The sequence below is a fragment of the Nocardia sp. NPDC055053 genome, from assembly GCF_053608285.1.
The window spans coordinates 23,613-81,283 of the sequence record NZ_JBSGVD010000023.1 but is presented as its reverse complement, the minus strand read 5'-3'; the positions used below and the strand labels follow the sequence as shown (position 1 = coordinate 81,283).

Sequence of the window (57,671 nt, the reverse complement as noted above, 5' to 3'; positions counted from 1 at the left end):
TGTCAACATCAGCACACCGCTCCACACGTTGACAGCGGTCGAGGGCAGGGACTAGAACCCAGCTCATGAACACAAACCCGGAGCAGCACCAGGGCAGACAGGCCCGGCGGCTGCACACACGGCAGCGGGTGTTCGACGCAGCCATCGCCGAACTGATGCAGACCGGCGTGGCCGAAGCCGACATCAACGCCATCGCCGAGTCCGCCGGTGTCGCACGCGGCACCTTCTACTTCCACTTCCCCACCAAGGAGCATGTGCTGCTCGAGCTCGAGCAGCGAGAAGAGTCCCGGATTGCCCGGGCATTGGAACGATTCAGCCGCCGATCCCCCGATCTCCGCGACACCCTCGTCCGGACCATCCGGCTGGTCACCGAGCTGGAGCGGCAGCTGGGCAGCCTGCTGTTCAGAGATCTTCTGGCCATGCACTTCTCGCCGACAAGGCCGGTCGAGGACAGCTGGCGTGAGCATCCACTGATCATCGTGCTGACCGAAGAGATCGCCCGCGCAGGAGCCCGGGGCGAAGTACAGAACGCCGTAGAGCCACATCACAGCGCGATGTTCTTCCTGCTCGGTCTCTACGGCCTGCTGACCGCGACCACCGGCACGAAAGCCTTGCGGCAGTCCGTACTCGACAGCTACCTCACCACGACACTGCGCAGCCTGGAACCCCGATGAGGGCGCCTCGGCCGCACCGACAGACAGGGAGAACCGAGCATGCTGCTCGACATCGTCCGGCTGATCCTGACCTGGGGAGCGATGTTGCTGATCATCGCCTTCTGGTACTGGGTCATGAACAACATCGGCACCTTCTGACGAAGCGACGGCGAATTCCGCCGCCCCGCACGGTGACCCACTGCCCGCGCGGACCTTAAAGAAGAGAGTTCCCGTGAACGAACAAGATCGCCGGCGCAAGCGTGCGCTGATCGTCTTCCAGATCGCCATCTACGGCTTCCTGCTGACGATGTTCCTGATCCAGATGCAGATGTACATGACCAGGGACTGGTAGGGACCGCCATGACCGCAACCGTCACTTTCGACGAGCATCACGAGGAGAGCAGGCTCGCGCAGCGGCGTGCCGATCGCTGGCTCACCGCGGGCACCGCACTGATGGGCACCTACGTCCTCGGGATATTCGGCTTGCCACTGTTCTTGCGCGGGGTCTGGCTCCAGCGCAGAGCCCAGCGATCAGGGCTGTCGGTGCGGCCCGTGATCGTCACCCTGATCGGCTATCTCGTCATCCTGGACGCCTTCCTCAACACGGTCGGCTGGGCGCTGGACATCGGCGCCAGCCACACCCTGATCACCCGGGTGTTCTTCACCGCCTGGGGCAATTTCTTCGATGGCGGGTACTGGTGGCACTACAACGAACTCTGGATCGGCGGGTCGGGCGCGCCGGGTGAGAAGGGCTGGGAGATCGCGTGCATCCTCGTCGTGTTTCCGATGCGCGTCGCCGCCGCGATCGCGTTCCTGCAGATGAAGCGGTGGGGGCACCAGTGGTTGACGGTGACCTGCTGGTTCGGTGTGGTCATCTGGGTCGGCTACATCGTCAACATGACCGTCTACGCCGACATCCGCTTCGACGGTGTCGTGCTTCCGGTCATCGGCTGGTGGCTCTACGACATCTTCTACATCACGCCGTTCCTGGCAATTCCCTACCTGCACACCGTCAATCGCGAGATCTTCTCCGATTGAACCTCCGGCCCGTTATCAGGAGTACCCCATGACCGCCTCAGAATCCGGTGCCGGACAGGATCTTCCGCTCGGCACCACCCCGACATTCGCCCGCATGCACAAACTCCTCAAGCGCGGCATCTTCGTCTGCCTGTTCGCCCTGGTCATCGAGGGCGCGTTCACCGTGCCCGCCTTGGCTCTCTGGTATGGCTGGCCGACGTTGTCCCTGCACGAGATCTGTGACGAGATGATCAAGGTCCGCTACTCCGACGATGCACTGACCTGTGAATATCCCGCGGGTTTCACCGCGCCGCCGCTGGGTGGCAGGCCCGAGGGTGCCGGGCAGACCACCGCACGCGACGAGTGGGGGGTGCAGCCGAAACCCGGATGGGAGCGCATCGGTTTCCGCGAACTGGTGCGACGCCACGACGAGCGCATCGCCCGGCAACAGGCCGACCAGGCCGGTCGGTGAACACGCGGACGCTGCATCCGGCGCGTGTCCTCGCCGAAGGCACGCGCCGGGCGGTGCGCACCGCCCTGAACAGGATGTCACCCGGTGCATCACGGGTGCCCTCGAAGCCCGCCGACATCACACCAGCTTGGCTGGCCACCGCACTCGGTAGGCCGGAAGAGGCGATTCAAGGGATCAATGTTCTCGACAGTCATTCGGGCACCGCGGCCCGTGCCCGCATCGGTGTCGCCGCCGACGACGACAGCATTCCCGGCCACCTGTTCGTGAAGCTGCCGCCGAGCAACTATCTGCAGCATGTTCTGCTCGATCTGTTCGGGCTGGACGAGAAGGAGGTCCTCGCCTATCGGGCGCTGGGCGAGCACCCACCGGTGCGGATCCCGCGATGCCATGCGGCGGAGTCGGATGCGCGACGGTCGCGTTTCGTGCTGGTGCTCGAGGATCTCACCGCGACCGCGCGGTTCCGGACGGTCGTCGACACGGTGAGCCGCGCGGAGGCCGAAGCAGTCGTCGACGCGATGGCGGACCTGCACTCGGCGTTCTGGAACAGCGACCGTTTCGCGGGTGATCTCGCTCCACTCGCCTACCGCCCGGCGATCGAGAGTCACCTCGGCGCCCTGATCCGCCGGCGACTTCTGCGAAACATCAAGGGGCACACCGCCGGTCTGATCCCGGATGCCGTCAAGCTGGCCTGCCGGATCTTCTACCTGCGCGGTGCCGAGATCGATAGCTACTGGGCAGGCTTGCCGCGGACCCTGCTCCACGGCGACCCACACCTGGGCAATCTGTTCTTCGAGAACGACGTGCCGGGGTTCCTCGATTGGCAGATCGCGTCCGCCGGTGCGGGGATCCGTGATGTCGCGTATTTCCTGACCTCGTCGGTCGATCCGGCGTTGTTGCGCAGGATCGAGCGAGCACTGGTCCAGCGGTATGTGGACCGGCTCGCCGCCGCGGGAATCAGGGTCGACGGTGCGCAGATGTGGACGCTGTATCGGGCGGGTGCCACCGACTGGTTCCTGGCCGCGGTGTGCACCGCCGAGGCAGGTGCGCGGATGCAGCCACTGGAGGTGTCCCGGGTCGGTGTCCGCCGCGCGGTCGAGGCGGTCGAAGCGCACGACAGTTTTCGCGTGCTGACCGCACTCATCGACGGCCGCTGATTCCGGTGGGGCGGTGGCCCGGACCCGGATCAGGCGGGGCAGGGTTCAGGCTCGCGAGTCGATGCCGATGTCGTCGATCAGGTTCCAGCGCAACGCCGTCGCGGTATCGATGGGGTCGCCGGTCAGCATCATCCATGCGGCACGCCAGCGCCCGATGCGCCGGGGGATGCTCACCGTGCCCCCGGCGCCGGGGACCAGTCCCATCCCGATCTCGGGCAACCGGAACTGGGTGCCCGGCGCCGCGACCAGACGCCCCGCGAAGGCCGCCATCTCGATGCCGGCGCCGATGCAGGCGCCCTGGACGTGCACGATGACCCGGTCGCGCAGCCGGTCGATGATGCGCCATGGTGCGCGCTCGAGCCGAACCTCGTAGGCGGCGACGACGTCGGTGGCGGTGCCGAACTCGTCGAGATCGCCGCCACTGCAGAACACCGGGCCTGCCCCGGATATCCGCACCCGCTCGATACCCGGGTCGAGTTCGGCCAGGCGCAGTAGCTCGAGGAGTTCCTCGCGCAGGCGCGCACTCAGCGCATTGCGGCGCTCGGCATGATCGAGGACGAGCGCGAGCTCTGCGCCGGAGCGGTCGCATCGCACCAGTGGGCGGTCGGGGAAAACCACCGGACGCGGACCGCCCCGGTCGCGCAACCAGGTCCGGAACTCGGTGCCCGCCAACAGCATCGAGTACACCGCGGCCTCGCTGCTCAGCGCCACGGTGGTGTCCGCGACGCCGGTCTGGCGCAGGAGCCTGCCCAACGCAACGCTCGCCCGCGGATTGTGTCTCGTCGCCTCCTCGAGCTGCTGCACGGCCGTGGCGGGATCAGGGTGGGTAACGATCTGCCGGGACACGTCCGGACGGTCGCTCAGTGTCAGGGTCAGCGCATCCAGCAGCGGGGTCACCGCGGGCGCCGCCGCGCCGCGCAGAACACCGACGGTGAGGCGGAGCGAACTCGACAGCAAGGCCGCCGTGTCGGCGATCCGTGCGGGCGACTCGTCGGCCCAGTCGTCCAGCGGCAGGACCAGCAGTGGCTGCACCGGCGTTCCGTCCGGGTCGAGATCGAGTTCGAAGTCCACCGGCGCCGGGTCGGTCCCATAACGGCTCACCTGCCCATCGTGACACGCCGGCCACCGCGGGCGCATGTACTCACCCGCGCCGATCGATCGCACCGCCCTGCACCACAGCGCCCACGGCAATCGGGCGAGGCGGCACCCGCGGGACGATCGCGCCCGGGGCCGGGTCCTTCGCCCTACTATCGAGCGGTGCCCTTCACCTGCTCGTCCGAGTCCGGTTCACCGGTGGTGGACTGGTGCGACAGTGGTGTGGTCACGCTGACCGGGCGACCGGACGGACCCGTGCTGATGCCGCCGGGGCGGGCAGCGACTCGTGCTCGGGAGCTGATCTCCGTCCTCTCTGCCGCCGCCGGGAGAACGATCGGGCTCGACGGTGCGCGACTGCTCGGGGAACGCGCCGCGATCACCGGGCTGCGCCGCGGTGGCGATGTCTCGGCAGGCCGCCATTGCCGGCTGCTGCGCACCGCCGACGGCTGGGCCGCGGTGTCCTGTGCCCGGCCCGGTGACCCCGACCTGATCGGCGCGCTCGTCGGCACGGATCTCGGCGGAGCAGATCCCTGGCCCGCGCTGACGAGCTGGGCCCACGAGCACCCCGGCACCGAACTAGCCGAACGTGCCGAACTACTCGGTCTCGCAGCAGGTCCCGTCCGCACCCGGATCATCCCGTGTCCATCTGTTCCCGGCAACGTCAACTCATCCACTCCGACGCCCTGGCCCAGTGCGTCGTCGCCGATGGCTGCTCGTGCGGTCGGCGGACTCCTCGTCGTGGATTTCAGTGCGCTGTGGGCGGGACCGCTGTGCGCGCATCTGCTCGGGCTGGCAGGTGCGCGCATCGTCAAGGTCGAAACCCCCGACCGCCCGGACGGTGCGCGGCGTGGCAGCCCGGAGTTCTACGCGCTGCTGCACCACGGCCACGAGTCCGTGGTGCTCGACCCCGCGGAACCGGGTGGCAGGCGTGCTCTGGCCGCGCTCGTCGACGCTGCCGATATCGTCATCGAATCCTCCCGGCCCAGGGCGCTGGCCGGTTTCGGACTCGATGCCGCCCGCGCGATCGCCCGCGGTACCTGCTGGATTTCGATCACGGCGGCGGGCCGATCCTCATACCGGGTGGGTTTCGGCGACGACATCGCCGCGGCCGCGGGCCTGGTCGCCCACGACATCGGCACGAACACACCGGTGTTCGTCGGTGACGCGATCGCCGACCCACTCACCGGTATCACCGCCGCCGCGCTCGCGGCCTCGGTTCCAGCCGACGGGTCCGGCGTGCTCTGGGACCTCTCGATGACCGACGTCGTCACGGCAACCCTGACCGACGAACCGGTCACGCGCGTCCGGCGGCACCGCGAGCAGTGGATCGCCGACACCGAGGCAGGCCCGGTGCCGGTAGCCGATCCCACTCCCCGGGTACCGGCAGGTCCCGCGCCGGAATCCGGCGCCGACACCGCCGAAGTGCTCGGCTCCCTGCGGATTCCGGTCCCGTGACCGTCATCGTGATCCGGCGCGCCGAGGTCGACGGTGTTCCCGGTGTGGATGTCCGGCTCCGTGACGGACGCGTGGAGCAGCTCGGCCGGGCCCTGTCCTCCCGCGACGCGGCGGAGGTGATCGACGCGCGCGGTGGTGCGCTGATCCCCGGTCTGCACGACCATCACCTACACCTGCACGCGACCGCCGCCGACGCGAATTCCACACGGTGCGGACCACCTGCTGTCCGGGATCACGCCGCCCTCGCGGCGGCTCTGGCAGGCGCGCCCGGTGACGAACACGGCTGGGTACGCGGCACCGGCTACGTGGACACCGTCGCGGGCGATCTCGACGCACGGGCACTGGACGCGCTGTATTCCGCACGCCCCGTCCGCATTCAACATCGCAGCGGCGCGATGTGGATCCTCAACACCGCCGCCCTCGCCGCCGCGGGAATCAGCGGTCCCGCGCACCCGGGCGTCGAATGCGGCACCGACGGTGTGCCGACCGGCCGTATCTGGCGGGCGGACCCGTGGCTGCGCACCCGGCTGCCGCGCACCGGCCCGCCGCGGCTCGACGGGGTGGGTGCGACCCTCACCGGATTCGGGATCACCGGAGTCACCGACGCCACGCCGGACCTGTCCGGCCGGTCGCACGCGGCGCTGGTCTCCGCCGTCGCCGATGGCGATCTACCGCAACGGGTCTCGCTGCTGGGTGCCCCGCTCGGCAGGAGGCCGGAGTATCCCGATCGCGTCGGCGCCGGGCCTTACAAGATCGTGCTGGCCGATTCAGGGCTACCGCTGTTCGACGACCTCGTCGCGCGCATCAGCGCCGCGCACGCGGACCGCCGCGCTGTCGCGGTCCACTGCGTGACCCGCGAGGCCCTGGTGCTGCTGATGGCCGCGCTGGAGGTCGCCGGCTCGTTTCCGGGAGACCGCATCGAGCACGCGGCGATCGTGCCGGCGGACACCATCGATGCCCTCGCGAGCCGGGGCGTGCGCGTGGTCACCCAGCCCGGATTTCTCGCCCATCGCGGCAGTTACTATCGCGACCACCTCGCCGCCGACGACCTGTCCGACCTGTACCGCTGTCGCACACTGCTCGACGCGGGAATCGGCGTCGCGCTGTCGAGCGACGCGCCATACGGTCCGATGGATCCCTGGGCCGTGATGGCGGCCGCCGTACACCGCCACCCGGATACGGGCGAGGTCATCGGTCCAGGGGAATGCCTTTCTCCCACACAGGCACTCGACGCCTACCTCGCGCCGCTCCACGATCCCGGCGGCCTGCCCCGGCGCATCCGGGCCGGCAGTCCCGCCGACCTCGTGCTGCTCCACGAGCCGCTGCACAGCGGTCTCGCCGTCGGCTCGTCCGCCGTCGTCCGCCGGACGTTTCTCACCCGGGCTGCGGCGTGACCGCCCGCCGCCCGACCCCGCGGCAGCGGATCACCGGCACCGCGTCGACGATCTCGGCCGTCGAGTCGTGCCAACCGCAGGGCAGGCCACAGGTACGAAAGACCCTGCGCTCCAGCACACCCCGGGAGAAGGCGCGCGTGGTGACCGACGCCTGCGCCGCATACCCACAAGACGGGCACTTCTCGAAATAGTCCAGCAGGTCGTGGGTGGTCGTGCCGATCAGATCGCCGAGAACGGGCTCGTCGATACCCGTACCCGGCAACCGAGGCGAACCGGTTCCGGCGCCGTTGCGCTCGACCATCGAGCACCACCCTTTCGGACAGGATTAGTTACTGTTGGTATTACAGTAACTAATCCAGTCCAGTGCTCGTCTCGCTCGTTTTCCCAGTGCTGACGACCGGCGCGCCGTCTGAGGCGGACTCCGACAGCCGCTCGCCCACCCCGGAATCGGGTGCGGCGGGGCGCACTCGGCCGGGCGCCCAGAAGACGGTGACCACCGCCGCGGCGAGCACCCCGGTCCCCAGCACCGCGGCCGCCGCGCCCGACCCGTGGACAAAGGCCTCCTCGACCTGCTCGACGAGGGGACGCGCCGCGGGCCCGAACACCCGTGCAGCCTCCAGCGCCGCGGCGGGCGAGGCCGCCACCGGAGCACGCACCTCCAGCGGCAGCGCCGCCACCACCGGGCCGATCCGCTCCCGATACCCGGCAGCGAGCAGACTCCCGACGACCGCGATCCCGATCGCCGCGCCGACCTCACGGGTCGCATCGTTGACCGCCGCGGCGACGCCGTGTTTGTGCGTCGGCACCACTCCGACGATGGCCGCCGTGGCCGGTGTCGCGGACAGCGCGATGCCGAATCCGATCACGACCAATGCCCACAGCAGTTCGGCATACCCACTGTGTACCGACAGGCGGGCCAGCCCGAACATGCCCACACCGGTGACGGCCAGTCCCGACGCCATCATCGAGCGCAACCCGACGCGCTCCGACAGCCAGGGGGCGACCGGCGAGACCAGCATGAGGGGAACCATGATCGGCGCCACCGCCAGCGCCGCGCCCAGCGGGCCGTAGCCGAGCACCAGCTGCAAGTACTGCACGACCAGCATGAAAACACCGAACACCACGAGGAACTGCGCGGTGATGGTGAACGCTCCGGACGCGAACCTCCGGTCGGCGAAGAGCCGGACATCCAGCATCGGCGCATCGGCCCGCAATTCCACGGCGACGAACAACGCACCCGAACCGAGACCGAGCACGAGAAGAACGAGCACGAGCGGGTCGCTCCACCCGACCAGCGGCACCTCCGAAGCCGCGAAGACCACCGAGCCGACGGCTACCGCCCCGGCCACCGCACCGGATATGTCGAACCGGGGCCGCGACTCCTCGACGGACTCCGCCACCGTACACGCGGCCACAGCCAGGACCACCCCGGCACCGGCCATGGCCACGAGAATGGCCGTCCACGACCACCACATGAGCAGGGCGCCGGTACCCAGCAGGCCGATCGCACCACCGCAGGCCACGGCCGCCGCCCAGATTCCGACCGCCAGCCCACGGCGCGATGCGGGAAACTCCGCGGTCAGCAACGACAGGGTCGACGGCATGACCAGCGCGGCGCCGGCACCGGTCACCGCGCGCGCGGCGATGAGCCAGACCGGACCCGACACCACCAGCGGGATCAGTGAACCGGCGGCGAGAACGATCAAGCCCGCCACCATCATCCGTCGGCGCCCGTACCGATCACCGAGCGCGCCACCCGGCAGTACCAGGCAGGCCAGCGCGAGGGTGTAGGAATCGGTGATCCAGGTCAATTGCTGCTGCGAGGCGCCGGTCGCGGTGGCGATGCTCGGCAGGGCACCGTAGAGCGCGACCATGCCCGCGATCACGAGCCCGACCGCGAGGCACGCCACGAGCAGCGCCCAGACACGGGCGGCTCCGAGCAGCTCCGAACCGCGATTCCCTGTCATCCGACCCTCCCATGAGCCATTGCCGAATCCTCTACTGTAATTCTTCCAGTAGAACGTATCATCGGCTCGTGACCGACGTGCTACACGACCTCATGACCTGCCTGGATCTACACGAACCCGGACCGCCGACGGACCAGGACCGCACCACGACATCGGCGCCGGGCCAATCGCCACGAATCCTCACCGGAGCCAATCAGCAACTGCCCCACCGGCGCCTGTTCGGCGGCCAGCTCCTCGCCCAGTTCGCACGCGCGGCACACGTCTACGCGCCGGACCGGTCGATCAAATCCCTGCATGTCCTGTTCACCAGGGAAGGACGCACCGACGACCCTGTCACCTACCTCATCGACCCCGTCCACCTCGGGCGCTCGTTCGGCGCACTGACCGTCTCCGCGCAGCAAGGCGAACGAACGATCGCCACCTGCGCGATCTCCCTGCACAGCGACGAGGACGGCCCCGCGCATCAGTCGGACCGCCCCGCCCTGTCGATACCCGGGGCCGAGTACCGCATCGAGGTCGCGCTCCTGCCCTGGGACACGCGAGCGACCTCCACACCCGACGACGGCGACGCCACCACCGACTTCGACCTGTGGATGCGCCTGCCCGGCAACGATTCCGGCGCCCGCGCGGCCCTGTTGGCCTACGCGAGCGATCTCCATGTGATCGCGACCGCGCTGCGACCGTTTCCCGGCGTCGACCACCACGGCAACGGCAGGGACTTCACCTCCGCCACCACCTCGCACACGCTGTGGTTCCACCACCCGATGCCCACCGGGGGCTGGCTGCTGCTCCGCCATCGCCCGGCCCTCGTCGGACACGGCCGCTGCTACGGCCAGGGGGATGTCTTCGGCGAGGACGGGACTCTGGTCGCATCCTTCGCCCAGGAATCGCTGCTGCGATTCCCCGTCGGCACAACTCCCCGATCCCGCACCTGATCCATTACTGTATGGTTTACCGTAAATAAGACAATTACCCGTGGGGTGATCCAGGGCCACCGGGCCGTCCCGCCTTCGCCTCACGCGCAGCGCGGCCCGGAGCGACAACCCAGCTCCTGAGGAGGGCGACTGTGAGCAGCACCGGCGAACAATTCCGTGCCGCACCGATTTTCGATGCCGACCAGCACATGTACGAGAACCCCGACGCGCTGACGAGGTACCTGCCGGACCGGTACGAACGAGCAGTGCAGTTCGCCCAGATCGGCCGTCAGACCCGGATCGTGATCAACAACCAGGTCACCGACTTCATCCCGAACCCGACCTTCGAGCGGGTGGCCGCCCCCGGCGCACACGAGAAGTTCTTCGCCGGGGAGAACACCGAAGGGCTCACCCTGCGCGAGATGCAGGGGCCCGCGATCGACGCGCCTCCGGGAACCAGGAACCCGGCGGACCGGATCGCCGAACTCGATCGTCAGGGTGTGGCCGAAGCACTCAACTACCCCACCCTGGCCAGCCTGGTCGAGCATTCGGCCGCCGACGATCCCGCCCTGACCTTGGCGATCATCCACGCACTCAACCAGTGGATGGCCGAACACTGGACCTACAACTACGAGAATCGTGTGTTCTCGACGCCGATCATCAACCTGTCCGAAGTCGATGCGGCACAACGGGAACTCACCTATGTCCTCGAACACGGCGCCAAGGCCGTGCTGATCAAGCCCGGACCGGTCAACGGACTGCACGGCTGGCGTTCGCCCGCCCTGCCGGAGTTCGATCCCTTCTGGCGCGATGTGGAGTCCGCCGGCCTGCCCGTCGTCCTGCACGCGAGCTACCCGCCGCTCGACAGCTACATCGCCCGCTGGGAACCGCCGCACACCGCGAACTTCATGGCACAGAGCTCGTTCCGGTGGATGACCCTGGGGCACCGCGAGATCGCCGACATGATCACCAGCCTCATCTGTCACGGAACCCTGACCCGCTTCCCGAAACTTCGCGTCGCCAGCGTCGAGAACGGCAGCTCGTGGATCCAGCCGCTGTTCCACGACTTCGAGGACCTCTACAAGAAGATGCCGCAGAATTTCCCCGAGCATCCGCACGAGGTGTTCCGGCGCAACATCTGGGTGAGCCCGTTCTGGGAAGGCTGCGTCGCCGATGTCGTCGACACGGTCGGGTGGGACAAAGTGCTCTTCGGGTCCGACTACCCCCACCCCGAGGGCCTCGCCGAGCCCCTCGGCTACTGGAAGTACGCCGAGAACATGGACGTGCAACGGACCTACGACTTCATGGGCGACAACGCGCGCCGGTTCCTCGGCCTGCCTATCGCCAACCCCGCGCCCACACTGCAGTCCGCGGAGACTTCGCCCAATCCGGTGTAGCACAACCACGCCACCGGTGCCCCCTACCTCGTGGAGAGCACCGGTGGCGTGGTCATCGCGACCACACCGGTAGACCGAAGCGGCCACGGCCGGTCCTGCACGTGCCGGCGGCGACAGGACCTGGATCCGGCTCAGCGCGCTTCGACGCGAAGTAGAACACGTTTCAATTGCTTGTTATCATCAGCGGCATGGGGAGACCGACCATGGATCGCCACACCTTCACCCCTCGATGGAATCGGATTCGGGCCAGGTTCTCGCTGCGTGATTTCCATCCGGATCTGCGTTCGATGGCAGCGGTCGCGCCGACCCGCGCCATCTCCCGCAGGTCGCTGCCGTTGATGCGCGGACTCGTTCGGATTCTGCGGCTGCGCCCCTCTCCCCATGTCACCGAGACGACCACCGATGCCGGAGTCCGGATCCGGCTGCACCGCCCGCGCCACCCGGTGGCCGGTCCACTGCCCGCTCTGCTGTGGATACACGGCGGAGGATATGTCCTCGGCCTTCCGGAACAGGACGACGCGGTGTGCCGTCGTCTCGCCGAGTCGCTGGGGATAGCGGTCGCCGCAGTGGACTATCGGCTCGCCCCCGAGCATCCGTACCCCGCCGGCCTCGAGGACTGCTACGACGCGATGACATGGCTCGCGCGCCACCCCGACATCGACGCGCGAGGGGTGGCGATCGGCGGCGCGAGCGCAGGCGGCGGCCTCACCACGTCCCTGGCACTGCTCGCCCGGGACCGAGGGGAGGTGGCGCCGGCATTCCAGCTGCTGGTCTATCCCATGCTCGACGACCGGACGTCGGCCCGGTCCGACCTGGACGACACCCGATGGCGGCTGTGGGATCGGCGCAGCAACCACTTCGGCTGGACCGCCTACCTCGGCGACGCCGACCCCGAGATCGCCGTACCAGCACGCCGCACCGACCTTTCCGGTACCGCCCCCGCCTGGATCGGCGTCGGCACCGCCGACTTGTTCCACGACGAGTCCATCGCGTACTCGAAACGGCTGGCCGATGCCGGCGTCCCCTGCACCGTCGAGATCGTCCCGGGTGCCTTCCACGGTTTCGACCTGGTCATGCCGAACGCACCGGTATCGCGGTCGTTCTTCGCGAGTCAGCGCGAAGCACTGCGCGCGGCACTCGCCGGCCAGGCCTGAGCCCGGGCAACCGACAGTCGGGCCTAGGCCGACGAGTGCTACTTCACCGCCGGCCCGGTCTCGGAATCCTGGCCGCCCGTGATCCGGCTGGGTCGAACCCGCCTCGTTCAGATACCGAGCCCGGTACGGAGAGTGGGCCATGAGTCGTGTAGCGCCTGTTGCCAGTACGGCCAGGAATGGGTGCCGAACATCGTGTACCGCACAGTGGGTCGCAGGCCCGCACCCCGCATCAATCCTTCGACGTTCCGGGTACAGGCCTGTGCGCCTTCCTCGAGGCTGATTGCCCCGGCGAGGTCGAGCGGGTAGGAGAAGCTGGGGTCGAAGTCGACATCGGCCGGGCCCGGCTTGCCGCTGCCGACAGACATGTACAACGCGGTGTTGCGAAGGGCGCCCAAGTGTTTGGTGGGATCGTGGGCTGCCCAGCCGGGCGCGAGCGAGCCGCCCCACATCTTGTCCGGGTTCCCGCCACGGTGATGCACCGCGGCACGGACCATGGGCTGACCGACGCCGCCCGTGAGCAGACAGCTACTGAAGATACCGACGGTCCGGTAGAGGCCAGGGTTACGGAAGGCAAGCGTTGCCGCGGCCTGCCCGCCCATCGACAGCCCCGCGACCCCGTTCACACCGTTTCCCGCGAGCTCCCGATTCATCAATGGCGGCAGTTCGTGAGTCAGGAACTGTTCCCACCGGTTGTGACCGAGCGCGTCGTCGACTTCGAGCCAATCGGTGTAGAACGTGCCGCCACCGCCGATCGGCATCACCACGTTGACATTCTTGCCCGCGAAGAAGGCCGGCGCATCGGTGCGCATCGTCCAGGTGCTCTGCGCCTGATCATCGCGCGCGCCCGTGCCGTCGAGCAGATACAGGGTGGGACGTGGTGCGGATCCCCGCGGATGCAGAACGTCCAGGCCGACCACGCGGCCCATCGCCGGTGAATAGACGTAGAGCTGCTCCCAGGTGTCGCTGCGCGCGACGCGATGGTCGATCGTCGCCGTGGCAGCACGCGCCGGGCCCGGCGCCAGCAGCGAGGCGACGATGCCGAGCGCCGCTACCGCGCCGAGGATCTGGCGGTGCATCGCGGTGAACCGAGAAGGTGATGCTGTCATCAGATCCTCCCGGACCCGGACGGTCGCCGGATCCGGAGGGGATACCGCTCCAGTCTCGGCTCGTGTTACCCCACAATGGATTCGCGCTTGGACAGCACGTCCTGGGTTCGGGCGAGACCGCAGAATCGGGGTGAGGTTCGATCTGAAGACCGAGCTGGTCTACCGGCACACATGGCGGACCCGGGACCAGGCCGAGAACGCCCTGTTCGCGCCGACATCGACGGCTGGTACAGCGGGGAAACCTCGAGGCAAGCACACTGAGGGGGATGAGATCCGAGGTGACCACCCGCCGCACGCGACCGCGCAACCGTCGCACGCTCATCCTCGACGCCGCGTTCGACGCGTTCGCGCACGACGGATATCACGGCACCTCGATGGCGATGGTCGCCGCGGCGGTAGGCATTTCTCCCGGGGCCCTCTATCGGCACTTCGACAGCAAGCAGCAACTCCTCGGCCAGTGCCTGCTCGCCGGGCTGGACAACGCGCTGGCCCGGCTCGAGAGCGCATCCCGCCGGTCGCCCGCCGGCGAGGCGGTGGTCACCGAACTCGTCCAGGTGGCGCTCGACCGCCGGGGCCTGCCCCGGTTGTGGCAGCTCGAGTTCCGCCATCTGCACCCCACCGACCGGATCGCGGTGCTCCTGCGGGCCGCCCGGCTCATGGAGTTTCTGCGTCGTGCCCTGCGGGCGCAACGGCCGGATATCCGACCGGGCGATGTGGAACTGCTGAGCTGGGCGGCCTTCTCGGTCGCGGCGAGCCCGGCCTACCACCGGCTCGAACTGCCCCCACCGGTCGCGGCGCGGGTGCTCGTCGCGACCGCGCGCGCGGTCCTGGCCACCGAACTCCCGGCGAACGGGGCGCGCGCCGCGCATGTTCGCGCACACTGGGCGGCCAGCGACCGCCCCGGGCTCGACCGCACGGTGCGCCGCGAACGCATACTCGCCGCAGCCGCCCACTTGTTCACCGACCGCGGCTTCCCCGGGGTGAGCATCGACGACATCGGGGCGGCCGTCGGAATCACCGGCCCCGCCGTCTACCACTACTTCGACAGCAAGGCTCAACTGCTCGACGAGATCGTCCGCAGGCACGACGAGTGGGTCCACCTGCTGGTGTCCCGCGCGCTGGCCCACGGCCGGGATCCCGGGGAAGCGCTGCGGACCCTCACCCGCAACTTCGCCCGGTTCGGCGTCGACGAACCCGACCTGCTCGCCATCACGGTCAGCCAGACCCGATACCTGCCGACGGCCGCCGAACGCCGGTACCGGCAGGTCCGCCAGGACGGCATCGGCCGCTGGGCCCGCTTGCTGCAGGCGCTCCGTCCCGAATTGGCCCCGCCCGTGGCGCGGATGCTCATCCGCGCGGTCACCACGGTGGTCATCGAAGCCGTCCGTAACCCACGGCTGGCCGGGCGTCCGGATCTGGTCGAGGCACTGGTCGCGGTGGCCGAGCGGATTCAGGCCGTCCCGCTCGAGCCCCCGCGACGCGGAGAGTGATTCACGCCACTTTCGAGTCGTTCACTGGGGGCCACCGACAGCTGGTCACCAGCTACTGGGCCCCGGCACCCCAGCCGATCCCGTTTTAATCTCCGTTCACTTATCGTTGCCCACCGCGAAGCCGTGCCGCACAGTGTGCCGCGGGAGCCGCACCGCCGCCCCCTTCCTCCCTGGACGCGCCGCGTCCCCGGCCCACCGAGAAGGCAGCGTTCGTGAGTCATTACAAGAGCAACGTGCGAGACCTCGAGTTCAACCTGTTCGAGGCGTACGGACTCGAAACCCTCCTCGCGGCAGGCACTTTCGGCGATATGGACGCGGACACCGCGCGCTCGGTGCTCAGCGAGGCTGCCCGGCTCGCCGAGGGTCCGGTCGCGGCCCCGTACGCCGAGGCCGACCGCACTCCCCCGACGTTCGACCCGGCCACGCACACGGTGTCGCTGCCGGAGTCGTTCAAGCGCGCCGTCCGCGCCTGGTACGACGCGGAGTGGTGGCGCCTGGGCAAATCCGAGGCGATCGGCGGCGTGCCCGCGCCCGCGATCCTGGAGTGGGCGGTCACCGAGTTCGTGCTCGGCGCCCAGCCCGCCGCGCACATGTACAGCATGGGGCCGATCATGGCCGACATCCTCAACCGCGTCGGCAACGACCTGCAGCGCGCATGGGCTCGCATCATCGTCGAGCGCGAGTGGGGCGCGACGATGGTGCTGACCGAGCCGGACGCCGGTTCCGATGTCGGCGCGGGCCGGACCAAGGCGATCGCGCAGGAGGACGGCTCCTGGCACATCGAGGGTGTGAAGCGCTTCATCACCTCCGCCGACTCCGACGACCTGTTCGGCAATATCGTGCACCTGGTCCTCGCCCGTCCGGAAGGCGCCGGTCCAGGTACCAAGGGCCTGTCGCTGTTCTTCGTCCCGAAATTCCACTTCGATTCCGCCACCGGCGAACTCGGTGATCGCAACGGGGTGTTCGTCACCAACGTCGAGCACAAGATGGGCTTGAAAGCCTCGGCGACCTGCGAACTCACCTTCGGCGGCCACGGCGTTCCGGCCAAGGGCTGGCTGGTCGGCGACGCGCACAACGGCATCGCGCAGATGTTCGAGGTCATCGAGAACGCGCGCATGATGGTCGGCACCAAGGCCATCGCGACCCTGTCGACCGGTTACCTGAACGCGCTGGAGTACGCCAAAACCCGCGTCCAGGGTGCCGACCTGACCCGCATGGCCGACAAGACCGCGCCCCGCGTCACGATCCTGCACCACCCGGACGTGCGCCGCTCGCTGCTGATGCAGAAGGCCTACGCCGAAGGCCTGCGTTCGGTGTACCTGTTCACTGCCGCGCACCAGGATCCCGAAGTCGCGCAGCAGGTTTCGGGCGCTGACGCCGAACTGGCCGCGCGGGTGAACGACCTGCTGCTCCCGATCGTCAAGGGTGTCGGCTCCGAGCGCGCCTACCAGTACCTGACCGACTCGCTGCAGACCTTCGGTGGCTCCGGCTTCCTGCAGGACTACCCGATCGAGCAGTACATCCGCGACGCGAAGATCGACTCCCTCTACGAAGGCACCACCGCCATCCAGGCGCAGGACTTCTTCTTCCGCAAGATCGCGCGTGACCGCGGTGTCGCCCTGGCCCACGTCGCAGGCCAGATCCAGAAGTTCCTGGAGACCGACTCCGCCAACGAGCGCCTCAAGGGCGAGCGCAAGCTGCTCGCCACCGCGCTCGAGGACGTCCAGACCATGGCAGCCACCCTGACCGGCCACCTGATGGGCGCCCAGGAGCAGCCGACCGAGCTGTACAAGGTCGGCCTCGGTTCGGTCCGCTTCCTGATGGCTGTCGGCGACCTGTTCATCGGCTGGCGCCTGCTGGTCAACGCCGAGGTCGCCCTGCGTGCCCTCGACAGCGGGACCGGCGAGCGGGACTTCTACGAGGGGAAGGTGGCCGTCGCCGCGTTCTTCGCCCGCGAGGTCCTGCCCCGGCTGACCTCCGATCGCGCGGTCGTGGCGGGGCTGACCGACGACGCCATGACCATCGCCGAAGCCGCGTTCTGACCCGGGCCGGCGCCCGCGGCGAGACCCGGTTCTCGTCGTGGGCGCCGACTCCGTGGCTAGTTCCTCGTGAACCACTGACAGATCGTCGGTAGCTTGGTGCCGACAGCACAGGGGCTGCCGTCCGAGACGGCCGCCCCGGAGAGGACGACCGTGCGCTCGACCCTGATCTCCCGCCGGGATCTGGACTTCCTGCTCTACGAATGGCTGCGCGTGGAGGACCTGACCGCGGCGCCGCGGTTCGCCGAACACTCCAAGCAGACCTTCGACGGTTTCCTCGAGCTGTGCGAGGACATCGCGACTCGCTATTTCGCCCCGCACAACAAACGCAACGACACCGACGAACCCACCTTCGACGGCACGACCGTCACCATGATCCCGGAGGTCGGCGCCGCGGTCGAAGCGTTCACCAAGGCCAACCTCATCGGCGCGAGCATGGACGAGGCGCTGGGTGGGCTGCAGCTGCCCGCGACCGTGCAGGCCGCGGGCATGAGCTGGTTCCAAGCCGCCAACGTCGGCACCACCGCCTATGTGTTCCTGACCATCGGCAACGCGAACCTGATCGCGGCGCACGGCAGCGCCGACCAGATCGAGCGGTTCGTCCGCCCGATGATCGAGGGAACGGCCACCGGCACCATGTGCCTGTCCGAACCCCAGGCGGGCAGTTCGCTGGCCGATATCGTCACCCGCGCCGAACCGCAGGCCGACGGCACCTACCGGCTGTTCGGGTCGAAGATGTGGATCTCCGGCGGCGACCACGAACTCACCGACAACATCGTGCATCTGGTGCTGGCGAAGATCCCCGGCGGGCCCGCGGGCACCAAGGGAATCTCGCTGTTCATCGTTCCGAAGTTCCTCGTCACCGACGACGGGTCCCGCGGCGAGCGCAACGACGTCGTCCTGGCCGGGCTCAACCACAAGATGGGATATCGGGGCACCACCAACACCGTCCTCAACTTCGGCGAGGGCCGCCACACCCCCAGCGGAGCGCCCGGAGCGGTCGGCTACCTCGTCGGCGAGGCGCACCGCGGCCTGTCCTACATGTTCACGATGATGAACGAGGCCCGCCTCGGCGTCGGCCTCGGCGCCACCGCCCTCGGCTACACCGGCTACCTCAAATCCGTCGACTACGCCCGAACCCGCCACCAGGGCCGTGCCCTCACGACCAGGGACCCGGCCACCGCGCAGGTCCCGATCATCGAACACCCCGATGTGAAGCGAATGCTGTTGGCGCAGAAGGCCTACAGCGAGGGCGCCCTGGCCCTGCTGCTGTACTGCAACCGGCTCATCGATCTCGAGCGCACAGCCACCGATGCGGAGACCGCCCGCAACTACACCCGGCTGCTGGAGATCCTCACCGGCGTCGCCAAGAGCTGGCCCTCGCAGTGGTGCCTGGAAGCCAACAATCTGGCGATCCAGGTCCACGGCGGGTACGGCTACACCCGCGAATACGACGTCGAACAGCACTACCGGGACAACCGGCTCAACCCGATCCACGAAGGCACCCACGGCATCCAGGGCCTTGACCTGCTCGGCCGCAAAGTGATCCAGCACGACGGCGCCTCATTGCTGCTGCTCAGCGAACACATCGCCGGCACGGTGACCGCGGCCCGCGCGACCGGCGGACAACCCGGCGACCACGCCGAGCGACTCGACGCGTCATGGCAGCGACTGCTCACGGTCACCGCGGCCATGTTCGCCGGAGGTGACCCGGCCGCGGCCATGGCCAATGCCGCCGTCTATCTCGAGGCGTTCGGGCACATCGTGATCGCCTGGATCTGGCTCGAGCAAGAACTTGCGGCCGTCGGCAAGGACGGCGATTTCTACGACGGCAAACGCGCGGCCGCCCGCTACTACTTCCGCTACGAACTTCCCCGAACCGCACCACAATTGGACCTGCTGGCCACAAGGGACCGGACCACACTCGACACCGACGCCAACTGGTTCTGAACCCATTTCTTGCTGGTCAGGAGTTCATGAACGCGGGTGAACAGGGCCGCGTGCCCGCGCTCCCGTGGAGTGCAAGGCGTTGCTTGGATCTCCGTGCGCGCGCATCAGGCCCTGCGCATCCGCCGAAGCCACCAATTCCCCAGCGCGCGTGAATATCTGGATCCGCGCGTACATGCGTCCCGCGCCCGCGAACGGGCTCTCGCAGCGCAACAGCAGCCAGTCGTGCACGGTGAACGGCCGATGGAAGGTGATGGTCTGGGTGAGCATGGCCGACTTCCCCCGGCCACCGCGCCGCGCGATCTCGGCCTGCGGATACGGGCGCAAGGCGACCGGGCCCAGGAACCCCTCACTCCCATGGGCCAACAGCGCCCGCGAGAACAACGGCAGATCAGGCGCCTTGTCGCAGCGCATCCACACATCCAGCGACGGGGGCCCCGCGAGGTCGAGCGCCAGCGCGTCCGCCCCACCGGGCGTCCGGACCTCCCATGGCAGCAGGGCACACGGCAGGTCGGCGCATTCCTCCGGACCCGGCACCTCCGGCGGCAGTGCGGCATGGTGCGCGAGGAAGTCCGGCTCGTCGACGCTGAGCATGGCCAGCACCCGCGCGTGCTCGCGCCCGTCCTGCCGGAACGACACCTGCACGGTGGCCAGCGACCGCCCCGACTGGACGACCTCGACGTCCACCTCGACCTCACGATCGGCGTACCCACCGCGCGGGAACACACCGTGCAGCGACTGCACCGCCATGTGCGGCACCGTGCGCTCAGCCGCGACCACCGCCTGCGCCAGCGTCTGACTGCCCAACGTCGTCGGCAGCGTCGAAGCTACGTTCCTCGCCCGAAATCGTCCGGGCGCGGTCTCGGCGAGATCGAGCACGTCGAGGAGGTCGGCCAGGTCGACGACCGGCCAATTATCGGTTCCACCAGCCATCGCGGAATGCTCGCACACACCTCGACCTCCAGGGAAGCCGAGATGAGCGGTGAATGGGACACTTTGCGGACGACGTGATAGGCCACCTACTCGTGGAGCGGTCCCGCGAGCCAGCGGACGTTCCGGAAGTCGGCAGGCAGTTCCAGCCGACCGTCATCGCGCTCATCAGTCATCAGGGGTCCTGGGATCGGCAAGTGCCTGACCGAGGTCGACGAGGAAGTTCGTCAGAACGTAGATCGCGCCGAGTGTCAGGGTGATTCCGGCGATAGTGGTGTAGTCGCCGGCTTTGATGGCTTGCGCGGTGTAGAGGCCGAGGCCGGGCCAGGCGAAGATCAGTTCCAGCAGGATGTCGGCTCCGAACATGGCAGCGACCTGCATGCCCGCGATCGACAGTGTCGAGTTCACCGAATTCCGCAACGCGTGTTTGACGACGACGCGGAGCTCCGTCATGCCTTTGACACGGGCAGTGCGTACGAAGTCCGAGCGCAGGGTGTGCTGCAGGCTGCTACGGAGTGCCCGGCCGATAGCGACCGCGGGGATCATGGACAAGCACACGACGGGAAGTATCAAGTGCTCGACCGCATCGATGAATACGCTCGGCCGCCCGGCAAGCAGCGAGTCGATGAGTAGGAACCCGGTCGGTCCGTCGGGTGCGTCACTGTAGGAGCTGCGTCCGCGAGCCGGGAGAACTCCGAACTCTTTGTAGAACAACAGGATTCCGAGCAAGGCAGCGAGGAATATCGGCATCGATGATCCGCCGATCAGCACGAATCGAAGGGCACCCGACCCGGGCCACCGCAGTGCTGTCGCCACGCCGAGCAGCAAGCCGAGCAGAACGGCCAGCGCAAAGCCACAGATGATCAGTTCCGCTGTGGCGGGCAGATAGTCGGCGATATCGGAGCTGACCGGCCGCCGCGTCACCGCGGACTGTCCGAAGTCGCCGGTAGCCGCCTTCTCGACGTAGTCGACATATTGCACCGGCAGCGGCCGATCGAGACCGAGATCGTGCCGTGCTCGCTCGACGACCTCGGCGGAGGCCCTGTCGCCGACGAACGCTCGAGCCGGATCGACCGGCGAGACCTGCCGGAGCACGAACACCACCGCGACGAGCGCGAGCAGCACGAGGATGGTCGAACTGCCGCGCCGGGCTATGACTTTGAGCATTCCGGCGGTCAGCGATCGGTGAGGCGGTCGCGAATGACGTCACCAGCGAAGTTCGCGATCGTGGCGAGCACGAAGAGCCCGATCGCGGGCATGATCGGCACCCACCAGGAATCCAGCAGATAGGGAAGTCCCCTCGCGCACATCGCACCCAACTCGGGAGCAGGCGCGGGAGCACCGAGCCCGACGAAGGAGAGGCCGGACAGCATCAGGATCAAGGCGCCGACGTCGAGACTGGCCGCGACAATGGTCGGCGGCCACGCGCCAGGTAGCAGGTGCAGCCGGCCGAGCCGGAATCGGCCCGCACCGGACAGCCGCGCGGCGTCGATGTGCGGCAGCGATCGGAGCCTGGTCACCTCGCCCCGGACAACGCGCGCGTACAGCGGCCACCACACGAGTGCCACCGCCGACAGCGTATGTACATACGACGGCCCGATCGCGGCTACGACGGCGATCGCGAGCAAGGACGCAGGCAGGGCGATGAAGATATCGGTGATACGCATCAGGATCCGGTCGACGGCCCCGCCGAGGGTGCCGGCGACGAGCCCCACGGCGCCGCCGAGGACTATTCCGGACGCGATCACACAGAGGGCACCCCACCAACTGGAGCGCATGCCGATCAGGACGCGGCTCAGGATGTCGCGCCCGACCTCGTCGGTGCCGAGCCAATGCGCCGCGTTGGGTGGGGTTGTCGGGCGCCCCACCGGGAGATCGGGGTTGAAGGGGGCAATCCACGACGCGCCGAGCATGACGGCGATCAGGGTCGCCAGCACACACAGCGTGATCACATCACCTGGCGTGACGCGTCGGCGCGGCGCTACTGCTTCGGGCAGCGATTCACTGCCCGCGCCGCTGCTGAGCAAGGATGCCGACGCCGGGACGTTCGACTCCCCTGTCGGGGTGCTGCGCTGTTTTTCCGGTGCGCTCCTGATAGTCGGCACCGCGGCCACCAATGCCTTGCTGTAGGGGTGCGACGGTGCGTGGGCAACCTCCTCTGCTGCACCGACCTCGACGATCTCCCCGCGATACATCACGGCGACACGGTCGGCGATGAAACGCGCCGCAGCCAGATCGTGGGTCACGAAGATGACCGTCAGCCCGAACTCGCGCCGCAGCGTCTGAATCAAGTTCAACGTCGACGCCGCCAGCGGCGCGTCCAACGCCGAGGTCGGCTCGTCACACAGCAACACTGCCGGTACAACGATCGTCGCCCGCGCGAACGCGACGCGCTGGCGCTGCCCTGTGGACAAGCTGTCGGCCCGGAGGTCAGCGACGGCCGCCGGCAGCCCCACACGTTCGAGCGCTGCGATCACCCGGGCCCGGCGGTCGGCCCGGCCGAGTGTCCGTGGCAGCCGTTCACCGACCTGCCGACCGACGGTCAGCCAGGGTGTCAGCGACGCGCTGACATCCTGGAAGATCATCTGCGTCGACGATCCGGACAGCTCGATGACACCGCTGTCGGGTTTCTCCAATCCGGCAAGCATCCGCAGCAGTGTCGATTTGCCCGATCCGGACTCGCCCACCACCGCGACGGCCTCGCCTGCTTCCACCTGCAGGTCGAGGTTGCGCAGCACCGGCAGCACCTCGCGCCTGGCCAGCCCGTTGCGAATTCGGAAGTCCTTGCCGACCGCAGTGCAGCGTACGGCCGGTCGCGAGCGGTCCGGGAGGCCCAGCGGCGGGAACGCGGGAGTCGGCCCACGCACCTGGGTCCGGTCGGCCTCTGCCGGGAGGATGCACGCCGCGAGACCGCTGTGGGTGGCAGCCGGTGCCAGGGGGATCGGCGACTTCTCGCAGTCGTCGGTGCGCAACGCGCATCGCGGAGCGAACGGACAACCCGATTGACGGACACCGGGATTCGGTGGCATCCCGGCCAGCACCGGTATTCGGTGTCCCAACGGCAGGCCGAGATCGAGTCGCGAACCAAGGAGGCCGACCGTATAGGGGTGAGATGGAGTGGCGAGGACATCGGTCGTGGCGCCGATTTCGACGAGGCGGCCTCCGTACATGACCGCGACCCGGTCGGCGACCTCTGCGGCGACGCCGATGTCGTGGGTGATCAGCAATACCGAGCAACCGAGCTCGGTCCGCAGGTCAGAGAGCAACGCCAGAATCTGCGCCTGCACCGTGACATCGAGCGCCGAGGTCGGTTCGTCGGCAATGATCAGGTCCGGCTGCGCGGCGATCGCGATCGCGATCATGACCCGTTGCCGCAATCCCGCGGAAAGCTCGTGGGGGTATGACCGCAGCCTGCTCCCTGCCCGCGTGACCCCGACCAGGTCGAGCAGCCGGACCGCCTCCGCGGTCGAGCCTGCGACTTCCCGCACCTGGTCGCCGATCCGCATCGTCGGATTCAGCGATGTCATCGGATTCTGAAACACCGCGCCCAGGTGGGCGCGGCGGACCCTGCGTCGCTCGGCGGGCGAGGCGGCGACCATGTCGACGCCACACACCTCTGCCCGCCCGGTGACGACAGCAGGCGGCTCGCCCACCGGAACTCCGAGCAGGCTCAGCCCCAAAACGCTCTTGCCGGAACCGGACTCCCCCACGAGCGCGATGATCTCCCCGGCCGCGATCTCGAGGCCAACTCCCCGAACCGCGCGCAACGCGACGCCCCGGCGGCGGAACGTCACCTCGAGGTCGCGCACACGGGCACGGGGCGCGAGCGTGTCGGTCGGCCGCCTACCTTCGTCCCCGTTGGCTGCTCCGTTGCGGAAGCGCGTCACCTCGCTGTCACCTTTTGAAGCAGGTTGACAGGCACCATTCCCGTGCCGAGCAGCGTATGGACGATCTGGCCGATGCCGGAGTCGGTCACGATGACGTCTTCGAGGTCGCAGAGGTTGATGACCCAGGCCTGATCCATCACGATCTCAGCGCCCTGGACCCAGTGCCTTTCGGCCTCCGCTTTGCTGAGTGATCGCTTCCCGGCGTCCATGACCGCGTCCAGAACACTGTTCGAGTAGTTGAACCAGTTGATCGGCGATACACCTGTGCGAAAGAAGATCCGCAGTGTGGTGTCCGCATTGAGCGCGTCGCCGCCGGACCCGTGGACCAGCATGTGCGGTTGCTGCCCGACTGGCGTCGAATGCAGTGCGAATACCTGCGAGGTCGGCATGGCCCGCACCGTCGCGGCCAGTCCCAATGCCGCCAGCTGCGTCTGGAGGAGTTCGGCAACACGGGCATCGGTGGCACCACCGGCCTCGTCGTAGGCGAGGTCGATCTGCTTGTCGCTGTCCGGCAGTTTCGCGATCAGCGCCTTCAACTCGGATACGTCGTGGTCGGGCGCATCCGGCGCGACCCCGTCCGGCAACACTCCGGCCGGGTAGAACTGGGTGGATCGTGAGACTGTCGGGCCGTAGGCGGGTTCGATCAGCGCCGGAACGTTCACCGCCTCGCGCATCGCTCGGCGGAACCCGGTATCGGAGAACGCACCCTTCTTCCAGTTCAGGAAGATCGAGGACTTGAACGCCGTCGGATGTTCCGTCACAGTCAACGCCGGGTTCGTCTTCATCGCCTCGATCGCGGCGATCGGCAGGCCCTTGGTGATGATGTCCAATTGGCCCTGCTCGAGCAGGAGACGTTGCGTCGTGATGTCCGGGATGATCTCGATGCGCAGTGTGGTGAATTCCGGTTTCGTTCCCCAGTAGCCCTCGTAGGCGGTGAGCGTGTAATGGCTGCTCGGCACGAACTCGGTGATCCGATAGGGCCCGGTTCCCGCATCGTGCGTACTCAACCAGCCCTGGGCCAGATCATCGTTCACGCTGTGGTCCTGCACCGCGGTCGGGCTCACTGCTTTGAGCCCCCAAGGGCAGGCCAGGTAGTCGAGGAACGGTTCGACAGGTTGTCTGAGCTCGATCACGAGCGTGGAGTCGTCGGGCGCGGACATCGACTCGACGTCGGCGATCAGGTAGGCAGGCGCTTGGTTGACGGCCGAACGCCGTGCATAGCTCTTGATGAACGTGGTGGCCGTCATCGGCGTGCCGTCGTGGAAGGTGACACCGGTACGTAGCTCGAACGTGTAGGTGAGCCCGTCGTCGGAGATCGTCCACGTCTCGGCCAGTCCGGGTCCGATTTCGGGCGAATCGGGTGTGTAGGCGACCAAGCCTTCGTAGGCACTCAGGGTGACCTGCAGACCCTCTCCCTCGTAGAAGATGTCAGGGTCGGGGACTTGCATGTCCGCCAGGAATCCGAACCGGATCGTGTCACCGACCGTCCCGGCTCCACGGGATCCGCCCGAACATGCCGACAACAGCGCCGATACCCCGAGGGCTTCGGCCACCGCGACGAGCGTGGTGGCCTTCAGGAACGTCCGTCGGTCCGCAGTCGTACTCGCGTCTGATCTACCCATAACGACCCCCAAGCCTTCGCGGGCGCGGTGCCGGGCACTACCGGCATCGCGAGCGACATCCGATTTCGTTCCGAGGTCCGCCACCCAACCATCGCGGCGACCCAACGCATGATCCGAATCATCAGTGTCACACAGCAATCCAGATCTACATGCCGAAATCGCCCGTGGCACAACCGAACTTGGGACCCCACCGCGAGCGTCGGCGCTCCGCGAGTCGAGCGGCGCGCCGATGTCAGCGTGCACAGATGCCTGCGTTTTATGGCGGCGTCCGACGGACTTTCGGAAGCCGAAGCGAGACTGGGAGATGCGCGGCGCGCGGCGCCGAAGGTCGTGGTTCACAGGGCTTGACACTCGGCGAGCGTCCCCGGATCGCCTGTGCACGCGTTGAGAATCCGGCCCACGACGCGAAAGGCGCCATCATGTGCGACATCTATTGACAGCACACCTGTGGTGATGCGATGTTTAATACAGTACAGTCCGCGGCAGCCGAGATGTGGACGAACACGGCACCAGCGGTCTCACCGATCTGATCCGTGCTTCTATCGTGCACCTCTACTCGATTATTGTCGGGCACCAGCCCGAGTTATTGTGCTCGATATCATCGTCCATTCAGGGGTGAAGGCGTGAGCGACAAAGAAACCAATGATGCGGTATCCATCCTCGGAGTCCCGGAAACCGATTCCGACTATTCCGGGTACACGCTCGTCGAGAGCCCCGGCGACAACTTCGACGACAATTTCCGTCCGCAGGTCTGCGACCTGGCGGATCTGCACGGCAACGCGGCGGCACGAGATCGTTTCATCAACCAGTTCGGTACCGCCATGGAGGACGTCGGGATCGCGATTTTGATCAACCATGGTATCGGCGCCGATGAATTTCACACCACCGATGCCTACACATTGAACATTTTCACAACGATACCCGATGAACAGAAAATGAAGTTCGTTTCAACGGACTGTGCCTATGGTGAGCCCTACTATTTGGGGTACGTCCCACTCCGGGAGAGTATGCCTGCGCTGCCTCATGCGGTGGAAGCATGGGAATTCGACAGATCCGCCTTCCGAATCACCGGGGAAGATGCGGACAAGGCTCTCGCCTACTGGCCGGACGAGAAATTCGAAGCAGCATTCAGAGGTTTCTGGCGCGCGTGCGAGGAGTTGACCCCACAGCTCGGCAGAGCTCTGCTCCGGTACCTGGACGTCGATCCTTCGTTCTACGACGAGGACATCTCCCCCACGAACGACGTGCTGAGATTGAATCACTACCCGCCCATCAGCACTCCCGTCGACGACCTTGCTTCGCCGGCCCGCGTGCTGTCTCACGAGGACTATGGGCTTCTCAGCCTGATGATAGGAAGTCCGGTAGAGGGGTTACAGGTATATCGCCCTCGAAGCAAGGCGTGGAGCAGGGTGCGCACCCCGGCCGATTCCCTTGTTGTTATCAGCGGAGAATGGCTCAGATTCATCAGCAACGGTACCTTTCGTGCCTGCACCCATCGCGTCAGCGTGCCACGCGATCCCGCCCAGCGCGCCGTGCCCCGGGTCACCGTTCTCTACACGCTTCACCCTTATGAAGCGGCGCTCGTCAAAGTATTGCCGGGGTTCCATCCGAAACATCCGTCGATCAGGGGCAGAGATTTCATGACACGGGTTGCCGACAGACTGTCCGAACGATGCCGTTTGTTGACGGATCAGCCATGAGATTCTCCTGGCCGAGGACCACACTTCCCAACTCGGGCGATCCAGCCTGACCGAGCATATCGAGATCGGATGCGATTCTATGAGTAGTCGATTCAGTCCGAATACCCCTGGTCATGCCAGGAGCCGACGGTCGATCGACGGGGGGCGGTGACTGTGTTGTTTCTTCCTCGGTCCGACCTGGCTTCTTTGTTCGAGCAGGCTCGGTACCGCGCCTTCCAATTCGAGGTGGAAGATGAGCATGTCGTGAGCGACGAACACGAACCGATGCGCCGATATCAGGCCGGCCTGGTGCCGCTCGACCCGGACGATTACCCGGTGTTGTGGAAGGAATGGGAGGACCTGAGCGACGCGACCACCGCCAGAGGAGTCGCCATGCAACGTGTCCGGGTCGTCACCGAACCCCTGACCGAGTACATCCGTTTTCTGCACGCGGTGACCGGGCGTAACCAGGCACACGGTGAAGATATTCGCTGGCTCCCCCGTCACTGGTTGAATCCGGAGGACTACACCACGGACGAGTGGTGCCTGATCGACGACGACACGCTTGCCTGGACGCTGTTCGACGAGGAGGATTTCGTGGGCTACGGCCTGACGCATGATCCGGTCGAAGTCGCACGCGCGATCGCCGTGCGCGACGCGCTGTGGGCAAAAGCTGTCCCCCACACCGACTACGTTCCAGGGGATCGATAGCCGACTGGCGTCGAATGGCCTTGGGGTTCAACGCAACTCAGTTGCTGGGACCCCAGGCCGGTGCCGTTCGAGCACCCGATCGTCGATGCCACAACGACCCACGAATCAGTTCCAGCACACCTCCGTTCCGATGCCCGAACGATCGCGGCGGCAACGACCGATACATCCGCAGGTACGCCTCGACCATTCGGTCCGGGTGCCGGTCGCCGGCGACCGAGGCCAACGCGCCCGCGACGATCCTTTCCCGGATCCGCGTATCTCCGAGCTCGCGCAAACAACGGGAAATCTCGGAGAATGCCGCGCGCCGACGGTATTTCAGCCCGTTCACCCCATCGGTGACCATGTCGAAACCGGCGCTGTCGGGCACGATCACCGGACAGCCCGAGGCCATCGCCTCGAGCATCACCATCGGATGCCCCTCGGACCGCGAGGTCGAGATCAGCGCGCCACCACCGGCGGCCACATCCCGATACAACTGCACCAGAGCAGCTTTCGAACACAGGCCTGGCCGGTAGTCCACCCGCCCGGCCAGCCAATCGTCGAGCCCCAGTGTCTCCGCATTGTCGTCGGTGTCGACGATCACGACCTCGAAATCCGCCAGCGCACCGGCCGCCACCAGATACAACAGCCCGTGGATGTCTTTGGCCGGCCAGTCGGTATCCACCGTCCGGCCCACCCACAGCAGCTGCGGACGCCCGCCCGCCCGCCCGGGCCCCGGCGTGCACACGGCCACATCCGGAGCATTCGCGATCACCTGAGGCAAGGTCGCCGTGCGCGTGATCAACGCCGTGGCCGCGTCGGCCGACACCGCTGTGTACCCGTCGAACCGCACCGCGGTCACATCGGTCGGGGTACTGACGTGCCCAGTCACCACCGTCCCCGCGAACAGCGCCGCCCACCGCAGCAGCGACCCGAGGCCAGGCCAGGTCGGGCACGCCGATGTCGCGTGCACCACCGTGAAGTCTCCCCGCGCGAGCCGTGCCGCCACCGGCGCGGGCGACCCGATCCACACGCCCAGCGCACACAACGACCCGACCCGGCCCGGGCTGCCCTGCGGCGCGTACGCCCCACACCGGACACCACGGTCCTCCAGCCCCCGGATCAGCACCTCCAGGACCGCTTCCACCCCGCCGTCGAAGACCGTCGCAACGAAAAGAACACGCACCTCGCCGGCTCGCCTCATATCTGTAGGTCTCCCGACTCACCCGAGGGAGATTCCGGCGTATCCCAGAGTACGGGACAAATCTTGGGATCGCTGTAGTCGACGTCCCCGTTCGGAAGTCTGCCGCACATCTGATCGTTGACATGTGACTGCAGTTTCCCCGTTTCATCGTAGACCCGCTGGTATCGGTTCGCGCCATCCTGCATGTGCACGATCAGGCCTACTCTCGCAAGGTTGCTCAGATTTGAGCCGCTGCCGTGAATCGTCATGCAGCTGTGAAAGCTCACTTGGCCTTTGCGTAACAAGAGCGGTACACGACGAATCGGCATTCCGGTGCGCATGAGCAAACTATCCGCCTTTTCCGGGTCGGCGCCGAGAATGAATTCGTCGTTATAGCGAACCGCGCGTATTTGCTCGGTATCCGACCATCGATGGCTACCGTCGATCATTATCACGGGCCCCATGGATTCGTCACTATCCTGGAGAGCGATCCACGCGGTCAACATTCTGGTGGAGGTGCAGGTGTGCCAATGAACACGGTCGGAATGCCATTCGATGGTGTGCTCCGTGCGCGGTGGCTTGTATATCAAGCTGCTCAACCAGAGCCTGATCTGACTGGTCTGCGCCAGCCGCGCCGCAATGGCCCCGATCAAGGGCTGGAGCATGAAGCTTCCAAGACGGTCGCTGGTCAGTGCGACGTGATCGTTGAATCGGAGCTGATGAGGCGAGCCCTCGATCCAGTCGTCCATCTCGTCGAGCGTGATGGGTAACGCCCTGTCGCGCTCGCCCCTGTGGTAAGCCGCTAATGCAGCCGACACGGCGTCCACCACTTCGTCGGTGAACAATCGTGGGGTAACGAACCAGCCGTGCTCCTGATAGAACTCGACATCGTCGTCGGATGGCAGCAACTCCTGTTCGGTCGGCGACAACTCGAACATGATACCTCGTTCCAAATCGACAGAAAAATACGGAAGACGGCGTGCTACTTATCCCACAGCACGGGACAAATCGTGGGGTCGCTGTAGTCGAAATCGCCGTTCGGTAGCTTGCGGCACATCCGATCGTTGGCAGTGGTGAGCAATTCTCCCGCTTGGTCGTAGACCGGCTGGTAGCGATTCACGCGATCCTGCATATCGACTGTTGCCCCGACCCTGGCACGCCCGCTCAGATTGGGGCCGCTGCTGTGGAGCGTCAGGCAGTGATGGAAACTGACTTCGCCCTTGCGCAACAACATGGGAACGGTTCGCAGTGGCATGCCGGTGCGCTCGAGGCGGTCCTGCAACAACGCGGGATCGGCGCCGAAAAATGTTCGGCCGTACCTGATGGCACGAATGTCTTCGGTATCCGGCCAGCGGTGGCTTTCATCGATCATCACCACCGGACCCATGGACTCGTCACAGTCTTGCAGAGCGATCCACGCAGTCAACATATTGATGGAGGTACAGGTACGCAGGTAGGCGCGTTCGGCATGCCATCCTATAGTGGTATCGCCGCCGGCGGTTTGTGGTTGCTTGTACACAATACTGCTCTGCCACAATCTGATCTGGCTCGTTTGCGCCAACCGCGCTGCGACGGCCGCGACTATCGGCTGCAGCATGAAATCGCGGAGGCGGCGATTTGTCAGCGCGACATAGTCGTTGAACCGGATCTGGTGCACCGCACCCGGAGCCCAGTCGTAGAGTTCGTCGATCGCGCCCGGGAGCACGTAATCACGCTCGCGTCGATGATGCGCCTCCAATGCGTTCAACGCATCGTCGACCGCTTCCTCGGTGAACAACCGTGGTGTGATGAACCAGCCGTGCTCCCGATAGAACTCGACATCGTCATCGGAAGGGAGCAATTCTTGTTCAGCACTTGTCAACTCGAACACCGAACACCTCTTTCACATCGGCAACACGACGCCCGGAAGCTGTGTTATTGCTGTCCGGACTCACTTCAACCCCTCATCGGCCAGCCCGGCGGTCGAGAACACGCAGATGCAGTCCTCCTGGTACCAAGGAGACGGAAAGTGGGGGGCGGATGCGCAGGCCGGGGATAGTCTGCAACCGCCAGCGACTCGCGATAATCACCAAGGCCAGCACGACCTCGGTCATCCCGAAGGCTTCCCCGATACACTTCCTGGCCCCGCCGCCGAAGGGCAGCAGGCTTCCAGGGGACGATGCCGCGCGTTCCGGCAGCCAACGGTCGGGATCGAAACGATCGGGATCGTCGTAGAGGTCGGCCCGCCGGTGAATGAGGTACGGGCTCAGGGCAATGGTGCTGCCGACTGGCAGATCGTAGGGGCCGAGCCCCACCCCGGCGGTCACTGTCCGGGTGAAGAACCACGCAGGAGGATAGAGGCGAAGGGTTTCGGTGACGATCCTGCTCGCGACCGTCAGCCGCTCCAGGTCACTGTATTCGGGCTGCCGTCCCGAAAGCACCGTATCGACCTCGGCATGCAACTGCGCCTCGATGTCGGGGTGTTGCGCGAGAACACACAGCACCCACGCCAACGCGGAGGACGTAGTCTCCGTTCCCGCGACGAAGAACGTGACGACAGCATCGCTGACATCGTCGTCGATGCTGCTACGAGCGTCACTCTCACGGTCGTGGGCCGCCATCAGCGCCGAGAGCAGATCCCCGTTGTCGATGCCGCTCGCGCGACGATCGGCGATGATGCCGTTCATCGTCTTGCGCAGCCGACGATTGGCGTGGTTGTACCGCCTGGTACCGGGAATCGGTAGACGGCTGATCGCGTCCGGCAGCAACGTGCGTTGAAAGGTGCCGTCGAAGGTGGCGGTGAGATCGCCGATCACCTCGTGCAGCACCCCGGCCGGGAGGGTACTGGAGAACATGGCGGCGCCGAATACCCTGGACGTGATCGTGAACATCTCCGGACAGACGTCGAGGACTTGACCGGAATGCCAACCGTTTACGACGGAGGCTATCTGCGTTGTCATCGTGTGCGCATAATCCGCGAGACGTCTCGGATGAAAGGCGGGCTGGGCCAGGCGGCGCTTGTGCCGATGCTCGCTGTGTGTGCATGTGGCGACGCTTTCGCCCAGCCACTCCCGCTCTCGTTCCAGGAACAAACCACCTTTGTCGAAGGTCCGGTCGTCGACCAGAACTTTGCGAGTCAGCCCGGGATCACAGATCACCACAGCGGCTTTCGGGCCGAGGCGGATCTTCACGAGATCACCGTGTTCGGGTAGCTGAGCCAGAAAGGTGAAGGGCTGCTTCAAGAACGGCAGGAGATGGCCGACCACAGGCCGGGCGCCCGGCGCAGTCGGTATCTCGCGGGAGAGCTCTGTCATGAGACGTTACGTTTCCCTTCATAGATCCCTGGACCACCGCTGCCGACGGCCCCGACCTGGCGAAGCCAGCCGAACCAATCCTCGAGGCCCCAGGACCGGACAATGAGTCCGTCGGCGATCTGGTGAAATTCGTGAATCCGGATCCGGACAGCGCTTCCGGTGGCGGGAACACCGAGCCACTCCCCCTCGTGTACGCCGCGCATCTCCCCGCGGACCGCGACCATCCCGTTGCCGTCCTCCCCGCGTCCGTCGACGATCATGTGCACGACGATCGTGAAGTCGGAGAACGCGTGATCGATTGCGGCAACGAGACTTTCGATGCCCTCGCGGCCTGACGCGGGCCCGGACGAGTCGTCGACCCAGTCGGGGGCCATCACGCCGTCGAGTAGGGCGACGTCGCCGCTCAAACCGCGGTAGAACGTCGTGATCAGGTCGTCGACTGCTCGCGTCACCGGTGAGCTCCTCCCGCTTCTATGGCATTCCGTGCGGCGCGGCCAAGAGCTTGTTGACGTACTCGAGGGCGAGCCGAGGCGTCCGGAGAATCTCGACGGTTTCATTCGGCAGCAGCATCGGTATCGGCACGTGCCATTCCCGCTGGATTCGTTCGGCCAATTCGATCGTGCCGAGCGAGTCCAGCCCGAGTTCCTCGAAGGGCTCGTCGAGTGTCTTCTCGGTGAGTTCCAGTTCGGCTCCTTCACACGCCCGATACAGTCGACTCAAATCATCGAGGGCGAACTCTCTCATCAGTACTCCTTATCGGAAAGGCAGCGACTCACCAATGCCTGAACCAGATCGGGCGACAAAGGTCAGACGGTGGTTTCGTGGCAGGTGCACGCGGTGACCCGGTCGAGGTGTGCAAGGTGCAGAATGTGGCGTGCCGCTACCTGGATCGCGCAGAACGCGACGTGTTTGTAGGTACCGAAGAAGCCGCTCAGCAGGATACTGGCCGAGCGATTGTACACTTCATGCCACCAGTGATCGGGAACGTACAGTGCGTCACCGGCCTGGAGTTCGATTTCGAACAGACTCTTTTCGGAGTTCGTCGACACCGCGGCTATCTCCGCCAAGGGCCGGGCCGAAAGACGTGCCCACGGGTCGTACTTCGCGGACAGCGCGTCGGCCCCTTCGACGAAACCCGGCGGCGCTATGCGGAAGCGCTTGTTTCCGCGGATCGCTACGGCAATGTTTCCCAGCAGGTCGTAGTGAGCACCGGTGCGCGCGCCCGCGGGGCCCACCCAGACGCCGGGGGGTGGGGAGACCGCCCGCCGTGGGAAGAGTCTCTTTCGAGGCGATATGTCGGCCTGCAGCTGTGGGAACCTACGCAAGAGGTCGAATTCCTTGAGATACAGGGATTCCTCGCCGGGATCGTCGAGAGCGAGGAACTCCATGTACGCTCCCAGCGTCGACTCGGTGAAATGTGTCGCGGCGCTCTCACGATCTCCCCGAACCAACTCGATGGTCATCTCGGGCCGCAGCTTTCCGAGGAAGTCGAAATCCCACCGATGCACGGCCGGCCAGCCGGCGGCCAGTCCCGGAAGGAACGCTGGTTCTTTTCTGGCGATGTACTCGCTCAATAGTCCGGTTGCCGGTCGTAGCTGCAGCATTTCTTCTCCCCTCGGCTCGCGCTGTATGCGGTCGTCCACAGCTGGCTCAAAGATTCCTGTGGATCACGACCCCGTAGTCCAGGGACTGCGGGTGGGGAAAGTAATTCGGCTTGACCGAGACTGTCGTCGTGAAGCCGTTCAAATAGTAGTAGCGAAGCTGCCGGTCGACGGGAGTCCCGTCATCGTTTGTCGCCCGCACGTAGGAGAGGGGTGAACCCTCCGGGTTGGCCTTGATCCATTCACGCAATCCAGGGACGGTCGACCCGCCGTACAGGTTCCGATAACCCAATTCGGCCAGCTGCGGCAAGAACGAGCGAAACAGAGCTCCGGCCGCTGCGGAGCTGGTACTGGTCAGACTCACGCCGAACAGGCAATCGGTACTGCCGTGTGGGGGAAGTGGGGCGTAGGCACAGGCTCTCCAATTCTCCGCCGCGCAAATCGTTTCCTTGGTGATGGGTCGAGCGAACATGGACGCGAGGAGTCTGTCCCCGTCCGGCGAGAATGCGCCCGCGGCATGTTCGGGTAGCTGATCGATTCTCTCGAACAGCTCCTCGGCTGTCGCTGCCTGTTCGTGGTCCCACTTGGTGCGCTCCATGTCCACCAGTTGGTCCAAGTCGGATAACCGCAGGTTGCGAACCACGATATCGTCTCCACCGACGGTTCGAACAGAAGTACGCGGAAGGTTTTCGCCTGTTGGCATGTGTTTTCCCTTCGAAAGCATTTTCTCCGCCTACGGGAAGTCGAGGGGTCGGGAGCCGCTGTCTCGGTCGAGAACCTCGTTGATATAGACGGCGAGGCGGGTCGGGGTCGGATGGTCAAGGATGCCTGCGACCGTGAGCCGGACGCCGGTGGCGCTGCTGAGGCGAGTGCGCAGCTCGATATTGGACAGCGAGTCGAACCCGGCGTCTCGAAAGGTCCGATCCGCGGCGAGGGCGTCGGGATCCTGGTGTCCCAGCACGACAGCGGCGTGGGTACGAATCAAGGTTGTCAGTGCCTTGACCCGTTCGCTGGGTCGCAAGCCCAGAAGTTTCGGTCGGGGGAAGTCTTCTGTCGCGGAGCCGGACCCTTCGCTGACAGGTGAAGGAGTGTGGTGCCGAGGCAGTTCGACCAGGACCGCAGCCGACGGCGTATCGGGGTCGACGGGCGAGAGCGCCGTCGCGGCGAGAAGGGGCTCATCCTGCTCCAGGGCCATGTCGAAGACGTCCAGCGCGCCGGCCGTGTCGAGTGGGACAAGACCTTGCCGGGCAAGACGTGCCAGGTCGGTGTCGTCGAGGTGGGCGGTGAGCGCGCTGGATTGCCGCCACAGTCCCCACTCGATGGATGTGGCAGGCAGGCCGATGCTGTGCCGGTGGTAAGCCAGCGCATCGAGGAAGGCGTTCGCTGCCGCGTAGTTCGCTTGTCCGGCCGTGCCGACCACGTTGGCGATGGACGAGTACAGCACGAACGCGCGCAGATTCATGTCCGCGGTGAGCTCATGGAGATGTCGAGCGGCGATCGCTTTGGGCGCCAGAACCCGCTGGAGCCGGTCGGGGGTGAGGTCGGTGAACAGGCAATCGTCCAAGATCCCGGCGGCGTGAACGACAGCGCCGAGTGGGTGGCGAGGCGAGATAGTTCGGATCACCGAGGACAGGGCGACGCGGTCTGCGACATCGCAGGCCGCCAGGGTGATCTGCGCACCCATTTCACCGAGTTCAGCTGCCAGTTCCCGGGCCTCGGCAGCCTCGTCGCCCTGGCGACTGACAAGGAGGAGGTGGCGGCAACCGTGCGCGGTGACGAGATGACGCGCGAGCAATCGGCCCAGGCTTCCCGTCCCTCCGGTGATCAGGACTGTCTCTTCGGGTGCGAGGGCGGTGGGCTGAGTCAGGACGAGTTTGCCCGTGCTGTGCCCCTGGCTGAGGTGTCGCAACACTTCCCTCGCGTGACCGATGTTCCAGGTTCGGACGGGCAGAGGGCTCAGCAGACCGTCGGCGAACAGCGACTGGAGATGGCCGAGAACGACTTCCACACGAGACATCGGAAGGACCGCGATATTGACGCAATCGTAGGTGATTTCGGGGTGTTCGGCGGTGACAGTGGCTGGATCCCTGAGGTCGGTCCTGCCCATCTCGAGGTAGATCCCGCCGGGCCGGAGAAGCCGTAGCGAGGCGTCCACCGCTTCGCCTGCGAGGCTGCCGAGGACGACATCCACACCGGTGGAACCCGTGACCTCGGTGAATTGCTGTTCGAATTCGAGGGTGCGGGAGTCGGCGATGCGTTCTCGCGGGACCCCCATCTTCTCGACGATCCCCTGCTTGGAAAGGCTTGCGGTCGCGTAGATCTCGGCGCCGAGCATGGCGGCGATCTGGACAGCGGCCATGCCGACTCCCCCCGCCGCCGAATGGATCAGGACCCGCATGCCCGGTTTCACCTCGGCGAGCTCGACGAGCGCGTGGTAGGCCGTGAGGAACACGATGGGCGCGCCTGCGGCCTGAGCACCGCTCCAGTGCGCGGGCACGGTGAGGACGGCACGTCGGTCGACGACGACGACGGGTCCGTAAGCCCCCGGCCTCGCGCCCGCATGCAGCACGACCGCGGCGACCCGAGCGCCGGGCTCTACGTCGCCGACCTGCGCGCCGACCTCCACCACGTCGCCGGCCACTTCGAAACCGAGTGCGGGTTCGTCGAGCATGCCGAGCGCCACCAGAGGATCACGGAAGTTCACGCCGGTGGCCAGCACGCAGATGCGCACCTGGCCCGGTTCGAGCGGCACCGTGAGGTCGGGTGCCGGTGCGGCCGTGACACTGTCCAAGGTCTTGTCCCGACCTGGCACCAGCCGCCAGGGTTGCTCGATCGCAGGGGGTCGGAGAAGGCCTTCGGCCGCGGGAGCGAGGCGTGGGACCAGCGCCCTCGCGCCGCGCAGAGCTACCTGCGGATGGTCGGTGCCGATCGCACCCATCAGCAACCGGTGATCGACCGGGCCCGCGTCGAGATCGATCAATCGCACACGGCCCGGATGCTCGCTCGAGACCGAGCGCATCATGCCTGCGCATGCCGCGCCGAGAGCGTCCGGGGCGCTCCCCGCGATGCTCGCGGAGTGGGCGCGGCGAGTGACGCAGACGATCAGCGTCTTGTGGAGCAGCTCGTCGCACAGAAGTGTCTGCGCATCGACCATCGAGCGGAAGAGGTGTTCCCGCAGTGCGGTTTCTTCCGGCAACTCGTCGCCCTGTGTCGTGGAACGAAGATCGAGCAGGACGACCTCCGGAACGTCTCGCCCGTGCCGCAGCGCGAGAGACAACGAGCGGGCATCGGGGTGAACGTCGCTCCCTGGAAGGTCACGATGTGAGCCGACAACCACCCATCGCGCACAATCCCTTTCGCCGCCGGCGTCCACATCCACTGGCCGCCAACGGAATCGGAACGCATGGCGAGCGCCGGTGGCGAGCATTCCGCGCAATCCACGTTTCGTCACCGGACGCAGGAGCAGATCCCGGAAGTCCGCGACGGGGTTTCCATCAGGGTCGGTGACCCGGACATGGTGGCGGTCCTGTCCGGCCGGGCTTATCGTGGCCCGCAGATCGCCGGTCCGCCGCGGCAGTATCCGCGCGGATCCGATGGAGTACGGCAGTATCGTGCTCTGCTCGGTTCCGGTCAGCAGTAGGCCGTGCAGGATCGAGTCGACAAGAGCGGGATGAACACCGAAGCCTTCGGCGCGCGCGGCATGGTGCTGCGCCAGATGGACTTCGACGTACAGCGTGCCGTCTTTGCTCCAAGCGGCGGTGAGGTTCTGGAAGGCGCCACCGTAGTCGTAACCTCTGTCCCACAGCGCGCGATAGCATCCATCCACAGAGAGGCTATGACTGCCCAAGGGAGGCCAAACCTGTTTCTGTGGAACGTCTTCGATTTCCACGGCGACCGTGTCGGCGGTTGTCGCCTCGCCGTGGCAGCGCCATGGCCCCTTGTCCCCACGATCACGGGAGTGCAGGGTCAACCGTCGGCGTCCGTCCTGTCCCACCGGGCCGCACATCACCTGGATATCGACTGCGGTATCGGTCAGCGGCAAAGGAGAACTCAGGACCAGGTCCTGCACCCCGCTTCCCCCCGCCCGCACAGCGCACCAGGTGAGAATTTCGACCGTTACAGTGGCGGGAACGATGACCCGGTCGAATACCTTGTGGTCAGCCAGCCACGAGTGTTCTTTCAGATCGAGGTGACCCACACACACCATGCCGCCGTCGGAAAGGTCGGTGGTGGCGGTGATCAGCGGGTGGTCTGCGATGTCGAACGATCCCTCTCGCCTATTCCGTGACGTACTGGTCGGCGGTAGCCAATAGGACCGACGTTGCAGCGCATACGTGGGCAGGTCGACCTCGCGGGCACCGGGATACAGTGCCTCCCAATCCACCTCGGCGCCCTGGGCATGCGCGTCGGCCACAGCGGCGACAAAGTCCTCACCTCCTCCTCGCCCGCGCTGCAGCGTGCCGGTGACCCCGGCGTCGATGTCGAGCATCGATGCGATCTCGGCGATCGCGCCGGTCAGGACGGGGTGCGGAGATACCTCGACGAATTGCCGATATCCCGCGGTCAGCGCACGGCGTATCGCCTCGTCGAAATACACAGTCCGGCGCAGGTTCTCGAACCAGTACGCGGCGTCCAGGCTGGTCGAATCGATGATCTCGCCGGTGGTCGAGGAAATGATGGGCAGCCGGGCCGCACGCGAGGGGATTGGGCCGAGATCGGCGAGGATACGATCGCGCAGTACCTCCATATGCCGACTGTGGGAAGCGTAATCCACGGGCAGCAGCCGACCTTCGACACCACGTTGTTCGCACTGCTGCAGAAACTCCGTCATCGCGTCGGCATCGCCGGCAACCACCGTGGCCGACGGTCCATTGACCACCGCCACCTCGAGCCGGCCGTTCCACCGGCACAGCGATTCCCTGGTGCGCTCGGCGGGCATCACCACCGACGCCATGGCTCCTCGCCGGTCGACGACCCGGAGCGCGGCGCTGCGCAGCGCCACTACACGAGCGGCCTCGTCGAGTGTGAGGGCTCCGGCGATATGAGCTGCGGCGATCTCACCTTGACTGTGCCCGATGACGGCGGCGGGCCTGACCCCGAAACTCTGCCACAATTCGGCCAGCGACACATACATCGCGAACAGCAGCGGCTGGATCACCTCGGCCCGCTCGACCTGTGCACTCCGTTCCCCACGCAACACCGCGACGACGTCGAAGTCGACGTAGGGCCTCAGCGCCTCGGCGCAGCGTGACATCGACCGAGCGAAAACGGGCGAGTCGGTGAGCAGCCGCTCGCCCATCCCGACCCATTGCGACCCTTGACCGGGAAAGACGAAAACGGGGCCGGGGCCGTGCCGCACCTTCCCCACAGCAACGCCGAGCGGAGCCGGAATCGCCTCCGTGGCGAACGCGTCGAGCTTCCCGACCAGTTCCTCTTTCCCACCTCCGGTGACAACAGCTCGATGCGTCAGAGCGCTGCGCGTGGTGCCGAGCGACCAGCTGAGATCCACCTCCGAGAGGCCCCCATGGCTGCGCACGTGCGCGGCCAGCGCCGCGGCCTGTGCGACGAGAGCGGACGGCGACGCCGCGTACAGCGACCACATCGGTAGTTGCGTGCGCAGTGGAGAAGGCTCACACCCGGGCGTGGGCCGATAGCCGACAGCGGCGGGCTCTGGCGCTTCTTCGAGGATGACGTGGGCGTTGGTGCCGGTGATCCCGTACGACAGGACGCCTGCCCGACGCGGTTGTGTCGTACGCGGCCAGGGACGGGACTGCTGCAGCAGCCGCATCCCGCCCGTCGACCAGTCCACACCGGCGATGGGGTTCTCCACATGCAGTGTGGCGGGCAATCGCTCGTGCTGGAGCGCCAGCACCATTTTGACCAAGCCCGCGAGTCCGGCGGCGGCGAGTGTGTGGCCGATGTTCGATTTGACCGAACCCACCCACAAAGGGTCGTCCGCGGAATGGTGTTGTGCGTAACTGGTCTGCAGAGTCGCGGCCTCGGTGGTGTCGCCGAGGGGCGTTCCTGGGCCGTGCGCTTCGATCGCACCGATGTGCTGGGGAAGCAACCCGGCGTCGTCGAGGGCGGCGGCGATCACGGCCTGCTGCGCACGCCCGTTCGGCGCCTGCAGAGTGGCACTTGCTCCGTCCTCGTTGACGGCGCTGCCGCGGATCACCGCCAGCACCGGCTTGCCGAGGAGCTGGGCTCGCTCCAACGGCATCAAGATCAACGACGCGACCCCCTCCGCCGGCGCGAATCCGTTGCCGTCGGCGGAGAATCCGCGGGAGTAGCCATCCACCGACAGGACCCTGTGCCGTGAGTATCGTGCCAGCATCGACGGATCGGAGATCGCGGTAGCGCCGCCGACGATCGTGACATCGCACTCACCGGAGCGGAGTGCTCGAACCGCCAGGTGCACGGCTACCAGAGCTGACGAGCAGGCTGTATCCACTGTGATGGCAGGGCCGTTGAGGCCGAGGGCATAGGCGATCCTGCCCGAGGTCGCACTCAGCATCGTCCCCATCAGCAGATGCCGCTCCAGGCCGGGAATTCTCGAGCCCGCCAGGCCGTAATAGCTGTCGGTCGCTCCGACATACACGCCGGAGTGGACGTTACTCAGCGACCGTGGGCTCAGGCGCGCACGTTCCAGCGCCAGCCAAGAACTTTCCAGCAGCATCCGTTGTTGCGGATCCATCGTGGTGGCCTCACGCGGGCCTATTCCGAACAGGCTCGCATCGAAGTCGCCGAGGTCGCGCAGAAAGCCACCCCGCTGGATGTACGTGGACCCTTCGACGGCCGGGTCCTCGTTGTACACACGGCCGAGGTCCCACCCACGTTCGGTGGGGAGGCCGGAGGAAACATGTCGCCCTTCGGAAAGAAGCTTCCAATATTCGTCCGGATCATCGGCGCCGGGGAAACGACAGTCCATGCCTACGATCGCAATCAATCCACCCGGCCCGGAGTCTCTGTGGTCAATCATGGCACCATTCATTTCTCGCGTTCAGGCACAGCGTGGCAGACCGGATGTCAGGAAGAATCTCGCTCGGAGCATCTAGTCGTCGTAGTCCACGTATTTGCCTGCCAGCTTCGCCATGAAGTCCTTGGCGCCGATGGGGCCGTACTTCGGTGTGCGGCCGGGCCATACCTCGAGAACTGAATTCTCCCGGGGCAGAACGAGGTAGGGAACAGAGATCCGGGATACCGCCCGATGGGCCGGATCCCGAGGCGCGCACACCCGATGCGAACACGAACGGAAGCGATCGTTGCTGACCATTTGGAGCCAGTCGCCGCTGTTCAAGATCATGGACCCGTGCGGGGCGGTGACCCTGCTCCAGGTTTTGCGCTGCGGGTGGAAGACCTGCAGCCCTTCGATCGGGTTGGCGGGCAGCAAGGTGATGAGGCCATAGTCTTCGTGGGTCATGAAGCGACCCGTGTTCTCGGTATCACTCGCACGGCCCTCGAGCGCCGGGTAGTGGTTGATCCTCAGTACGCCGTTCGGTGGTGAAAGTTCCTCGTCGTAGATCGAAGGATCGATGTTCAGATGCTCGAGCAGGGCCCGGACGAGCGGCAGCGTCAGTTCCTCGCACGCCCGCCAATACGGCCTCAGACCGGTTTCGAACTTCTCCTCCGGCCAGAAGGTCAGCGCTTTGTCGTGATCCTCACCGGGCACACGGAAGGAATCGCGAAAGAACTCCCATGCTTCCACGGCATTCGGCCGTGTCGGTGTCCACTCTTGAACCGCGAAGTACCCGCGGCGGAACGCCCCGCCGTACACGTAGTCGGTCGCGGCGAACTTCAGCTTCTGTTCCTCGGGAACCGAGGTGAACAGTTCCAGAGCGCACGCGTCGGTGTCCTGGAGCGAGTCGATATCGATCCCATGGTTGACCAGGATCGCCAGCCCGGTATCCTCCATGGCGCGACCGAGCATATCGACGAAGCGTTTTCGCGCGGCCGAGTCGCCCTGCAGGTCGGACATATCACAGATCGGCGGTTCGAAACTGTCGTCGAACACGTCGTCGGGGCTTTGCTCGAGCGAATAATCGAGGTCTTTCTCCACTACCCCGAACTTGCCGAGCGCTTCATTGGAATTGCTGGAACCCACGTTGTCACCTCTGAATGAATCCGAGCCGTCGACGGACGACTGCATTTGCATACGGCATCGATCCGACGCACAGCAGACTTCAGCGATCCAGATACCTGGCAGCCAGCCTCGTCATGAAATCCCGGCCACTGATTGGCTGATACTTCGGATCGAAGCCCGGCAGAACTTCCACGATCGACGTCTCGTGCGGGTGTACGACATAGGGAATGGTGAGGCGGGGCACGGCCCGCTGGGCGCGGTCGCGAGGGACGCTGACGCGATGGGTGCAGGAATGGTAGCGATCGTTGCTGATCATTTTCAGCCAGTCGCCGCTGTTCAGGACGAAGGACCCGGCCGGCGCGCGGAGCCTGCTCCACGTCTTGTGTCGCGGGTGGTAGAGCTGCAGGCCCTCTACCGGGGTAGCGGGCAACAGCGTGATCAGCCCGTAGTCCTCGTGGGCGATGACTCGGCCCGTGTTCCCGGCATCCGCAACGGCATCGTCGATCGGCGGGTAGTGGTTGAACCTCAGCACGCTGTTCGGTGGAGACAGTTCTTCGTCGTACAAGGACGGGTCGACGCCCAGATATCGGAACATGGCGTGCACAAGCGGAAGCAACATCCGCTCACAAGCCTGCCAGTAGGGTCGCAGCGCCACTTCGAAACGCTCACCCGGCCAGAAGGTGAGAGCCTTTTCCGGGTCTTCGCCCGGAATACGGAAAGCCGCTTTGTCGAGTTCCCACGCTTCTACCGAATTCGGCAGTGAAGGCGTACTTTCCTGGAGTGGGATGTACCCCATTTGCAGCGGCTCGCCGAATGTGCAGTCCGTCGCGATGTGCCTCATCTTTTCTTCGATGGGTGTCGAAGTGAACATCTGCAGTGCCGCGTCGGCGGCCTCGGGCAGGACCGTTTCGGCACCATGGTTGATCAAGATAGCCAGTCCGACGTCCGCCATGGCCGCCCCGAGTCGGTCGATAAAGCGACTCTGCGCCGTCGCATCGCCGGCGAGGTCCGCCATGTCGCACACTTGCGGCTCGAAGCTGTCGTCGAATACGTCATCGGGATTTTCGACGAGCGAATATTCCAGACGGTCGAGATCATTCTCCACCACGGCGAATTCTGTGTGCTCTACATCGGATCTGTTTGCACTCACACTGCCCCCTACAAGATATTCGATCAGATGTCCGGGCAGAGTTCCACTCGGGTGACTGGAAAGATTGCGAAGGTCGAATAAGGGTGGAACTGCTGGGTAAACCAAGGTTGCCTCACCACTGATGCGCTGTCAATAGTCGCCGGAGAAGCGGCAAGACGCAGAAAATTTGCTCGCCCCGAAGCTATATTTCAGCAATCCGACCAGACAGTCGGTCAAATTCTCGCGTCGACATGTCATTCCTGTTTCACAGATCTACGCAGTCCGACAATCGCAATGAGCGCGCGGAAGATTACGAATGCCGCCGGCGCGGAACTATTCCACCGGCAGCGGAAATCGTGGCAACGACCGTGACCTACCGATCCCATGACATTTCGCAACGAGCGGCCCGCGCGACGTCATGGAGCCGCTCCCCTACCGTGGTCGGCTCGACTCGCGTCCATCACATGACGGCCCGCCGAGCACCAGTCTACGGTGATTCACGTTGAGGCAGTGGACATTTCGAGCATTTCGACAGCGCTTCCGCACGGGATGCCCCAGTCACAGTCGCTTCCGCGCCTATACGGTCCCGGTAGCGAGGTATGCCAAGCTTCGGCCCGGCTACCGCGCCCGCCTGTCACCAAACACGTTGTCCGCACACAGCTTCCGTGTCACAATCGGTTCTGCTGTAGGAATGGTGCCCGCCGGTGGCCACGCCACGCTCGACGAGCAGCTCACCAGCTTCGCCGGAGGCCGCGAACGCATTCCGCTCGGCCTCGAGTCCGGCACATCGACATGAACAAATCGCCGACGCCGCGCGGCCCGGCGACGGGGCCGTCGGGAGGCCGAAGTTCATCAGTCCCGTGAACAGATGCCCAGTCGGCCCCCGCGTCGTCGGCAAGCGACGGTCACCACGTAGTAGGGACCAGCGCAATGAAGCGGACGCCGGAGCAGCCCGCACCCCACCCCGAATAGGAGCACAGCACCATGAGTGACCCCGCCGGCACCGTCGCAACCACCGTCTTCCTGGGAATACCGTTGGGGCAGAGGATCACCCGTGACGCCTGGGCTGATATCCCAGAGCAACCCCGGGCCCGGGTCGCTGTCCGCGGGCCTTCCGGCTTCGCGGCTGTGCCCGGAGCCCTGGCCGTCACCGCCCCCGCCAGCTTCGGCGGTCCAGTATGACCGACGAGCTCCGGCGCACGCCGGTGTTGACGGTGACGACCCCAGCGGCCTTGGCATGGACCCCACACGCCCTGGTTTGGGCATGGACGGTCGTTCGGCGGTGGCTGCGACCGTGAAATGTGAGCCGAAGCCGCATGGTTCGGCAACCAATTCAGCTCAGTGAGTCCGAACTCCAGCATGTTCAGCAGGGTTCAGCGGGTCGAGGATTCCCGGGCGGCGGCGGTTGCGGCGTAGGGCGCCAACGTCGTACGCAACCCGGGTCGCCGGATCGAGCGGAGTCCGTCATCTCACCGTGCGAGGGGCAGCACTGTCGCCAGGGTGCGCAGGGCCGCGAGGTAGTCCTCGTTCAAGACCTGGATCGCGACGTGGCCTGCCCCCGCGGACAAGTGCTCGGCCAACCCCGCAGCGACCCTGCCGGGTTCACCATGGAGCGCGAGCACGTCGATGAGCCGATCACTGCCCGGAGTCGCCAGGTCCTCCTCGGTGAAGCCGAGCCGGCGCAGATTGCTGACATAGTTCACCAACCCCAGATACATCGGGACCATCTGCCGGGCGACAGCTCGTGCCCGGTCGGGGTCACCGTCGAGGACCACCTTCTGCTCCGCGACAACAAGCGCGTCCGCACCGACGATCTCGTGGGCGATCCGGGTGTGCTCCGGCGGGGCGAGATAAGGCAGCGCACCGGCGGTCCGGTCGCGTGCCAGTTCCAGCACTCGCGGCCCGAGTGCCGCCAGCGCCCTGGCATCCTTCGGCACCCCCGCCGCGTCGAGTTCGTCCAGATAGCGCACCAGGGCGTCATACGGCTTGATCGCCTCAGCACCGTTGGCCTCGCGATGACCGACTCCGATGCCGAGCAGGAACCGACCGGGAAACCTCTGTTCGATCCGGTGGAAGGACTCCGCCACCTCATCGGCCCGCGCTGTCCAGATGTTGACGATGCTGGTTCCGACGATCAGCGATTCCGTCGACTCCAGCAGCGATTCGGCGGCCGACAGATCCGCCGGCGGCGAACCACCCAACCACAGCGCCCCGAATCCCAGCTCTTCGATCTCCCGCGCGGCCTGCGGGGTGAGCCCCATGTATCCGCGCCACACACCGTATTCTCCGACAACCTTTGTCATGCCGGACGCAACCGTCTGCCCACCCGTCCTATTCCCAGCCGGATATCTTGTCGGTGAGTGGGACCTGCTGCGAACGACCACGAGCGTGGAGCGACCACGCCTGTCTCACCGCGAGAAGGCATCCCGAGTCCAACACTCGATCGCCGCAGCCGAAGAAGGCGCTTGCAGGCGAGCGGCCAAGGCACTCGAGCAGAGCCCGAACATGATGGTGGTATCGGTCGCCCGTGCTTTCCTAACGTCGATCCTTTTTTGCTTGACGTCGAGCTCCAGCCGCGATGGTCGAGGCTTCGTATTTCTTGCGACCGGACGACTCTCGGGTGGTATCGACGCGTATCTTCCCTGAAGACCGCACCTTTCCGTCACCGGTGTCGATATCGCTGAACGAGGGGGCATCGTCGCGGGCCAGGGCCAACCGTTCCTCTTTCAACCGGAGGGCACTGTGCCGAGACGCCGCGGCCAGCTGCCGGCTGACTCGACTGAGAGCATTCTCGAAGACCTCCGCCTTGCCCGCATTGCGTATGTTCGCTGCCTTGCCGGATCCGCGTGCACCTTTGGATTCGACTTTGGTGGCGCCGGCCCTCCGGTACAGCTTGACGTACTTGTTGCGAGCACGCCGGATGCGGGTATGCAGCGCGATCAGGTCATCCTCGTCGAGGTCCACGATCTGAGCCTTCTTGGTTTCACGGATCAGCACGTACTCGTCCTCGGACAGGGAGTTCAGAATCTTCTTCATGTCGAATCCAATCCATCGAGTGCTCACCGAATACTCCATGGTAATGGCAGAGTGGAGGCCAACTGTTCCGGTGCAGGTCCGGCCCGGGTTTCACCGTAGACCGCTGCCATCAACGCCTCACGATCCATGGGACAGTCGCGAGAACGACGATCGCGGCCCAGATAATCCGCAGGACGAGACCCCCGCCGGACCGTCGCCCGTCACGCTGAGCTGGCTCAGTCGACGCTTGCCGTAGCGCGATCGAATGTGGGCATCTCGGTTCTGGCACGCTGGTACTCGTAGATGTACGGGTAGGTGGCGAGGGCACGGATCGCTTCGTACAGGGCGACCGATTTCGGGGCGTCGGGAACGCGCGAGATGGCTGGACCGAAGAAGCAATTGCCATTGATGCGGATGGTCGGCGCGCCCGCCGTAGTGTCCGGGTCATCCGACCGCGCACGGTGCGAGGTCGCGATATGCGTGTCGTGGTGGGGGGTGTCGGCGTGTACCACGAGACCTGGGTCGAGGTCGCAGGCACGCAACGCCGTAGTCAGGATGTCGATCGATGTACCAGGAGTCTTGTCCTCGTGCAGGCTCGTGCCGAGAGCGTTGTAGACCGCGCGCAGGGCGGCCTGCCCGTGGTGTGACTCCACCGCAGCCAGCACGCGCAGGTAAGGCCAGGAGTTGTCGACGATCGCCCGGACCGGCGGCGGGAGCTGTTTGCCGTCGTTGAGCAGAGCCAGGCTCATGATGTGGAAACTGAGTTCGATGTCGTGTTCGGATTCCACGACGGCTCCACACGGTCGCCGTCGGTAGATGCTGGACAAGCGGGCAGAGGGCAGGCAGGGTGGCGACCGCTCGCAGGCACAGGTCGGCGCCGATGATCTCGTCGGTGAATTCGGCCGGTAGGCGACTCGCCAGCAGCAGAGTGGCTGGAAGTGTGAACGCCCAGTCCGGAATTCGCGGATCAGCGGCCAGGCGGGAGGTCGACTCGGCGTAGTCGGACAAGCGCATGGTCCGCATCAGCGAGAGATAGGCCTCGCCGCGCGAGTGACGCGCGCGACCCGCGCCGACGTCGGTCGCGTAGAGGTCCAGAGTGCGCAGCGCGAAGTCGTCCTCGCAGGTACCCGAACAGGTCAGCCATTGCAGCCATGCTCCCGCCATCGAGGCGAGCGGAGCGCAGACGAGAACTGCGCGCCGCACGAGTACCTGGGCCACGGCTTCGTCGTCGCGATGCTGATCGAACAACTCCTGGTGGCGGGCGGCGGCGCGGCGTGTCCATCTCTGGGTGTGTTCGATCAGCTCGTCGGGGCGCACCCCGAGCTCGTCACCGTCGATGGCCAGCAAGGTGTGCAGCTGCGCGGTCAGGATGTGGCGCGGTAGCTGCCGCTCGGGGTCCACCGCGAGCCGGTATGCCCCGCGGGCGTCTAGGACTTCGTGCTCGGGATCGGTCGGCGCGGCCGTCGGTTCGGTTCTGAAGGTGTGCATGATCCTGTCCTCACTGCCGGTCACAGACCGTGGCGGCGGTCACCGAGCACGAGTTCGCTGACGCGTCGCTCCATCGAGGCCGAGAACGCGGTCTCGCGCTGTCGGGCGCCCGCGACGGCCCGATCGATCTCGGCGGCAAGCAGGTGATGGTTGATCGCCACGGCCGCCATGTATGCGCTGCCGGCCGCGCTGATGATCTGGGCGGGTGAATCGACGACATTGCCCGCCGCCCACACCCCCGGGACACTCGTGGCACCAGTGGGGTCAGTCCGTACCCAGCCATTGTCGGCGCGTTCGCATCCCAGATCTTCGAGCATCGCGTCACGTGGGAGGAACCGGGGGCCGACGAACACGACCGAGCGCGGGATCGTCCTGCCGTCGGTCAGGACGACGCCGGTGACGCGGTCCTCGTCCACGGCGATGTGGTCGACGCGGCCGTCGATGATCTGCACGCCGAACGCCGACAAGCGCTCACGCTCACCGTCGTCGAGCACGATCGTGTCCGGGAAGAAGATCACGTCGCTCGACCATCGGCGAACCAGGCCGGCCTGGTGGATGGAGAACGGACGATTCTCGCCGCCCAGTACCGCGAACGGCTGCTCGGCGACTTCGTAGCCGTGACAGTACGGACAGTGCAGGACATCGCGGCCCCAACGCTGTGCGACACCCGGCACCGTCGGCAGTTCGTCGCGCAGGCCGGTGGCGACCAGGACGGTGTCGGTGTTGACGCGCTCACCGTCGGCGAGGGTGACAGTGAAAGTGCCGCCGTCCTGGCGGTCGACCGCCTCGACGGTGCCGCTGCGGATCTGGCCACCGTACGACAGAACCTCTTCGCGGCCGATCCGCAGCAGCTCGCCAGGCTGCATTCCGTCACGCGACAGGTAGGCGTGCAGGTGGGCGGCCGCGGCGTTGCGGGGCCGGCCGGCGTCGAGCACCAGTACACGGCGGCGGGCGCGGGCGAGAACCAACGCTGCCTGCAGGCCCGCCGACCCCGCACCGATTATCACTACCTCGAAGCTCATGTCGATGTTCCTTCAGTGTCAGGGGTTGGCGACGACCCGCGGGCGCGGGTCATCGGGCCGCACGTCAGCGCGGTGCGGAGAGAGGTCGGCGCGGTGGCGGGCGCAGCTGCGCCCGAGCGTCGGTGTTGTCTGCCTGTGCGGCCCACCGCGAGAGAGTGACCAGGTCGGGGTCATCGGGGATTCCCGGCGTGGCCACCGCGACGATCCCGTCGTAGATCCGGCCTTCGTACCCGTCGACGGTGACGGTGCGTCCGAGCAGGCCGGTGCTCGCGGCTGACCCGCAACCGACGACGCAGGGGACACCGAGATCGCGGCACACCACCGCGGCATGGGAAGTGACGCCGCCGTGGTCGGTCACCACCGCGGCGGCCCTGGCCATGACGGGAACGTCCTCGGGGGCGGTCGTCGGGCGGGCCAGAACGAAAGCGGTGGCCGTGTCGTCGCTGGAGGGTTCCTCGGCGGAGACAGTGCCGACGCCTATACCGGGCCCGGCCGGCAGCCCGCGTGCGAGGACGGTGGCCGTACGCGCCGCGGCCGGGTCGAGGCGGGGTCGCAGGAATGTGCCGATATCGGCGTCGGTGACGCGGTCGAGTGCCTCGACGGGTTCGATCACGCCTTCCTCGGCCAGGCGCACCGCGTGCCGGATCCTGGCTTCGGCCGACCGGGTGGCGGCGCGGGCCTGCAACAACCACAGTTGGCCCGCGTCGACAGTGAACTCGATGTCCTGAACGTCGCGCTCGGTCTGCTCGAGCATCGCGCCGGCAGCGATCAGTTGCCGATGAACCGCGGGCATGGCCTCGGCCAATTCGGTCAGTGGGCGAGCGTAGACCACCGGCGGTATCGGGCGGGTGCCTGCCACGATTGCGGTAGTGGCGTCCGGGGGAATTGCGGTTTCTACGACATGAGCTCGACGGATGAACGGCATTCGCGTAGTGCGCCGGAAGATCTCATGGTCCCAGGCGTAGGTAGGCAGATCGGTGACCGGCTCGCAGTCCGCGAAGTGGGACGCCCAGTCCACCTGCGCGCCGACCGCGAACAATCGCCCGAGTGTGGCTGCCATCGCCAGTCGCGTGTTCTGGTCCCGTACGAGAGTGGCCACGGCGGCGGGCACGGCGCCTTTCTCTTTCTGGGTCTCGCGGACTGCACTCACCAGCAGCGGGTGCGGTCCCAATTCGACGAAGACACAGTCTTCCTCGTCATCCAGCAGGCGCTGGATCGTCTCGCGCAACAGAACGGGCTTCCGCAGGTTCTCGGCCCAGTAGCTTGCTCGTAGCTCTGTTCCGTTCACCGGCTCGGCTGTGACGGTCGAGCGCAACGCGATCGTCGCGGTCGCCGGTCGTAGTTCTCGGAGGCGGTGCTTCAACTCGGCGAGCAGAACGTCGGTTTGGCGCGAGTGCGAGGCCACCTCCACCTCGACTGGGCGAGTGAATATTCCGACCCGGTCGAGGCTGGCGGCCAGGAACGTGATCTCCTCCGGTGAACCGGCCAATACCGTCGAGGTCGGCGCGTTGCAGGCAGCGATATCTACGCGCGACGCGCATGCCGCGACCAGATCAGCGGCGTCCTCGGCACCGACGCCGACGACGAGCATCCCGCCCTCGCCTGCGATTGTGCCGAGCAGCGTGCTCCGGACCCCGATCACCCGCGCGGCGTCCTCGGGCGACAACGCACCCGCGACAGTCGCCGCGGCCACTTCGCCCATACTGTGGCCGATGCAATAGTCGGGATGCACACCCCAGGAACGGAGTAACGCTGCGAGCGCGACCTGCACGGTCCAGACGGCCGGTTGCACGCGCTCGGTCGCTGTACTGGGCTGCTCGACGGTGAGGTGGTCACGAACCGACCATCCGAACTGTTCCCGGAACGCTTGATCGCAGCAGTCGATGGCAGCGGCGAATTCCGGTTCGGTGGTGAGCAGGTCGCCGGCCGCGCCCGGCCACAGAGGTCCCTGGCCGGAACAGAGAAAGACGATTTTGGGACGACGGTCACTCGCTTGGCCGAAACCTCCACGGCGAGTGGGTATCTCTCCGGCGAGGTCGGTCAGCGTCCGGGCGAGGTCGGCGTGATCCGTGCCGATGACCCACGCACGATAGCGATGATGGTCACGGCGCCGGGCGGCAGCAGCGCAGATAGTGTCCAGCCGACGCGATAGGCCGGGGCCCTCCAGATACGCTGCGTAGCGCAGGATCAGTCGCGAGAGCGCCCCTCGCGAGCGAGCCGACAGCACCAGTACCACCGGACGACCCGTCAGCTCCGTCCGATCGTTGGTCGGCGGGGATGGGGGCCCTTCGAGGACGACATGCGCGTTGGTGCCGGTGATGCCGAACGAACTCACACCCACCACCGGCACCTCCCGGAGCGGACGTAACGGGCGGCGGTCCGTTACCACTTCAACCGGCACGCCATCGAGAACCGGATTCGCCGTCGTGCAGTGCAGAGAGGCGGGCACAGTGCGATGCCCGGCGACCAGGACCGCCTTGATGAATCCCGCGATGCCCGCAGCGGCCTCGGTGTGCCCGATATTCGTCTTGACCGAACCAACCGGTAGGGGCGGCCCGGACCCGCGGTCGGCGAACACCTCGGCGAGCGCGCGCAACTCCACACCGTCGCCGACACTGGTTCCGGTCCCGTGAGCTTCGACGTAATCGAAATCCGCCGGTGTAATACAGGCATCCACGCAGGCTTGCCGGATCATCGCCACTTGGCCCTCAACCGCGGGATGGAGCAACAGACCACTGCCCCGACCGTCGTTGTTGACTACGCTCGAGCGCAGCACAGCCAGAACCGGATCGCCAGCGGCCCTGGCGTCGACGACGCGCTCGAGTACCGCGACGCCCACCCCTTCGCTGCGAACGAAACCATCTGCGTCCGCATCCCCGAAACGGCATCGACCAGACGTTGACAACATGCCGGCCTGCGAGTACACGACCGCGTCGGTAGGCGTGTTGATGAAGTTTGCTCCTGCCGCGATCGCGAGGTCGCATTCGCCGGCGAGCAGGCTCTGGCGAGCCAGATGGACCGCGACCAGCGAGGACGAACATGCCGTGTCAACGGTCACGCTCGGCCCGCGCAGGTCCAAGGCATAGGACAGTCGTCCTGCTGCCGCCGCACGCAGCCGGGCGCCAGTCGCGTCCCGGATGCCGACCGGCTCCGCCCCCGCCTCGGCGTACTCGGAGGTCGCGATGCCGACATACACCGCCACGCGTCGGCCGGCCAAGCTCGACGGTGCGATCCCGGCGCTCTCCAGAGCCTCCCAAGCGACTTCCAGAAGCAACCGCTGTTGCGGATCCACGGCGCGCGCTTCGACCGGGGCGATCCCGAAAAACGAAGCGTCGAAGCCGAACCCGCTGGAGACGAATCCGCCGAACCGTGACACCGTCCGTCCGGGCGTGCCGGCCTCCGGGTGATACACCGCGTCGATGTCGAACCGATCCGCGGGTACATCGGTCACCGCATCGCCGCCGGTGACCAGCAGGTTCCAGAATTCCGAGACGCTGTCCGCGCCGGGGAAGCGTGCCCCCAGCCCGACGACAGCAACACCCCCTCCGGGCGGCGGGCACAAACCTCTTACCACCAATGATCCCCTCCATCATTGCTACCGAGCAGCGGCCGCCCGGTTTCATCCGAAAGTGTACCAGCGTCCAACTTCGAATCGGTCAAGAGATTTGATCACTCGGATCTCAACACCGCCGATCAGCACGCAACCCGGCCGAAACTCGACCTTCCGACCGAATCCGGCCTGCTGGAATACTTTCCGTCTGCCAGATGACTCGCGATGCACCTGACCGGAAGCCACCAACAGCGGCATGCATTCGATGGACTATGGTCCAATAAAACATCCGGACGCACCTCGGGATCCGGACTTTACCGAGAGGCCCCATGCAACGCGACATCGTCCAGGACGCCCCGGCACCGGGTCGACGGGAGCGCACCAAACAGCGCACCCGGGCCCGGATCTACGAAGCGGCCATCGCCTTGTTCGTCGAGAAGGGGTACGACAAGACCACTATCGACGACATCATCGGCCGTGCCGACGTCGGCCGGGGGACGTTCTTCAACCACTTCCAACGGAAAGAAGATTTGATCACCGAGTGGGCAGATGTCCGGCGACGAATCATGATCGATCGGCTCGAACTGACAGCCGGCCTGGAAGGCACCGACACCGCCACCCTTCTGCATCTGTGCGTCGCCATCCTCGCCAAGGTCAACGAGGAACAACGCGAACAGGCCGCGACGATGCTGACGGCGTGGGTGAAGACCGGCAGCCCCTTGTGGGAGGCACCCTATACCGCAGCGGTGTTCGTCGACATCCTGCGCGTCGGGCAGCAGCGCGGCGACATCGCCCAGGCGTTCGACCCCGAACTGCTCGGCAACGTCCTCCGCGACTTGTACCTCGGAGCGCTGTTCCGCTGGGTCCGCAACAGCAGTCCCAGGGGTGAACTCGGCCCCGAACTCCGTGGCATCGTCGGTGCGCTGCTCTCGGGCATCGCGGCGCAAGCCTGAGTACTCCGTCCCTTCCCCGTGCCATGCAGCTTCGAATCCTCCACCGGCACTTGAATCTCGGTGGAGCGGGTGCCGGTATCAGCGTTGGCTGAACGCCTCGAAGTCCGGTCGAACGAGTGCTGCAGGGAGGGTTGCCGACCACCGTCTGGGCCGATCAGACGATCGACCTGACTGGTCGCGGCGGCTATGCCCAAGCCAGGGCCTTTGCCAGTGTCGAGATCGTCACGAGCTGCGTGACGCTGTGGGGCCAGCCCTTCAGAGACGGCGCCAGCTCGGCTCGAAGCCAATCGGTAGAGACGAAACACGGGCTGTGCCACGGAAGCGATACCGCCCGCCGGCGTGCTGTTTGTGTCCAGAAGGAGCCATGCTCGCTGCCCAAGATGTCGAGCTACGAAGGCGTCTTCGCTTGTGCTACAAGTCGGTTGCTATCGTTTCGTTCGCCGCACCGTCGGCGGCCACGCCGTCGGGACGGGCAGCACCCTCCTGAGCGGTGCAGGCTTCGCCCACCTGCTGTGGCGGGAAGGACGACGACACTTCTTCGATGCGGCCGGAGTCGCTCACCAGGAAGATCGACCGGCCGACCGGAAGGTCGAGGAACGACATCGGATCGCTGCCCTCGTCCTCGACCGGTGCGTACACGCTCCATCCGGCGTCGTGCCGATCCGCGGTGAGTCCCTCGGTGGGATAATCGAGCCCTCGCGAGCGGATCCAGGCCGCAACCGATGAAATTGCCTGCGCCGCATTCACCTTTCGTTCTTGTTCAGCTTCGATGACGTCGGCCAGAGCGGAGCGCTCGGCCTGTTGACGTGCCAGCAACTGGGCGCTGAACACAGTCCACGCCGCGTCTTGATCGGGCGTCATCTGAGCATCGTGGACCTCGGACTCGATAGTCGGATGAAGGTCGAGGAACTGGTTGAACAGCACACCCATTTCCCTGCTGTGCTTGCGGTTGAGCTCGATCCGTCGCGGGTCCATGGCCACTCCTCTTCGTCACCGTCGTACAGAGCCGACTGGTCGAAAGCTACCGACGCCACCACGGAGGGCGTTGTGTCGATGCGCGCACCACCGGTGTCGGCGCCGGCATCATGTAGCTTCGCTGCATGTCGGCTACGCGCGCACCGGCAGTGGTGAACCACCAGTCTCCGTTGGGGCGTTGGACGCAGGTGGTGCGCTGCCCTCACCACTCTCTGGCATCCTTCGTGCGGTCACTGGAAGGTTTCGACGAGACCACTCCTGGAAGGGTCCGTCGGGTCGAACCCGCGGCGGCCGAGGCGGTGCTCATCTTCGGCATCGGTCAGCCTGTCTTCGTCGGGGCCGACCGCGCGGGCGGTGGAGAGGAGATGTCGTCCTTTTTCGTGCCGCTGAGGAGCCGGCCATTGCGGGTGGAGTCCACCGGGTCGCAGGCCGGCGTGCAGGTGAACCTGACCCCTCTGGGAGCCCGAACGCTGCTGGGAGCGCCTCTGAGTGAGGTCGCCGCGGCCACCGAGATGTCGGACCTGTTTGCAGGCGAGCTCGCGAACCTGCCGGAGGAGCTCGGTGGGGCACGCTCGTGGCCCGCCAGGCTCGACCTCGTCGAGCGTGTCCTCGGATCCAGGATCGAATCAGCCAGGACCGTCGCGGCTCCACTCGCCGAGTCATGGCGATGCCTAGCCAACGGACAGGTGTCTGTCAGCGATGTGGCCGACGCGGTTGGTTGGAGCCGTCAGCATCTGCATCGGCAATGTCGGCGCGAGTTCGGCCACGGGCCCCAGACCTTGGCGCGGCTGCTCCGTTTCCGCCGGGCGATCACTCTGCTGGACCGGCTTCCGTTGGGCGATGTGGCTGCGGTATGTGGCTACACCGACCAGGCGCATCTGACCCGGGAGTTCCGGACGTTCGCGGGCAGCAGTCCGCGGCGGCTGCTCGCCGCGCACCTTCCGGATTCGGGCGGGATCGCGGACGTGACATCGGTACAAGACGAGGATGCGTCCAGCGGAGCAGAGTGACGGCCATGACTGAACAACTGCCCAGCCCCACGGCGATCGCGATGCTGTACTACGACGACATCCCGGCCGCGCACGAGTGGCTCTCTCGCGTCTTCGGATTCGAGACCACGGCGCAGCACCACGGCCCAGACGGCGTCGTCTTCAGCGCTGAGATGAGTTTCGGGGCCAGCCGCATCATGCTGCTGGGGGGCGGCGAAGACGCATCCCTGGGGATGCGAAGCCCCCGCAACGCCGGCGCGATGACCGGTGGCGTCTACGTGACGCTCGACGACGTCGACCGGCACTACGAGCACAGCGTCCAGACTGGCGCGACGATCGTGATGCCGATCCAGGACATGGACTACGGCTCACGCGAATACGGTGCACTCGACTGCGAGGGCCACTACTGGAGCTTCGGCAGCTACCGACCCGCCTGATCAATCCCGTACTACCGACGTCGGCCCGTGCCTCGTCTGGGGTACTAGGCCGCGTCTCCCAATGGACGAAATCGACGAAATGTACCGCGCTCGAACTGGAACCGGCTGCGGCCGCGGCGGCGCATGAGCCAGTAGAGTTTTCGCATGTCGATCAGAGCGTGAACCGTCGATGCCGCCGTTTGAAAACCCACCGGATCGTGTGCGCTACCCATACGCTAGCCAGCGCAGCCAACATCACATAGACGGGGGACGCGCCGAGCTCGTCTGGGCTTGCTGGTATCACCGCGATGCCCAACAAGGTTGCCAACGCCGCCACGAGGAGGACGGTCCAACAACCGAGGATACGTCGCGCGGGTTGGATGGGGGTGGCAAGGGTCTCCTGGATCGGGGTGACGAGTGCGAGCGTCGCCAACCCCGCGGTGGCGATCCCGGTCTCGGGGTGGTTGTACGCGATGCCCCCGACCAGCATCACCGCGCCGCCGGCAAGAGCAAGAATGCTGAGCCACGCGGCGTGAAGGTCGTCGCCGCGCAGTATCTGACGATGCTCGGTGTCGCGGGACAGCCGCCAGGTAAGGAGGGCGCCGACTGTCCACTGCACCCAGCAGATCGCCCACATAAAGCCCCAGTGGAGAATCGTCGAAAGCGGAGCTATCGCCTCACCCATGTTTTCTTCCAGCAGCCATACCACGCTGCGATAGACAGGGTTTCGTCGTTTCAGCGCCTCGACGAGCTGCTGTCGTGCCACGTCCATGGACGGATCGAGGCGCAGCGCTTCCTGGAAGGCACTGATGGCGTTGTCGATATCGCGGGTCGCCATGGCGGCGTATCCGTAGGCGAAATGCGCGAGCGGGTCTTCCGGATCCAGTCGCACGGCCTGCTCGGCACTGGCCATTGCGCCTGCCGCTCCGGTGATTTCGGAGAGCGCCATCGTCATGAGGCTGGCGAGCTCGCTGTTGTGTGGGTCGTGGGTCAGCCCCTCCCTGGCGGCCTGGGCGGACAGCCGCCACTCCTCCCTGGCCAAATGTATCCTTGCCAGCAACGTCCAAATCGCAGGAACTCTCGGATCGAAGTACTGTGCGGCGCGCGCCGCGCGTAGCGCGTCGTCCTTGCGGTGTGCTCCGTGCAGGACGGTGCCCGCGACGTAGTGCGGGTACCACCAATGTGGCGCAAGCCGGATCGCCTCCTTCGCCTCTGCAAGCGCCGCGGCGTGCTCGTTCTGCCTTGATAGGGCGATCGCCAGAACTGCGTGCGGCTCGACGTGCTGGGGCTCGCGTATCAGGGCGACGCGCAGTGCATGTTCGGCCGCTTTGGGCCTGCCCCGATGCAGCAGCGTTCGAGCGCGCCTGACGATCAGATCAACGGGGTCGCGGTGTTCGAGCGAATCTCGCGTCAAGTCTCCGGATGCCATTTCCACCCTCACTCGATATCTCGACTGCTGCCATATTGCCCGCGGAAGCGAGAGCCCGTGTCGACGTCGTCGGTCATATGGGGACCACTTTCACAGCGGGCTGTTCAGTCTGGTGGGAGACGACACCTTTCGCTCCCACCAGGATCGGCGAATCAACCGAGCCCTATCTCTACCGGCTCCCCAAGTCCAAGCAACATCGATTCGCCAGCCATTACTTTCGACAACGACTATCGCTGGTGGTACAGGCTGTAGTTGCCGCTGCCGGTCTTGTCGTGCGCGCCGCCGGCCGGGCATTTCGGGTTCGGCCGACCGCCGAAGAACAATCCCTGGCACTTGTTGCACCAACGCCAGTCACTCTGTTGACTGGGGGATCCCCCGGCGTTGTGCCAGAGGCTGTAGTTGCCGCTGCCGGTCTTGTCGTGCGCGCCGCCGGCCGGGCATTTCGGGTTCGGCCGACCGCCGAAGAACAATCCCTGGCACTTGTTT

The 57,671-nt window shown here is 66.1% G+C and carries 45 protein-coding genes and 1 pseudogene; 19 read left to right on the top strand and 27 right to left on the bottom strand.

Annotation, left to right across the window (positions count from 1 at the left end):
- Positions 1-65: 65 nt before the first annotated feature.
- From ACWF82_RS23095 to ACWF82_RS23080, 4 genes are all read left to right on the top strand, one after another.
- The gene (locus tag ACWF82_RS23095) at positions 66-674 is read left to right on the top strand and encodes a TetR/AcrR family transcriptional regulator (protein WP_452504200.1); all 609 of its coding nucleotides are present in this window, start codon (positions 66-68) and stop codon (positions 672-674) included.
- Between the two features lie 339 nt (positions 675-1,013).
- Positions 1,014-1,691 (top strand): hypothetical protein, encoded by a 678-nt coding sequence (locus tag ACWF82_RS23090; RefSeq protein ID WP_452504198.1) that lies wholly within the window; start codon positions 1,014-1,016, stop codon positions 1,689-1,691.
- Between the two features lie 28 nt (positions 1,692-1,719).
- Complete coding sequence (locus ACWF82_RS23085; RefSeq protein ID WP_452504197.1) at positions 1,720-2,142, top strand: hypothetical protein; 423 nt, start codon at positions 1,720-1,722, stop codon at positions 2,140-2,142.
- A complete protein-coding gene (locus ACWF82_RS23080) occupies positions 2,139-3,296 on the top strand; it encodes a phosphotransferase family protein (protein ID WP_452504195.1) in 1,158 nt (385 codons plus the stop codon). Before ACWF82_RS23085 ends, ACWF82_RS23080 begins: the two co-directional genes overlap by 4 nt.
- 45 nt (positions 3,297-3,341) lie before the next feature.
- Here the strand turns inward: ACWF82_RS23080 and ACWF82_RS23075 are convergent, their stop codons facing one another.
- Positions 3,342-4,397 carry an enoyl-CoA hydratase/isomerase family protein gene (locus tag ACWF82_RS23075; RefSeq protein ID WP_452504193.1) on the bottom strand — a complete coding sequence of 352 codons (1,056 nt, stop codon included), beginning with the start codon at positions 4,395-4,397 and terminating at the stop codon, positions 3,342-3,344.
- Positions 4,398-4,553: 156 nt separating this feature from the next.
- Here ACWF82_RS23075 and ACWF82_RS23070 point away from each other — a divergent pair, with 156 nt between their 5' ends.
- Positions 4,554-5,846, top strand: a complete 1,293-nt coding sequence (locus ACWF82_RS23070; RefSeq protein ID WP_452504191.1) for a CoA transferase — start codon at positions 4,554-4,556, stop codon at positions 5,844-5,846.
- The gene (locus tag ACWF82_RS23065; protein ID WP_452504189.1) at positions 5,843-7,240 is read left to right on the top strand and encodes an amidohydrolase family protein; all 1,398 of its coding nucleotides are present in this window, start codon (positions 5,843-5,845) and stop codon (positions 7,238-7,240) included. The genes ACWF82_RS23070 and ACWF82_RS23065 overlap by 4 nt, the downstream gene beginning before the upstream one ends.
- Here ACWF82_RS23065 and ACWF82_RS23060 read toward each other — a convergent pair.
- Together ACWF82_RS23060 and ACWF82_RS23055 are read right to left on the bottom strand one after the other, a co-directional pair.
- Positions 7,221-7,541 carry a hypothetical protein gene (locus tag ACWF82_RS23060; protein WP_452504187.1) on the bottom strand — a complete coding sequence of 107 codons (321 nt, stop codon included), beginning with the start codon at positions 7,539-7,541 and terminating at the stop codon, positions 7,221-7,223. The two genes, ACWF82_RS23065 and ACWF82_RS23060, sit on opposite strands and share 20 nt — an antisense overlap.
- Before the next feature lie 49 nt (positions 7,542-7,590).
- Positions 7,591-9,207 carry an MFS transporter gene (locus ACWF82_RS23055; protein WP_452504185.1) on the bottom strand — a complete coding sequence of 539 codons (1,617 nt, stop codon included), beginning with the start codon at positions 9,205-9,207 and terminating at the stop codon, positions 7,591-7,593.
- Between the two features lie 68 nt (positions 9,208-9,275).
- Here ACWF82_RS23055 and ACWF82_RS23050 point away from each other — a divergent pair, with 68 nt between their 5' ends.
- The 3 genes from ACWF82_RS23050 to ACWF82_RS23040 all read left to right on the top strand — a co-directional run bounded on the left by ACWF82_RS23050 (position 9,276) and on the right by ACWF82_RS23040 (position 12,672).
- Positions 9,276-10,142 (top strand): acyl-CoA thioesterase, encoded by an 867-nt coding sequence (locus ACWF82_RS23050; RefSeq protein WP_452504183.1) that lies wholly within the window; start codon positions 9,276-9,278, stop codon positions 10,140-10,142.
- Positions 10,143-10,330: 188 nt separating this feature from the next.
- Complete coding sequence (locus tag ACWF82_RS23045; protein ID WP_452504260.1) at positions 10,331-11,518, top strand: amidohydrolase family protein; 1,188 nt, start codon at positions 10,331-10,333, stop codon at positions 11,516-11,518.
- 287 nt (positions 11,519-11,805) lie between these two features.
- Entirely contained in the window at positions 11,806-12,672 is an 867-nt protein-coding gene (locus ACWF82_RS23040) for an alpha/beta hydrolase (protein ID WP_452504258.1), read from the top strand.
- 107 nt (positions 12,673-12,779) lie between these two features.
- Here ACWF82_RS23040 and ACWF82_RS23035 read toward each other — a convergent pair whose 3' ends face one another.
- Positions 12,780-13,778, bottom strand: coding sequence for an alpha/beta hydrolase (locus ACWF82_RS23035; RefSeq protein WP_452504181.1), 999 nt, complete (start codon positions 13,776-13,778; stop codon positions 12,780-12,782).
- A gap of 266 nt (positions 13,779-14,044) precedes the next feature.
- On the opposite strand from ACWF82_RS23035, the gene ACWF82_RS23030 reads away from it, so the two are divergent.
- The 3 genes from ACWF82_RS23030 (at position 14,045) to ACWF82_RS23020 (ending at position 19,257) form a co-directional block, all read left to right on the top strand.
- Positions 14,045-15,268 (top strand): TetR/AcrR family transcriptional regulator, encoded by a 1,224-nt coding sequence (locus tag ACWF82_RS23030; protein WP_452504179.1) that lies wholly within the window; start codon positions 14,045-14,047, stop codon positions 15,266-15,268.
- A 212-nt stretch (positions 15,269-15,480) separates the two neighbouring features.
- Positions 15,481-17,310, top strand: a complete 1,830-nt coding sequence (locus tag ACWF82_RS23025; protein WP_452504177.1) for an acyl-CoA dehydrogenase — start codon at positions 15,481-15,483, stop codon at positions 17,308-17,310.
- A 150-nt stretch (positions 17,311-17,460) separates the two neighbouring features.
- Positions 17,461-19,257 carry an acyl-CoA dehydrogenase gene (locus ACWF82_RS23020; protein WP_452504175.1) on the top strand — a complete coding sequence of 599 codons (1,797 nt, stop codon included), beginning with the start codon at positions 17,461-17,463 and terminating at the stop codon, positions 19,255-19,257.
- Positions 19,258-19,281: 24 nt separating this feature from the next.
- On the opposite strand, the gene ACWF82_RS23015 is transcribed toward ACWF82_RS23020, so the two are convergent.
- The 4 genes from ACWF82_RS23015 to ACWF82_RS23000 all read right to left on the bottom strand — a co-directional run bounded on the left by ACWF82_RS23015 (position 19,282) and on the right by ACWF82_RS23000 (position 26,032).
- The gene (locus tag ACWF82_RS23015; RefSeq protein WP_452504173.1) at positions 19,282-20,187 is read right to left on the bottom strand and encodes an acyl-CoA thioesterase; all 906 of its coding nucleotides are present in this window, start codon (positions 20,185-20,187) and stop codon (positions 19,282-19,284) included.
- Positions 20,188-20,352: 165 nt separating this feature from the next.
- Complete coding sequence (locus ACWF82_RS23010) at positions 20,353-21,351, bottom strand: ABC transporter permease (RefSeq protein ID WP_452504171.1); 999 nt, start codon at positions 21,349-21,351, stop codon at positions 20,353-20,355.
- An 8-nt stretch (positions 21,352-21,359) separates the two neighbouring features.
- Entirely contained in the window at positions 21,360-24,071 is a 2,712-nt protein-coding gene (locus tag ACWF82_RS23005; RefSeq protein ID WP_452504169.1) for an oligopeptide/dipeptide ABC transporter ATP-binding protein, read from the bottom strand.
- Positions 24,068-26,032, bottom strand: coding sequence for an ABC transporter substrate-binding protein (locus tag ACWF82_RS23000; RefSeq protein ID WP_452504167.1), 1,965 nt, complete (start codon positions 26,030-26,032; stop codon positions 24,068-24,070). The genes ACWF82_RS23005 and ACWF82_RS23000 overlap by 4 nt, the downstream gene beginning before the upstream one ends.
- Before the next feature lie 284 nt (positions 26,033-26,316).
- Between ACWF82_RS23000 and ACWF82_RS22995 the strand changes: the two genes are divergently transcribed.
- Positions 26,317-27,393: a 2OG-Fe(II) oxygenase family protein gene (locus ACWF82_RS22995; protein WP_452504165.1), complete on the top strand. Its 1,077-nt coding sequence runs from the start codon at positions 26,317-26,319 to the stop codon at positions 27,391-27,393.
- 147 nt (positions 27,394-27,540) lie between these two features.
- Positions 27,541-28,083: a DUF6879 family protein gene (locus ACWF82_RS22990; protein ID WP_452504164.1), complete on the top strand. Its 543-nt coding sequence runs from the start codon at positions 27,541-27,543 to the stop codon at positions 28,081-28,083.
- A gap of 37 nt (positions 28,084-28,120) precedes the next feature.
- Here ACWF82_RS22990 and ACWF82_RS22985 read toward each other — a convergent pair whose 3' ends face one another.
- The 14 genes from ACWF82_RS22985 to ACWF82_RS22920 all read right to left on the bottom strand — a co-directional run bounded on the left by ACWF82_RS22985 (position 28,121) and on the right by ACWF82_RS22920 (position 47,151).
- On the bottom strand, positions 28,121-29,248 hold the full coding sequence (locus tag ACWF82_RS22985; RefSeq protein ID WP_452504162.1) for a glycosyltransferase family 4 protein: 1,128 nt from the start codon (positions 29,246-29,248) through the stop codon (positions 28,121-28,123).
- Between the two features lie 14 nt (positions 29,249-29,262).
- Positions 29,263-30,183, bottom strand: a complete 921-nt coding sequence (locus tag ACWF82_RS22980) for a phytanoyl-CoA dioxygenase family protein (RefSeq protein WP_452504160.1) — start codon at positions 30,181-30,183, stop codon at positions 29,263-29,265.
- A gap of 44 nt (positions 30,184-30,227) precedes the next feature.
- Entirely contained in the window at positions 30,228-31,115 is an 888-nt protein-coding gene (locus ACWF82_RS22975; protein WP_452504158.1) for a phytanoyl-CoA dioxygenase family protein, read from the bottom strand.
- Positions 31,116-31,188: 73 nt separating this feature from the next.
- The gene (locus ACWF82_RS22970) at positions 31,189-32,538 is read right to left on the bottom strand and encodes a cytochrome P450 (protein WP_452504156.1); all 1,350 of its coding nucleotides are present in this window, start codon (positions 32,536-32,538) and stop codon (positions 31,189-31,191) included.
- Positions 32,535-32,990, bottom strand: coding sequence for an ester cyclase (locus ACWF82_RS22965; RefSeq protein WP_452504154.1), 456 nt, complete (start codon positions 32,988-32,990; stop codon positions 32,535-32,537). The genes ACWF82_RS22970 and ACWF82_RS22965 overlap by 4 nt, the downstream gene beginning before the upstream one ends.
- Before the next feature lie 19 nt (positions 32,991-33,009).
- On the bottom strand, positions 33,010-33,282 hold the full coding sequence (locus ACWF82_RS22960; protein WP_452504152.1) for an acyl carrier protein: 273 nt from the start codon (positions 33,280-33,282) through the stop codon (positions 33,010-33,012).
- 62 nt (positions 33,283-33,344) lie between these two features.
- Positions 33,345-34,142, bottom strand: a complete 798-nt coding sequence (locus ACWF82_RS22955) for a cupin-like domain-containing protein (RefSeq protein WP_452504151.1) — start codon at positions 34,140-34,142, stop codon at positions 33,345-33,347.
- A gap of 46 nt (positions 34,143-34,188) precedes the next feature.
- Entirely contained in the window at positions 34,189-34,863 is a 675-nt protein-coding gene (locus ACWF82_RS22950; protein ID WP_452504149.1) for a hypothetical protein, read from the bottom strand.
- Positions 34,864-34,872: 9 nt separating this feature from the next.
- Positions 34,873-41,118, bottom strand: coding sequence for a type I polyketide synthase (locus tag ACWF82_RS22945; protein WP_452504147.1), 6,246 nt, complete (start codon positions 41,116-41,118; stop codon positions 34,873-34,875).
- Between the two features lie 72 nt (positions 41,119-41,190).
- The gene (locus tag ACWF82_RS22940; RefSeq protein ID WP_452504145.1) at positions 41,191-42,240 is read right to left on the bottom strand and encodes a 2OG-Fe(II) oxygenase family protein; all 1,050 of its coding nucleotides are present in this window, start codon (positions 42,238-42,240) and stop codon (positions 41,191-41,193) included.
- A 79-nt stretch (positions 42,241-42,319) separates the two neighbouring features.
- The gene (locus ACWF82_RS22935) at positions 42,320-43,324 is read right to left on the bottom strand and encodes a 2OG-Fe(II) oxygenase family protein (protein ID WP_452504144.1); all 1,005 of its coding nucleotides are present in this window, start codon (positions 43,322-43,324) and stop codon (positions 42,320-42,322) included.
- A 1,493-nt stretch (positions 43,325-44,817) separates the two neighbouring features.
- Positions 44,818-45,651 (bottom strand): LLM class F420-dependent oxidoreductase, encoded by an 834-nt coding sequence (locus ACWF82_RS22930; protein ID WP_452504142.1) that lies wholly within the window; start codon positions 45,649-45,651, stop codon positions 44,818-44,820.
- 232 nt (positions 45,652-45,883) lie between these two features.
- Entirely contained in the window at positions 45,884-46,384 is a 501-nt protein-coding gene (locus ACWF82_RS22925) for a hypothetical protein (RefSeq protein WP_452504140.1), read from the bottom strand.
- A 215-nt stretch (positions 46,385-46,599) separates the two neighbouring features.
- On the bottom strand, positions 46,600-47,151 hold the full coding sequence (locus tag ACWF82_RS22920) for a mycothiol-dependent nitroreductase Rv2466c family protein (protein WP_452504138.1): 552 nt from the start codon (positions 47,149-47,151) through the stop codon (positions 46,600-46,602).
- 445 nt (positions 47,152-47,596) lie between these two features.
- Between ACWF82_RS22920 and ACWF82_RS22915 the strand changes: the two genes are divergently transcribed.
- The gene (locus tag ACWF82_RS22915) at positions 47,597-47,746 is read left to right on the top strand and encodes a hypothetical protein (protein WP_452504136.1); all 150 of its coding nucleotides are present in this window, start codon (positions 47,597-47,599) and stop codon (positions 47,744-47,746) included.
- A gap of 125 nt (positions 47,747-47,871) precedes the next feature.
- Here the strand turns inward: ACWF82_RS22915 and ACWF82_RS22910 are convergent, their stop codons facing one another.
- The gene (locus ACWF82_RS22910) at positions 47,872-48,873 is read right to left on the bottom strand and encodes an NAD(P)/FAD-dependent oxidoreductase (protein WP_452504134.1); all 1,002 of its coding nucleotides are present in this window, start codon (positions 48,871-48,873) and stop codon (positions 47,872-47,874) included.
- A 64-nt stretch (positions 48,874-48,937) separates the two neighbouring features.
- Complete coding sequence (locus tag ACWF82_RS22905; protein WP_452504132.1) at positions 48,938-52,447, bottom strand: type I polyketide synthase; 3,510 nt, start codon at positions 52,445-52,447, stop codon at positions 48,938-48,940.
- Between the two features lie 305 nt (positions 52,448-52,752).
- Here ACWF82_RS22905 and ACWF82_RS22900 point away from each other — a divergent pair, with 305 nt between their 5' ends.
- The gene (locus ACWF82_RS22900; RefSeq protein WP_452504130.1) at positions 52,753-53,376 is read left to right on the top strand and encodes a TetR/AcrR family transcriptional regulator; all 624 of its coding nucleotides are present in this window, start codon (positions 52,753-52,755) and stop codon (positions 53,374-53,376) included.
- Between the two features lie 116 nt (positions 53,377-53,492).
- Positions 53,493-53,621, top strand: a pseudogene (locus tag ACWF82_RS22895) (MspA family porin); the annotation flags it as partial.
- Positions 53,622-53,787: 166 nt separating this feature from the next.
- Here ACWF82_RS22895 and ACWF82_RS22890 read toward each other — a convergent pair.
- Positions 53,788-54,351, bottom strand: a complete 564-nt coding sequence (locus ACWF82_RS22890; protein WP_452504264.1) for a hypothetical protein — start codon at positions 54,349-54,351, stop codon at positions 53,788-53,790.
- Between the two features lie 125 nt (positions 54,352-54,476).
- On the opposite strand from ACWF82_RS22890, the gene ACWF82_RS22885 reads away from it, so the two are divergent.
- Both ACWF82_RS22885 and ACWF82_RS22880 read left to right on the top strand, forming a co-directional pair.
- A complete protein-coding gene (locus ACWF82_RS22885; RefSeq protein ID WP_452504128.1) occupies positions 54,477-55,361 on the top strand; it encodes a helix-turn-helix domain-containing protein in 885 nt (294 codons plus the stop codon).
- Between the two features lie 5 nt (positions 55,362-55,366).
- Entirely contained in the window at positions 55,367-55,777 is a 411-nt protein-coding gene (locus ACWF82_RS22880) for a VOC family protein (protein ID WP_452504126.1), read from the top strand.
- 151 nt (positions 55,778-55,928) lie between these two features.
- On the opposite strand, the gene ACWF82_RS22875 is transcribed toward ACWF82_RS22880, so the two are convergent.
- Complete coding sequence (locus tag ACWF82_RS22875; RefSeq protein WP_452504124.1) at positions 55,929-57,185, bottom strand: tetratricopeptide repeat protein; 1,257 nt, start codon at positions 57,183-57,185, stop codon at positions 55,929-55,931.
- Between the two features lie 227 nt (positions 57,186-57,412).
- On the bottom strand, positions 57,413-57,671 hold a 259-nt coding region (locus ACWF82_RS22870), incomplete at its 5' end, for a hypothetical protein (protein WP_452504122.1).

Excerpts from the sequence above, each read along its gene's own strand:
- ACWF82_RS22900 (WP_452504130.1), top strand. The coding sequence starts at position 52,753 with ATGCAACGCGACATCGTCCAGGACGCCCCGGCACCGGGTCGACGGGAG.
- ACWF82_RS23095 (WP_452504200.1), top strand. The coding sequence starts at position 66 with ATGAACACAAACCCGGAGCAGCACCAGGGCAGACAGGCCCGGCGGCTG.
- ACWF82_RS22885 (WP_452504128.1), top strand. The coding sequence starts at position 54,477 with ATGTCGGCTACGCGCGCACCGGCAGTGGTGAACCACCAGTCTCCGTTG.
- ACWF82_RS22890 (WP_452504264.1), bottom strand. The coding sequence starts at position 54,351 with ATGGACCCGCGACGGATCGAGCTCAACCGCAAGCACAGCAGGGAAATG.
- ACWF82_RS23035 (WP_452504181.1), bottom strand. The coding sequence starts at position 13,778 with ATGACAGCATCACCTTCTCGGTTCACCGCGATGCACCGCCAGATCCTC.
- ACWF82_RS23060 (WP_452504187.1), bottom strand. The coding sequence starts at position 7,541 with ATGGTCGAGCGCAACGGCGCCGGAACCGGTTCGCCTCGGTTGCCGGGT.
- ACWF82_RS23055 (WP_452504185.1), bottom strand. The coding sequence starts at position 9,207 with ATGACAGGGAATCGCGGTTCGGAGCTGCTCGGAGCCGCCCGTGTCTGG.
- ACWF82_RS22950 (WP_452504149.1), bottom strand. The coding sequence starts at position 34,863 with ATGCTTTCGAAGGGAAAACACATGCCAACAGGCGAAAACCTTCCGCGT.
- ACWF82_RS23045 (WP_452504260.1), top strand. The coding sequence starts at position 10,331 with ATGTACGAGAACCCCGACGCGCTGACGAGGTACCTGCCGGACCGGTAC.
- ACWF82_RS22880 (WP_452504126.1), top strand. The coding sequence starts at position 55,367 with ATGACTGAACAACTGCCCAGCCCCACGGCGATCGCGATGCTGTACTAC.
- ACWF82_RS22925 (WP_452504140.1), bottom strand. The coding sequence starts at position 46,384 with ATGAAGAAGATTCTGAACTCCCTGTCCGAGGACGAGTACGTGCTGATC.
- ACWF82_RS22970 (WP_452504156.1), bottom strand. The coding sequence starts at position 32,538 with ATGACAGAGCTCTCCCGCGAGATACCGACTGCGCCGGGCGCCCGGCCT.
- ACWF82_RS22955 (WP_452504151.1), bottom strand. The coding sequence starts at position 34,142 with ATGCTGCAGCTACGACCGGCAACCGGACTATTGAGCGAGTACATCGCC.
- ACWF82_RS23090 (WP_452504198.1), top strand. The coding sequence starts at position 1,014 with ATGACCGCAACCGTCACTTTCGACGAGCATCACGAGGAGAGCAGGCTC.
- ACWF82_RS23015 (WP_452504173.1), bottom strand. The coding sequence starts at position 20,187 with ATGGCTGGTGGAACCGATAATTGGCCGGTCGTCGACCTGGCCGACCTC.
- ACWF82_RS22915 (WP_452504136.1), top strand. The coding sequence starts at position 47,597 with ATGCTGATCGAACAACTCCTGGTGGCGGGCGGCGGCGCGGCGTGTCCA.
- ACWF82_RS23085 (WP_452504197.1), top strand. The coding sequence starts at position 1,720 with ATGACCGCCTCAGAATCCGGTGCCGGACAGGATCTTCCGCTCGGCACC.
- ACWF82_RS22980 (WP_452504160.1), bottom strand. The coding sequence starts at position 30,183 with ATGTTCGAGTTGTCGCCGACCGAACAGGAGTTGCTGCCATCCGACGAC.
- ACWF82_RS22960 (WP_452504152.1), bottom strand. The coding sequence starts at position 33,282 with ATGAGAGAGTTCGCCCTCGATGATTTGAGTCGACTGTATCGGGCGTGT.
- ACWF82_RS23040 (WP_452504258.1), top strand. The coding sequence starts at position 11,806 with ATGGCAGCGGTCGCGCCGACCCGCGCCATCTCCCGCAGGTCGCTGCCG.
- ACWF82_RS23010 (WP_452504171.1), bottom strand. The coding sequence starts at position 21,351 with ATGCTCAAAGTCATAGCCCGGCGCGGCAGTTCGACCATCCTCGTGCTG.
- ACWF82_RS22945 (WP_452504147.1), bottom strand. The coding sequence starts at position 41,118 with ATGATTGACCACAGAGACTCCGGGCCGGGTGGATTGATTGCGATCGTA.
- ACWF82_RS23030 (WP_452504179.1), top strand. The coding sequence starts at position 14,045 with ATGAGATCCGAGGTGACCACCCGCCGCACGCGACCGCGCAACCGTCGC.
- ACWF82_RS22910 (WP_452504134.1), bottom strand. The coding sequence starts at position 48,873 with ATGAGCTTCGAGGTAGTGATAATCGGTGCGGGGTCGGCGGGCCTGCAG.
- ACWF82_RS22930 (WP_452504142.1), bottom strand. The coding sequence starts at position 45,651 with ATGACAAAGGTTGTCGGAGAATACGGTGTGTGGCGCGGATACATGGGG.
- ACWF82_RS22875 (WP_452504124.1), bottom strand. The coding sequence starts at position 57,185 with ATGGCATCCGGAGACTTGACGCGAGATTCGCTCGAACACCGCGACCCC.